The organism is Streptomyces sp. NPDC021225, assembly GCF_044332865.1.
Lineage (GTDB): Bacteria > Actinomycetota > Actinomycetes > Streptomycetales > Streptomycetaceae > Streptomyces.
Genome location: NZ_JBIRPV010000001.1, coordinates 1 through 57,671, shown reverse-complemented (window position 1 = coordinate 57,671; position 57,671 = coordinate 1). Strand labels below are relative to the sequence as shown.

General features: G+C 72.2%; 39 protein-coding genes and 1 rRNA gene (1 of these 40 running past the window's edge). 19 read left to right on the top strand and 21 right to left on the bottom strand.

Going from position 1 to position 57,671, the window contains the following annotated elements:
* Together ACH4S9_RS00200 and ACH4S9_RS00195 are read right to left on the bottom strand one after the other, a co-directional pair.
* A protein-coding gene (locus ACH4S9_RS00200) for a serine/threonine-protein kinase (RefSeq protein ID WP_385340241.1) crosses the window boundary here: on the bottom strand, positions 1–459 show its beginning. The gene continues 870 nt to the left of window position 1, outside the view; the window shows 459 of its 1,329 coding nt (coding positions 1–459); the start codon lies at positions 457–459; the stop codon falls past the left edge of the window.
* A gap of 309 nt (positions 460–768) precedes the next feature.
* A complete protein-coding gene (locus ACH4S9_RS00195; RefSeq protein ID WP_398370465.1) occupies positions 769–2,514 on the bottom strand; it encodes a serine/threonine-protein kinase in 1,746 nt (581 codons plus the stop codon).
* A 529-nt stretch (positions 2,515–3,043) separates the two neighbouring features.
* Between ACH4S9_RS00195 and ACH4S9_RS00190 the strand changes: the two genes are divergently transcribed.
* The 8 genes from ACH4S9_RS00190 (at position 3,044) to ACH4S9_RS00155 (ending at position 21,008) form a co-directional block, all read left to right on the top strand.
* The gene (locus ACH4S9_RS00190; protein WP_398368852.1) at positions 3,044–7,138 is read left to right on the top strand and encodes an FHA domain-containing protein; all 4,095 of its coding nucleotides are present in this window, start codon (positions 3,044–3,046) and stop codon (positions 7,136–7,138) included.
* A gap of 282 nt (positions 7,139–7,420) precedes the next feature.
* The gene (locus ACH4S9_RS00185) at positions 7,421–8,788 is read left to right on the top strand and encodes an extracellular solute-binding protein (protein WP_311727426.1); all 1,368 of its coding nucleotides are present in this window, start codon (positions 7,421–7,423) and stop codon (positions 8,786–8,788) included.
* 24 nt (positions 8,789–8,812) lie between these two features.
* Positions 8,813–10,189, top strand: a complete 1,377-nt coding sequence (locus ACH4S9_RS00180) for a carbohydrate ABC transporter permease (RefSeq protein WP_398368850.1) — start codon at positions 8,813–8,815, stop codon at positions 10,187–10,189.
* Positions 10,186–11,067 (top strand): carbohydrate ABC transporter permease, encoded by an 882-nt coding sequence (locus ACH4S9_RS00175; RefSeq protein WP_311727429.1) that lies wholly within the window; start codon positions 10,186–10,188, stop codon positions 11,065–11,067. The genes ACH4S9_RS00180 and ACH4S9_RS00175 overlap by 4 nt, the downstream gene beginning before the upstream one ends.
* 210 nt (positions 11,068–11,277) lie before the next feature.
* Positions 11,278–13,530: a CDP-glycerol glycerophosphotransferase family protein gene (locus tag ACH4S9_RS00170; RefSeq protein WP_398368847.1), complete on the top strand. Its 2,253-nt coding sequence runs from the start codon at positions 11,278–11,280 to the stop codon at positions 13,528–13,530.
* Between the two features lie 76 nt (positions 13,531–13,606).
* A complete protein-coding gene (locus ACH4S9_RS00165; RefSeq protein ID WP_398368845.1) occupies positions 13,607–15,523 on the top strand; it encodes a stealth family protein in 1,917 nt (638 codons plus the stop codon).
* The gene (locus tag ACH4S9_RS00160) at positions 15,496–16,524 is read left to right on the top strand and encodes an FkbM family methyltransferase (protein WP_398368843.1); all 1,029 of its coding nucleotides are present in this window, start codon (positions 15,496–15,498) and stop codon (positions 16,522–16,524) included. The genes ACH4S9_RS00165 and ACH4S9_RS00160 overlap by 28 nt, the downstream gene beginning before the upstream one ends.
* A gap of 233 nt (positions 16,525–16,757) precedes the next feature.
* Positions 16,758–21,008 (top strand): trypsin-like peptidase domain-containing protein, encoded by a 4,251-nt coding sequence (locus tag ACH4S9_RS00155; RefSeq protein WP_398368841.1) that lies wholly within the window; start codon positions 16,758–16,760, stop codon positions 21,006–21,008.
* A gap of 65 nt (positions 21,009–21,073) precedes the next feature.
* Here ACH4S9_RS00155 and ACH4S9_RS00150 read toward each other — a convergent pair whose 3' ends face one another.
* Together ACH4S9_RS00150 and ACH4S9_RS00145 are read right to left on the bottom strand one after the other, a co-directional pair.
* Positions 21,074–21,364, bottom strand: coding sequence for a hypothetical protein (locus ACH4S9_RS00150; protein ID WP_385349616.1), 291 nt, complete (start codon positions 21,362–21,364; stop codon positions 21,074–21,076).
* A 35-nt stretch (positions 21,365–21,399) separates the two neighbouring features.
* Positions 21,400–21,651: a hypothetical protein gene (locus tag ACH4S9_RS00145; RefSeq protein ID WP_398368839.1), complete on the bottom strand. Its 252-nt coding sequence runs from the start codon at positions 21,649–21,651 to the stop codon at positions 21,400–21,402.
* A gap of 270 nt (positions 21,652–21,921) precedes the next feature.
* Between ACH4S9_RS00145 and ACH4S9_RS00140 the strand changes: the two genes are divergently transcribed.
* Together ACH4S9_RS00140 and ACH4S9_RS00135 are read left to right on the top strand one after the other, a co-directional pair.
* Positions 21,922–22,758: a helix-turn-helix transcriptional regulator gene (locus ACH4S9_RS00140; RefSeq protein ID WP_311727438.1), complete on the top strand. Its 837-nt coding sequence runs from the start codon at positions 21,922–21,924 to the stop codon at positions 22,756–22,758.
* A complete protein-coding gene (locus ACH4S9_RS00135; RefSeq protein WP_311727439.1) occupies positions 22,755–22,964 on the top strand; it encodes a DUF397 domain-containing protein in 210 nt (69 codons plus the stop codon). Before ACH4S9_RS00140 ends, ACH4S9_RS00135 begins: the two co-directional genes overlap by 4 nt.
* Positions 22,965–23,124: 160 nt before the next feature.
* On the opposite strand, the gene ACH4S9_RS00130 is transcribed toward ACH4S9_RS00135, so the two are convergent.
* Genes ACH4S9_RS00130 through ACH4S9_RS00120 form a run of 3 tightly spaced genes read right to left on the bottom strand, consistent with a single transcriptional unit; the run spans position 23,125 to position 24,760 of the window.
* Complete coding sequence (locus tag ACH4S9_RS00130) at positions 23,125–23,976, bottom strand: helix-turn-helix domain-containing protein (RefSeq protein WP_385349604.1); 852 nt, start codon at positions 23,974–23,976, stop codon at positions 23,125–23,127.
* Positions 23,977–24,000: 24 nt separating this feature from the next.
* Positions 24,001–24,528, bottom strand: coding sequence for a DUF6879 family protein (locus ACH4S9_RS00125; RefSeq protein WP_311727441.1), 528 nt, complete (start codon positions 24,526–24,528; stop codon positions 24,001–24,003).
* A complete protein-coding gene (locus ACH4S9_RS00120) occupies positions 24,500–24,760 on the bottom strand; it encodes a hypothetical protein (protein WP_311727478.1) in 261 nt (86 codons plus the stop codon). The genes ACH4S9_RS00125 and ACH4S9_RS00120 overlap by 29 nt, the downstream gene beginning before the upstream one ends.
* A gap of 335 nt (positions 24,761–25,095) precedes the next feature.
* Here ACH4S9_RS00120 and ACH4S9_RS00115 point away from each other — a divergent pair, with 335 nt between their 5' ends.
* From ACH4S9_RS00115 to ACH4S9_RS00100, 4 genes are read left to right on the top strand one after another with little or no spacing between them, the layout of a single operon-like run.
* The gene (locus ACH4S9_RS00115) at positions 25,096–25,512 is read left to right on the top strand and encodes a hypothetical protein (RefSeq protein WP_311727442.1); all 417 of its coding nucleotides are present in this window, start codon (positions 25,096–25,098) and stop codon (positions 25,510–25,512) included.
* Positions 25,509–26,138 carry a hypothetical protein gene (locus ACH4S9_RS00110; protein WP_311727443.1) on the top strand — a complete coding sequence of 210 codons (630 nt, stop codon included), beginning with the start codon at positions 25,509–25,511 and terminating at the stop codon, positions 26,136–26,138. Before ACH4S9_RS00115 ends, ACH4S9_RS00110 begins: the two co-directional genes overlap by 4 nt.
* Positions 26,108–26,983 carry a protein kinase gene (locus tag ACH4S9_RS00105; protein WP_398368835.1) on the top strand — a complete coding sequence of 292 codons (876 nt, stop codon included), beginning with the start codon at positions 26,108–26,110 and terminating at the stop codon, positions 26,981–26,983. Before ACH4S9_RS00110 ends, ACH4S9_RS00105 begins: the two co-directional genes overlap by 31 nt.
* Positions 26,977–27,471, top strand: a complete 495-nt coding sequence (locus ACH4S9_RS00100; protein WP_398368833.1) for a GNAT family N-acetyltransferase — start codon at positions 26,977–26,979, stop codon at positions 27,469–27,471. Before ACH4S9_RS00105 ends, ACH4S9_RS00100 begins: the two co-directional genes overlap by 7 nt.
* Positions 27,472–28,171: 700 nt before the next feature.
* On the opposite strand, the gene ACH4S9_RS00095 is transcribed toward ACH4S9_RS00100, so the two are convergent.
* From ACH4S9_RS00095 to ACH4S9_RS00085, 3 genes are all read right to left on the bottom strand, one after another.
* Positions 28,172–30,295 carry a glycosyltransferase family 2 protein gene (locus ACH4S9_RS00095; RefSeq protein ID WP_398368831.1) on the bottom strand — a complete coding sequence of 708 codons (2,124 nt, stop codon included), beginning with the start codon at positions 30,293–30,295 and terminating at the stop codon, positions 28,172–28,174.
* Between the two features lie 54 nt (positions 30,296–30,349).
* Positions 30,350–32,740, bottom strand: coding sequence for a CDP-glycerol glycerophosphotransferase family protein (locus tag ACH4S9_RS00090; RefSeq protein ID WP_398368829.1), 2,391 nt, complete (start codon positions 32,738–32,740; stop codon positions 30,350–30,352).
* A 206-nt stretch (positions 32,741–32,946) separates the two neighbouring features.
* Positions 32,947–37,932: an NAD-glutamate dehydrogenase gene (locus tag ACH4S9_RS00085; protein ID WP_398368827.1), complete on the bottom strand. Its 4,986-nt coding sequence runs from the start codon at positions 37,930–37,932 to the stop codon at positions 32,947–32,949.
* Between the two features lie 507 nt (positions 37,933–38,439).
* Here ACH4S9_RS00085 and ACH4S9_RS00080 point away from each other — a divergent pair.
* The gene (locus ACH4S9_RS00080; protein WP_311727449.1) at positions 38,440–39,006 is read left to right on the top strand and encodes a DJ-1/PfpI family protein; all 567 of its coding nucleotides are present in this window, start codon (positions 38,440–38,442) and stop codon (positions 39,004–39,006) included.
* A gap of 73 nt (positions 39,007–39,079) precedes the next feature.
* Here ACH4S9_RS00080 and ACH4S9_RS00075 read toward each other — a convergent pair whose 3' ends face one another.
* Both ACH4S9_RS00075 and ACH4S9_RS00070 read right to left on the bottom strand, forming a co-directional pair.
* Positions 39,080–39,742, bottom strand: a complete 663-nt coding sequence (locus ACH4S9_RS00075) for an HAD family hydrolase (protein WP_398368824.1) — start codon at positions 39,740–39,742, stop codon at positions 39,080–39,082.
* Positions 39,743–39,807: 65 nt separating this feature from the next.
* On the bottom strand, positions 39,808–40,314 hold the full coding sequence (locus ACH4S9_RS00070) for a DUF6912 family protein (protein WP_398368822.1): 507 nt from the start codon (positions 40,312–40,314) through the stop codon (positions 39,808–39,810).
* 456 nt (positions 40,315–40,770) lie between these two features.
* Here ACH4S9_RS00070 and ACH4S9_RS00065 point away from each other — a divergent pair, with 456 nt between their 5' ends.
* Positions 40,771–41,295, top strand: coding sequence for an Rv3235 family protein (locus ACH4S9_RS00065; RefSeq protein WP_398368820.1), 525 nt, complete (start codon positions 40,771–40,773; stop codon positions 41,293–41,295).
* A 766-nt stretch (positions 41,296–42,061) separates the two neighbouring features.
* Here the strand turns inward: ACH4S9_RS00065 and secA are convergent.
* Positions 42,062–44,911, bottom strand: coding sequence for a preprotein translocase subunit SecA (gene secA / locus ACH4S9_RS00060; RefSeq protein WP_398368818.1), 2,850 nt, complete (start codon positions 44,909–44,911; stop codon positions 42,062–42,064).
* Positions 44,912–45,149: 238 nt separating this feature from the next.
* Between secA and ACH4S9_RS00055 the strand changes: the two genes are divergently transcribed.
* A complete protein-coding gene (locus ACH4S9_RS00055; protein WP_358847541.1) occupies positions 45,150–45,761 on the top strand; it encodes a GNAT family N-acetyltransferase in 612 nt (203 codons plus the stop codon).
* Positions 45,762–45,857: 96 nt separating this feature from the next.
* A complete protein-coding gene (locus ACH4S9_RS00050; protein WP_385349580.1) occupies positions 45,858–47,042 on the top strand; it encodes a winged helix-turn-helix domain-containing protein in 1,185 nt (394 codons plus the stop codon).
* Between the two features lie 60 nt (positions 47,043–47,102).
* Here the strand turns inward: ACH4S9_RS00050 and ACH4S9_RS00045 are convergent, their stop codons facing one another.
* The 7 genes from ACH4S9_RS00045 to mtnA all read right to left on the bottom strand — a co-directional run bounded on the left by ACH4S9_RS00045 (position 47,103) and on the right by mtnA (position 55,909).
* Complete coding sequence (locus ACH4S9_RS00045) at positions 47,103–47,849, bottom strand: response regulator transcription factor (RefSeq protein ID WP_311727456.1); 747 nt, start codon at positions 47,847–47,849, stop codon at positions 47,103–47,105.
* A gap of 290 nt (positions 47,850–48,139) precedes the next feature.
* Positions 48,140–48,829, bottom strand: a complete 690-nt coding sequence (gene hpf / locus ACH4S9_RS00040) for a ribosome hibernation-promoting factor, HPF/YfiA family (protein ID WP_311727457.1) — start codon at positions 48,827–48,829, stop codon at positions 48,140–48,142.
* Between the two features lie 293 nt (positions 48,830–49,122).
* Positions 49,123–49,920 (bottom strand): ComF family protein, encoded by a 798-nt coding sequence (locus ACH4S9_RS00035; protein ID WP_398368814.1) that lies wholly within the window; start codon positions 49,918–49,920, stop codon positions 49,123–49,125.
* Positions 49,921–50,091: 171 nt separating this feature from the next.
* Positions 50,092–51,972, bottom strand: a complete 1,881-nt coding sequence (locus ACH4S9_RS00030) for an LpqB family beta-propeller domain-containing protein (protein ID WP_398368812.1) — start codon at positions 51,970–51,972, stop codon at positions 50,092–50,094.
* On the bottom strand, positions 51,962–54,082 hold the full coding sequence (mtrB, locus tag ACH4S9_RS00025) for an MtrAB system histidine kinase MtrB (RefSeq protein ID WP_398368810.1): 2,121 nt from the start codon (positions 54,080–54,082) through the stop codon (positions 51,962–51,964). Before mtrB ends, ACH4S9_RS00030 begins: the two co-directional genes overlap by 11 nt.
* A 1-nt stretch (position 54,083) precedes the next feature.
* Entirely contained in the window at positions 54,084–54,761 is a 678-nt protein-coding gene (gene mtrA / locus ACH4S9_RS00020; protein ID WP_014061181.1) for a two-component system response regulator MtrA, read from the bottom strand.
* A complete protein-coding gene (mtnA, locus tag ACH4S9_RS00015) occupies positions 54,758–55,909 on the bottom strand; it encodes an S-methyl-5-thioribose-1-phosphate isomerase (RefSeq protein WP_398368808.1) in 1,152 nt (383 codons plus the stop codon). Before mtnA ends, mtrA begins: the two co-directional genes overlap by 4 nt.
* Before the next feature lie 150 nt (positions 55,910–56,059).
* Here mtnA and ACH4S9_RS00010 point away from each other — a divergent pair, with 150 nt between their 5' ends.
* Positions 56,060–57,355: a glycerophosphoryl diester phosphodiesterase membrane domain-containing protein gene (locus tag ACH4S9_RS00010; RefSeq protein ID WP_398368806.1), complete on the top strand. Its 1,296-nt coding sequence runs from the start codon at positions 56,060–56,062 to the stop codon at positions 57,353–57,355.
* Between the two features lie 52 nt (positions 57,356–57,407).
* Here the strand turns inward: ACH4S9_RS00010 and rrf are convergent.
* Positions 57,408–57,524, bottom strand: a 5S ribosomal RNA gene (gene rrf / locus ACH4S9_RS00005).
* Between the last annotated feature and the right edge of the window lie 147 nt (positions 57,525–57,671).

Below are 57,671 nucleotides of genomic sequence, written 5' to 3'. Positions count from 1 at the left end.
CAGGGCCGGGTGGGAGCCGCCGGGTCCCAGCGGGCCCTGCATGTCCAGCAGGACGTTCTCCGGCTTGACGTCGCGGTGCACGATCCCGGCCGCGTGGGCCGCGGCCAGGGCGTCGGCGATGTCCGCCGCGATGGCGACGGCCGCCTCGGGGGCCAGCCGCCGCTCGCGGTCGAGCCGGGTGCGCAGGTCGGTGCCGCGCACCAGGTCCATGACCAGGGCCAGGTCGTTGCCGTCGACGACGAGGTCGCGCACGCCGACCACCCGGGGGTGGTCCAGGCTCAGCAGCGCGGTGCGCTCCTGGACGAAGCGGCCGACGAGCTCCTGGTCGGAGGAGAGTTCCTCGTGCAGCAGCTTGATGGCGACCGGGCCCTCGGGACCCTCGCCCAGCCACACCGTCCCGGCACTGCCGCGGCCAAGGACCTGGTTGGCGGTGTACCGGCTGCCGATCTTCCGTGACAAGACTGCTCCGAATCCTTCGACAGGGGGCACGTTGGCGACAAAGCTACGCGGCTACCGGCGCGTTGGGTGCCATGGACAGCGCCAACTGTCACTTCTGTGCGGAAAACACCCCTCGGATGTCGACAAATCCCCTTAGTCGCGAGGGGCGTTGGCGGCCGCGGCCCGCCGAGGGTGGGCACGGGGCGGCCGAGCAGCTCGGACCGCCCCGGGGCGGCCGGGGGCGCCCCGGAAGCGGCTGAGGGCGCCCCGGCCTGCCGGGGCGCCCGGGCAGAGCGCGGGGCCGTCAGGGGCGGCCGGCGGCGCCGGGGATCAGCTGGGGCCGCCGAGGCCGGCGATCCAGTCCTTCACGTCGGTGATCCAGCCGGTGACCGCGTCCCAGTAGCTCTTGCCCTCGGCGATCCAGTCCTTGAGCGGGGTCAGCTCCCAGACCAGCCAGGAACCCACGATCAGGATCACGATCACGAACAGACAGCCCTTGAGGCACCCCATGCCGGGGATCTTCATCGGGCTGGAGCTGCGCTGCCGGGGCTGGCGCGGCTCGGGCTGCTGCGGCTGCGGGGGCGGCGCGTAGTGCTGGGGCTGCGGCTGCTGGGGGTGGTGCGGCGCCGGGGCGTAGCCCTGGGGCTGCTGCTGGGCGTACGGCTGCGGCTGCTGCTGACGCCGCTGCTGCCGGCGCGGCGGCTGCTGGGGCGGCTGCTGGGGCTGGTATTGCTGCGGCTGGTACTGCTGGGGCTGCTGATACTGCTGCGGCGGCTGCGGAGCGGGGCGGCGCTGCGGGCGGCGGCGCAGCGGGTCCTCGCTCGGGTCGAGGTACTGGACCTGCGTCTGGTCGTTGCGGTCCCGCGCCGCGCGCAGCTGGCTCTGCCAGGGGTGCGGCTGGTCGTCTCCCGGGCCCTGGCCGCCGGGCGGCACGGGCGGCATCGCGCGGGTCGGGTCGGCGCCGCCGGCCGGGCCGGAGCCCGCGGGCAGCACCTGGGTGGGGTCGGCGCTCGGGCCGCCCCCGGGGCCGCCGGTCTGCGGCAGCACGCTGGTGGCCGCCGCGGGGTCGTACCCGCCGGCGCCGGGGCCCGCGTTGGACGGCAGCACCTGGGTCGGGTCGGCGGCACCCGCGGGGTCGGTGTCGGGCACCGGGGCGGGCGCCGGGTCCGGGGCGAGCAGCGCGCCAACGCCGAGTGCGGCCTCGGCCTGCGCGGGCGAGGCGTGCACCCCGACGCCCGCGGCGACCACGCGCAGCGCGCGGGCCAGGTTCTCGGCGCTGGGCCGGTCCTCCGGGCTCTTGCGCAGACAGCGCTCTATGACCGTCCACAGCGGCTCGGGCACGGTGGTGGGGCGGCGCGGCTCCTCGCTCAGATGCCGGTGCAGCACCTCGAGCGCGGTGTTGCCCGCGAACGGCGGACGGCCGGTGACCAGCTCGTACAGCATGATCCCGGCGCCGTAGATGTCCACCGCGGAGGTCTGCGGGCGGCCCTCGGCGGACTCCGGCGCCACATAGGCGGGCGTGCCGACGAACTCATGGGTGCGGGTGAGGCCGGGCGAGTCCGCGAGGCGCGCGATGCCGAAGTCGGTCAGCATCGGGTGCATCTCCTCGCCCTCGCCCGTGCCGGCCAGCAGCACGTTGGCGGGTTTGAGGTCGCGGTGCACCACGCCGTCCGCGTGGCTGGCGGCGAGCGCGTCGGCGATCTGCGCCATCAGCAGGGCGCCGGCCACGGGGGTGAACGGGCCGTTGCCACGCAGGTAGTTGTGCAGGTCCGGGCCGTCGATCAGGTCCATGACCAGGGCGAGCAGATCACCCTCGACGACCAGGTCGCGGGTGCGCACGATGTTGGGGTGGGTGAGCCGGAGCAGCACGGAGCGCTCGCGCAGAAAGCGCATCACGATCTCCGCGTCGTTCGCGAGCTCCTCCTTGAGGACCTTGATCGCGACGGTCTCGCCGGGCTGACCGGCCACGGCGGCCTCGGAGCCCGCCGCCTCCCGCTGGCGGGCTCGCCAGACGGTGCCCGTGGCTCCGCGTCCGAGCGGCTCCTCGAGCAGGTACTTGCTGCCTACCGGCCGCACGTCATGCGCTCCCTGGTCGTGGTCCATGTTGTTTGCGTTGTTTGCGTTGTCCGCGTCCTGCCGACTGCTGGTTCGCGTCGCCGGCATCGCCTGCGTCCGCCCCACTGTAGTGGGGCCCTGTGACATGCCGCAGTGATCTCCGTACGAGCCGCGCATGCACCGCGGACGTGCCGCGCGCATGGCTCGGAGTGCTCAGCTTGCCGAGAAGACGCACGATCCGGACAGATGGTTGCCAAGCGCCGGAACGATCTACGCCGTCTGGCGACAGAAGGACACCTACTCCGATCACAATCGACCAGTTTCGGCCAGTCAGTCGAGCAATCAAGATCACGAAAGGGCGGTCGCCGGGCGGGATGTCCGCGGCAAGTGCGAGGATGCACGCAGCACGGAAGCGGCGGGGAGCCTGGGGGGACCCGCGCGCCGTGCCCGTACACCCGTACGGACCTTGTACGTGCCGACGCGCCTGGGGGCGGTGGGGGAAGCGGCAGCCCCTGCCCGGCCCCTCGGAGAGAAGGGACCGTTGACGGCTATGCAGATTCGGCTGACCGTCCTCGGGCCGCGCAGCGCCCACCCGGGCCGTCCGGGCCAGCCCGCGCCCGGCCACGTCCACGCCGGGCCCTGCGCCGTGGACGTGCTGATCACCGCCCCGGCCGGCACGGCCCTCGCCTCGGTGACCGGCGGCCTGGCCGCCGCCCTCGCCGCCGCCGGCTGCGACACGGGCGGCGGCAGCGGCGCCGCCGTGCTGTACGCGGGGGCGGAGCGGCTCGACGCACAGCGCTGCGCCCTCGGCGAGCCGCCCCTGGTGGACGGCGCGGTCCTGGCGCTCAACACCCCCGCCGACCCCGATCGCTACCCCGGCTACCCGGGCCTGCCGGAGGCCGCCGCGCCGGACGCGGCCGTCCGGCTCGACGTGGTGGCCGGGCCCGACGCGGGCGGCGTCCATCTGCTGCACGGCGGCCAGGTCCGCATCGGCCGCTCCGCCGAGGCGGACGTCCCCCTCGACGACCCCGACGTCTCCCGCATCCACTGCGCGGTGACGGTCGCCGACGACGGCCGGGTCACCATCGCCGACCTCGGCTCGACCAACGGCACCGCGGTCGACGGCGCCCCCGTCGGCCCCCGCGCCGTCCCCCTGCCGCCCGAGGCCCTGCTGCGCATCGGCGAGTCCGCCCTCCGGCTGCGCGCCCCGGGCCCCTCCACCGCACCGCCGGAGCGCCTCCCGGCCCACCCGGACGGCGAGGGCCATCTGCGGGTCACCCCCCAGCCCCCGGCGCCGCCCTCCCCCGGCCCCGCCCCGGCCGCCACCACCACGGGCCAGGGCGACTGGCTCCCGGGCGGGGGCCCGGCCGCGCGGCGCGGGGGCGTCCCCCAGGTGCCGGAGGACCACGGCTCGACGGCGGCGTACGGCGAGCCGTACGCCGACCAGGGCAGCCGGAACCACGCCGGGCACCCCGCGCCGGGCGGCGCCCCGGCCGCGCGCGGCGCGGGAGGCGGGTGGCGCGCCGACGACCACGCCCTGCCGGGGACGGACGAGAACCCGACGCACTACGGCGCCTCCGGGTTGAGCCAGGGGCCCTGGGCCGCCACCGGCGCGGCCGGCGCGGGTGCGGCGTGGGCGGAGGACGCTCCGGGGCACGGCCGGGCCGACGAACCGGCGCGGCCGGGCGCGGGAGCCCCCGGCGGACCGGCAGCGGGCGGCGGCGCGGACCATACGCACGCGGGAGCACCCGGCGGGCAGCCGGGCGGGCTTCCGGGCGGCTATGACGTGGCCGGGGCACAGGTGCGGCGCCGGGGCGGGATAGGCGCCTGGGCGCGGCGGCTGGCCTCGGGGCTCGGCGCCGGTGAGCGGGACGAGGCGGACGGCGCGGAGCCGGGCGGCGATGTCGCCGGGCAGGCCGCCGCCGAAGCCGCCGCGCTGCACCGGCGGTGGCCCGATCCCGCCGCCGTGCTGATGACGGCGCTCGGCCCGGGCCCGCGCCTGTGGGAGCGCGACCCGGCGCACCCGGACGCGCTGACCGTGCGGCTGGGGTCGACCGACCGGCCCGCCGTGGGCGGCGGACTGCTGCCCGTCGCGCCCGTGACCGTCGATCTGCGGGAGGCGGGCTCGCTGGGCCTGGCCGGCCCGCGCGCCCGGCTGGCCGGGCTCGCCCGCTCCGTCGTCGCGCAGCTGGCGGCGCTGCACTCGCCCACCGCGCTGGAGATCGTCCTGGTCAGCACGGACCACCGGCGCGCCGTCGCGGAGCGGCTCGCGGAGTGGTCGTGGCTCGGCTGGCTGCCCCATGCGCAGCCGCTGCGCGGGCAGGACTGCCGGCTGCTGCTGGCCTTCGACCCGGAGCAGGCCACGGCCCGTACGAACGAGCTGGTGCGGCGGCTGGAGGACGGCCGGCCGGGGCCGGGCTGGGCCACCGCGTCCCCGGCGGCCGTGGCCGCCGCCGCGGCCCGGCACTCCGGCCCGTACACGCTGGTCGTCGTGGACGGCGACCCCGGCCCGGCGGCGCTGCGCGAGACGCTCGCGGCCCTGGCACTGGGCGGCCCGGCGGGCGGCGTCCATCTGCTGTCCCTGGTGGAGGCGCCCGCCGCCTCTCCCACGTCCCCGCTGCCGGCGAGCTATGGGGCGGCCCGTTCCGCGTCCCCGGTGTTCGCCGCGTGCGGGGTGGCGGCGCTGCTCAGCGGCGATGTCGCCACGGGGCTCCAGATCGTGCGCCGCGGCGGCCAGGACGGGGCCGCGGGCGCGGTGGCGACCGTGGACGCGGTGTCGGCGGCGTGGGCCGAGCGGTTCGCGCGGGCCCTGGCGCCCCTGCGCCCGGCCGACTCCGCGGTGGACGGCGGCGGCTCCGGCCGCGCGGCGGCCGCTCCGCTGCCGCGTACGTCGCGGCTGCTGGACGAGTTGGGGCTGGCCCGGGCCACGCCCGCGTCCCTGCTGGCGCGTTGGGCGGCCGCGGCCGACGAGGTCCCGGCCGGCGGCCAGGCCCTGGCCGTGCTCGGCGCGGGCCCGCGCGGCCCGCTCGTCGTCGACCTGGTGGCCGACGGCCCGCATCTGCTGATCGGCGGCGGGCCCGGCACCGGCAAGACCGAGCTGCTGCGGTCGCTCGCCGCCTCGCTCGCGGCCGCCGAGCGCCCGGACCGCCTCGGGCTCGTGCTCGTCGACGGCGGGGGCGCGGAGCGCGGCGAGGGGCTGCGGGTGTGCACGGACCTGCCGCAGGTCTCGACGTATCTGGCGGCCTCCGACCCGGTGCGGATGCGGGAGTTCGCCCAGGCGCTCAGCTCGGAGCTCAAGCAGCGCGCGGAGCTGCTGGGCGACCAGGACTTCGTCACCTGGCACGCCCAGCGCCCCGCCACGCCCGCCTGGACCACGGGCGGCGACGCGGGGAGCGTGGGCGTGAGCGCCGCCTCGGCGCGGAGCGCGGGCGGCGTCGGCGCGCAGCGGCCCGGCGGCGCGCGCCCGAGCACCGCGGCGGACCCCGCCGCGGGCGGCGGTACGGCCAGGCGCCCCGACACCCCGGACCGGAGCACGGGCGAGCGTCCGAGCACCGGCGACGCCTCGGCCCGCGGTGCGGGCGGACGTGCGGGAATCGGCAACGACGGCAGTACGGCCCACCGCCCGGACGCCCCGGACCGGAGCACGGGCTACGCCCCCGTGCGCGGGGCGGGCGAGCGTCCGAGCACCGACGGCGGCACGGCCCGCCACTCCGACGCCGAGGCCCGGAACGCGGGCTACGCGCCGGGACGCGGCACAGGCGCGCGTCCGAGCGTCGACGACACCTCAGCCCGCGGCGCGAGCAGTCGCGCGGGCGGCGGCACGTACGCGGGCACCGACGGCGGAGGCGCGGGCGGTCGTACAGCCGTGAGTGACGCCTCGGCCGCCCGGGGCATGAGCGGCGGCAGCGGACACGCGGACTCGCCGGGTACCGGCGGCACCCCGGCGGGGGACGTGAGCGGCGCGCGAGTGGTCGCGCCGCGGCGGGCGGGGGATCTCGACGCCCCCGCCTCCGGCAGCACCCTGCGGCTGCGGACGACCCAACCCGGCAGGGAAGACGCGGCAGCGGCCGCGCTGCCCCGGCTCGTCGTCCTCGTCGACGACTTCGACGCACTGGTCGCCCCCGCCCTGGGCAGCACCGGCCGGCCGGCAGCCGGGTCGGTCGTCCGGGCGCTGGAGGCGGTCGCCCGCGACGGCGCGCGCCTGGGGGTGCATCTGATCGCCGCCTCCGGCCGCCCGGACCGTACGGCGGACACGGCGGCGGCCGAGCGGGCCGGGCTGTGGATCACCCTGGAGGCCCGCCCGCTGTCGCCCTCGGCGCCCGGAGCGCTCACCGGCTCCGGCGCCGACTCGGGCGCCGGCTCCGGGGCGGCGGAGGCGGCCATCGGCCGCGGGCAGCTGCACCGGCGGCGCGACGACAGCGCGCCCACGCCGTTCCAGGCGGGCCGGGTGACCGGGCGGATACCTCGTACGGCGACGCAGCGCCCCACCGCGGTGGCGGTGGACTGGGAGCGCGTGGGCGACCCGCCCGCCCGGCGCCCGGTGCGGGAGCTGGGCAACGGGCCCACGGACCTGGCCCTGCTCGCCAGCGCGCTCCAGCGCGCGGCGCAGTCGGCGGGCGCCCCCACCGCGCCCGCGCTCATCTGACCCAGCCGGGAGACCCCAGCCGGAGACCCCAGCCGGACAACCCATTCGTCCGGCCCGCTCGCCGGGCTCCCGCCTTCCGACCCGTCCGGCTTTCGGATCGATCTTCCCATCCTCCTGTCTGACCGCCCTGCCCCGTTCCCTCCTGACTGTTCATCACGGCCCGGTCACAATCGGAGAGTTACCGCAGAAAACGGTATTGCGACGGACCGTGACCGGGCGTAGGACTGTCCGCACGGGATACGGCCGCAGCGGGGGAACGGCCGATTTGGGAGGAAAACGGGGATGCTCACACCGCTTCGCACGAAGCGCAGCAAGCGTTCGACACGAGCCGCACTGGCCCTCTGTTCGGCGGGGGCACTACTGCTCACCGTCGCGGGCTGCGGCACCGATGACGGGGAGGGGGCCGGCGGCAGCCCGCCGCCCGTGACCGTGAAGCTGCCCAATCTCAAGGGCAAGCAGCTCGAGGTCACGGCCGTATGGACGGGCACCGAACAGAAGAACTTCACCAAGGTGCTCAAGGAGTTCGAGAAACGCACCGGCGCCAAGGTGGCGTTCGTGCCGAGCGGCGACGACATGGCCGGCTTCGTCGGCTCGAAGATGGCGGGCGGCCAGCCGCCCGACGTGGCGCTGGTCGGGCAGGTCGGCGTCTTGCGCGAGTTCGCCCAGAAGGGCTGGGCCAAGCCGGTCAACGACGCCACCAAGGCGGAGCTGGCCAAGAACTTCTCGAAGGGCTGGCAGGAGCTCGGCTCGTACAAGGGCAAGCAGTACGGCGTCTACTTCAAGGTCAGCAACAAGTCGCTGATCTGGTACAACACCTCGGCGTTCGAGTACGCGGGCGCCAAAGAGGCGAAGACCTGGAAGGAATTCCTCGCCCAGGCGCAGCTGATCTCCGACTCCGGCACCGACCCGGTCTCGGTCGGCGGCGCGGACGGCTGGACGCTCACCGACTGGTTCGAGAACGTCTATCTGTCCCAGGCGGGGCCGGAGAAGTACGACCTGCTCGCCGAGCACAAGATCAAGTGGACCGATCCCTCGGTGAAGCAGGCGCTCACGACGCTGGCCGAGCTGTGGGGCGCCAAGGGGCTGCTCGCGGGGGGCAGGTCGGGCGCGCTCCAGACGGCGTTCCCGGATTCGGTCGTCAAGGCCTTCGCCAACGCCGCCGAGCCGGACGCCGCGATGGTCTTCGAGGGTGACTTCGCCGCGGCCAACGTCTCCGACGCGGGGGCGAAGCTGGGCTCGGAGGCGAAGGTCTTCCCGTTCCCGGCGGTGGGTGAGACCGCCCCGGTGGTCACCGGCGGCGATGTGGCCGTGGCGCTGAAGGACAGCGAGGCCTCGCAGGCGCTGCTGACCTTCCTGGCCTCGCCCGACGCCGCGCACATCTGGGCCGAGGCGGGGGGCTTCATCTCGGCGAACAGGAAGCTCGACACCAACGCCTACCCCAATGAGCCGCTGCGCAAGATCGCCAAGGCGGTGATAGCGGCGGGCGACAACTTCCGCTTCGACATGTCGGACCAGGCCCCGGCCTCGTTCGGCGGCAAGCCGGCCCAGGGCGAGTGGAAAGCGCTCCAGGACTTCCTGAAGAACCCCAAGGACGTCGAGGGCACTCAGCGCCAGCTGGAACGTGACGCCGCCAAGGCATACGGGAACTGACGACGCGACCGGGAGATCCACATCATGTCGACCGCGACAGCGGGCGGCGCGGCAGAACCGGGCCGCGTAACGCCTGTGCAGGCGAACAATAAGGACGAGAAGAACAAGAAGAAGAAAAGCATCACGGGCACCCGGCTCTGGGTGGCGGGGATCTTCCTGCTGCCCGCGCTGGTGCTGCTCGGCGCGCTCGTCGTCTACCCGATCGGCTACTCCGTCTACCGCAGTCTTTTCGACGCGTCGGGCGACGGGTTCGTCGGGCTGGACAACTACCACGAGATGTTCAGCGACGACGCGACGATGACGGCGATCAAGAACAACATCATCTGGGTCATCGTCGCCCCCTCCGTGGCCACCGCCCTGGGTCTGATCTTCGCCGTGCTCACCGAGCGCGTGCGCTGGGGCACGGCCTTCAAGCTGGTCGTCTTCATGCCGATGGCGATCTCCATGCTGGCGGCGGGCATCATCTTCCGGCTGGTGTACGAGGCCGACCCGGACCGGGGCGTGGCCAACGCCATCTGGGTGAGCGTGCACGACACGTTCAAGGAGTCGCCGCCCTTCCCCGGCGCCCACCCACGGCCCGACGCCGGGCTGACCGAGTCGTCGAACGGGTCGTTCACCACGGGCGCGACGGCGAAGGCGGGCACCCCCGTCTCGCTGCCGCTGGTCGGCGCCAAGCGCGGCGACGTGACCGGCGCGCAGGACGCCAAGGCCGCGAAGCCGGAGCCCGGGAAGGTCACCGGCACGGTCTGGTTCGACTTCACCAAGGGCGACCTCGGTGAGCACAACGTGCTCGACAAGGGCGAGAAGGCGCTCGCCGACGTCAAGATCGAGGCGGTCAAGGACGGCAAGGTCGTCGCCACGACCACGACCCGCGCCGACGGTACGTACACCCTCCCGGCCAAGGCGGACGGCGCCGAGCTGCGGCTGCCCGCCTGGAACTTCGGCCAGCCGTACAACGGGGTGGACTGGCTCGGCCCGTCGCTGGTCACCCCGGCGATCATCGGATCGTATGTATGGATCTGGGCCGGCTTCGCGATGGTGCTGATCGCGGCGGGGCTCGCGGGCGTGCCGCGCGAGCTGCTGGAGGCGGCGCGGATGGACGGCGCCAATGAGTGGCAGGTCTTCCGGCGGGTCACGGTGCCGCTGCTGGCGCCGGTGCTGTCGGTGGTCGCCGTCACCCTCATGATCAACGTTCTGAAGATCTTCGACCTGGTGTACATCATCGCGCCACAGACCAGCCAGGACGAGGCCAATGTGCTCGCCCTCCAGCTCTATCAGTCCTCCTTCGGGACCGATGTCAACCAGGGCGTCGGCAGCGCGATCGCCGTGTTCCTCCTGGTGTTCGTATTGCCCGTCATGTTCTTCAACATCCGCCGGATGCGAAGGGAGAGCCGCCGATGACCAGCGCGGACACGGTCGTAAAAGCCAAGCAGTCGCTCGCCGCGCGGATCGCGGCCCGGGCCGGCGGCGGGGTGATGCGGGTCTTCCTGATCCTCATCGGGCTGTTCTGGCTGATGCCCACGGTCGGGCTGCTGCTCTCCTCGCTGCGCGACCCCTCCGAGGTGGCCGTCTCGGGCTGGTGGAAGGTCTTCACCGACCCCGGTCAGCTCAGCTTCAGCGCGTATGACGATCTGCTGTCCAACCAGCAGATCACCGACTCGCTGTGGACCACCCTCGCGATCACCGTCCCGGCCACGGTCCTGGTGGTGGTGCTCGGGGCGCTGGCGGGCTACGCCTTCGCCTGGATGGACTTCCCCGGCCGCGACTGGTGGTTCCTGGTCGTCGTCGGCCTCCTGGTGGTCCCGGTGCAGGTCGCGCTGATCCCGGTGGCCAAGCTCTTCGGCGAGATCGGCATCTTCCAGACGACGACGGGCGTGGTGCTCTTCCACACCGCCTTCGGCCTGCCCTTCGCGATCTTCCTGCTGCGGAACTTCTTCGCGGAGATCCCGCGCGAGCTGCTGGAGGCGGCGCGGCTGGACGGGGCGGGCGAGCTGCGGCTGTTCGTACGGGTCGTGATGCCGCTGGGCGGGCCGGCCATCGCCTCGCTCGGCATCTTCCAGTTCCTGTGGGTGTGGAACGACATGCTGATCGCGCTGATCTTCGCGGACAGCGGCAACCCGCCCATCACGGTGGCGCTTCAGCAGCAGGTGAGGCAGTTCGGCAACAACATCGACATCCTGGGTCCTGGCGCCTTCATATCGATGGTGATCCCGCTGGCCGTCTTCTTCGCCTTCCAGCGGCAGTTCGTCGCCGGGGTGATGGCGGGCGCGGTGAAGTAGACCGAACCCACTGAGTCCCAGGCACTGAGCCACCACCACTGAGCCGGTCGGCCCGTCGAGGGCCGGCCGGCTCGGTGCTGTGCGCGCGGCGCCGCTGCGCCGAACGGGTTACTTTCCGTACCTCCCCGGCACGCGTCGCACCGCATTGTGCGTACGTTCCGATGATGCTGATAAACCACATCTGCGCCGCCTCAACCGATGGGATGCGCTTTGCCCCGGTTCAGCGTCATCGTGCCCGCGTACCAGGTCCAGCCCTACCTCCATGACTGTCTGCGCTCGGTGCTCACGCAGGACTTCACCGACTTCGAGCTGATCGCGGTCGACGACCGCTCGCCCGACGCCTGTGGGTCGATCATCGACGACGCCGCGACCCGGGATCCACGGGTGCGGCCGGTGCATCTGAAGGACAACGTGGGGCTGGGGCCCGCCCGTAACGCCGGGATGGAGCGGGCCGCCGGGGAGTATGTGCTGTTCCTCGACGGCGACGACACGCTCGCGCCCGGGGCGCTGCGGGCCATGGCCGAGCGGCTGACGGCGGCCGGTGAGCCGGAGGTGCTGCTGTTCGACTACGCGCGGGTGTACTGGACGGGGCGCGCGGTCCGGAACGTACGGGCGGAGCTGCTGCGCCAGAGCGGGCCCGCGACGTTCCGGCTGGACGACCGGCCCGAGCTGCTGCGGCTGCTGATGGTGGCGTGGAACAAGGCGTACCGGCGGGACTTCCTGGAGCGGGAGGGGTTCACCTTCCCGCCGGGCTACTACGAGGACACGCCCTGGACCTATCCGGTGCTGCTGACCGCCCGCTCGCTCGCCGTGCTGGACCGGGTGTGCGTGCACTACCGGCAGCGGCGGCGCGGCGGCATCCTGCGCACCGCCAGCCGCCGCCACCTGGATGTCTTCGACCAGTACGACCGGGTCTTCCGGTTTCTGGACAGCCGCCCGGACCTTTCCCACTGGCGGCCCGCGCTGTTCCAGCGGATGCTCGACCACCTCGCCGCCGTGTTCACCGCGCCCGGGCGGCTGCCGCGCGGGGCGCGCGCCGAGTTCTTCCGGCGGGCCGGGGCGCACCACCGCCGCTATCGGCCCGGCGGCGCGACCGGCCCGCCGGGGCGGGCCTGGTGGCGGGGGCTGCTGCTGCGCATCGGGGCCCGCCGGGTCTTCCAGTTCCTGCGCGGCGCCGACCGGATGCGGCGGCGGGCGGGAGAGCTGGGGGTGGCCGCGTACGCGGGGCTGCGCTCGGCGGCGCTGCGGGGGTACTACCGGCTCCAGCGGCTGCTCCCCCTGGACCGGCGGCTCGCCGTCTTCGCGGCGTACTGGCACAAGGGCTACGCCTGCAATCCGGCGGCGATCGAGGCCAAGCTCCGCGAGCTCGCGCCGCACATCCGCACCGCCTGGATCACCGGCCGCGAGTACGCGCACACCCTGCCGCCCGGCGTGCGCCGCCTGCACCCCGGCTCGCCCGCGTACTGGGCGGCGCTCGCCCGCGCCGGATACCTCGTCAACAACATCAACTTCACGCCCCGGCTGCGCAAGCGGCCCGGCCAGATCCACCTCCAGACCCACCACGGCACCCCGCTCAAGCACATGGGCCTGGATCTGCTCGACCGCCCGGCCGCCGCCCGCTCCACCGACTTCGGCGAACTGCTGGAGCGGGTGGACCGCTGGGACTACAGCCTCTCCGCCAACCGCCACTCCACCCTGGTGTGGGAGCGGGTCTATCCGTCCGGCTACGCCACGCTCGAGTACGGCTTTCCGCGCAACGACATCTTCCAGCGCGCCACCCCCGAGGACGTGGCGCGGCTACGGGAGCGGCTCGGCGTCCCGGAGGGCACCACGGCCGTGCTGTACGCGCCCACGCACCGCGACTACCAGCGCGGCTATCTGCCGCGCCTGGACCTGGAGCGGGTGGCCCGCGCGCTGGGGCCCGGCTTCACCTTCCTGGTGCGACCGCACTACTTCTACTCGGTGGCCGGCCCGGAGGGGGCGGGCGGCGGGCGGGTCGTCGACGTCTCGGTCCACCCCAGCGTGGAGGAGCTGTGCCTGGCCGCCGACGCGCTGCTCACCGACTACTCGTCGATCATGTTCGACTACGCCAACCTCGACCGGCCGATCGTCATCCACGCCGACGACTGGGACGCCTACCGCGCCGCCCGCGGCACGTACTTCGACATCACCACCGCCCCGCCCGGCCCGGTCACCCGCTCCGAGGACGAGCTGATCGACGTCTTCGCCACCGCCGCCTGGTGCGATCCGCGCCATGACGCGCGACGGGCCGGATTCCGGTCGCGGTACTGCCCGCACGACGACGGGCGGGCGGCCGAGCGCGTGGTGCGGCGGGTCTTCCTCGGCGAGCGCTCCGAGGCGCTGCCGCCCGTCGTCCCGCTCGCCGACCGCCGCCCCGCCCCCGCCGCGGGCCGGCCGGCCACGGCCCAAGCTCAAGCGGCCCAGGCCCAGGCGCCGCCGTGATCCGGGCGGCCGTCCGCGCGCGCCGGCCCCACCACCTCCCCTGATCCAGGCCCCCCCACACACACCAGGACCCAGGATGCCCCGCACCGCACCGCCCGCCCCCCGCCTGCCCTGGCACACCGACACCCCACGCCTGGTGCGCGGCTATCGGCGCCGGGTCCCCCTGCCCGTCCGCCGCGCCGTCGTGGCCGTGACCGGCGCCAGGCTGCGCCGGGCGGCCAAGCGGGGCCTGGCCCGCCTCTCGGCGGCGTCCGCGACGCTGCGGCTGCGGTGGGGGCGGCGCCGGCTGCGCCGGGCCGGGCTGCTGTCGACGCCGGACCGGATCGTGGTCGTCGACCGGCACGGCCCGCGCATCGCCCACCTCACCACCGTGCCCACCCCCCTGCACGCGCGCACCGAGAATCTGCGGCTGGTGTGCGAGGCGCTGGAGCGGGCGGGGGTCGACCACTTCGTGGTCCGCGCGTACGGCAATGTGTCCTCCGCCGTCGGGGTGCCCGCCGAGGCGCGGCCCCGGGCGGTCGCGGCGCTCACCGAGCTGTGCGCCCGCGAGGCGGGCTATGTGTCGCTGCCCGCGCGCGGCAGACGCCCCGGGACCGCGCCCCGGTCCGGCCACACCGCGCGGGCCTGGGGCCGGCTGTCCACCGCCCCCGTCGTCCGCTTCACCCGCTTCTACGCGAGCCCGGGCGCGCGCTCGGGCGCGGGCTCCGGCGCGGGCCTGGTGCTCGGCGTGGCGCAGGGCTGCGACATCGAGTTCTGGCGGCGGGGCAGAGCCGAGAGCGGGGCCGGGACCGAAGGAGGGATCGAAGGGGGCCCGGACCTGCTGCTCGCGCCGCGCCCCAACCGCACCACCGCCTCCGTCGCCGCGGCCGCCACCGCCGTGCACGCGCCGGGCCACCTGTTCACCCGGCTGGCCCCGGCCGAGGGCTGGCGGGCGGGACCGCTGGTGCGCACCCGCCCGGAGTTCACCACCCGCCTCCCCGACGAGGTCCGCTTCCCCATCGACGTCGTCTACACCTGGGTCGACGGCGCCGACCCCGCCTGGCGCAGGCGCCGCGCCGAGTGGACGGCCGTCGCCGACGACGCGGCCGAGCCGTACCACGAGCAGGCGGCCAACGAGGCCCGCTACGCCAACCGGGACGAGCTGCGCTACTCCCTGCGCTCCCTGCACATGTACGCCCCCTGGGTGCGTCATATCTACCTGGTGACCGACGACCAGGTGCCGCCGTGGCTGACGGGCTCGCACCCCGGGATCACGGTCGTCGACCACCGCGACATCTTCGACGACCCGCGGGTGCTGCCCACCTTCAACTCCCAGGCCATCGAGACCCGGCTGCACCACATCGACGGGCTGGCCGAGCACTTCCTGTACTTCAACGACGACGTTTTCCTCGGCTCGCCGGTGACCCCGCAGGACTTCTTCCTGGCCAACGGCATGACGAAGTTCTTCCTCTCCCGCGCACTGATCCCGCTCGGCCCCGCCCACCCCGGCGACGTCCCGGTCTCGGCGGCCGGGAAGAACAACCGGGCGCTGCTGGAGGGCCGGTTCGGGACGACGGTCACCCAGAAGCTCAAGCACACCCCGCACGCGCTGCGCAGAAGCGTCCTCGCCGAGATCGAGGGCGAGTTCCCCGGCCCGTACCGCGCCACCATGGCCAGCCGGGTGCGCAGCGCCTCGGACATCTCCCTGCCCTCCGCGCTCCACCACTACTACGCCTTCCTGACCGGCCGGGCCGTCCCCGCGCCGCTGCGCTACGACTACTTCGACCTGTCCCGGCCCGGCATCCCGGCCCGGCTGGCCCGGCTGCTGCGGTCCCGGCGCTGCCAGGCGTTCTGCCTCAACGACACGGTCTCGTGCGAGCGGGATCTCGCGGACCAGCTGGCGCTGCTCCGCCCCTTCCTCGACGCCTACTTCCCGGTCCCCAGCCCGCTGGAGCGGGCCATCGCCCGTCAGGAGGCCCGTCAGCCATGCCCCTCGCCATCACCCTCCCGCTGAATCCGGACGTCATCGCCGCCGAGGGCCCCTACCCGCGGGCGCTGAACGTGCTCAGCCGCAAGCAGACGGCGGTGCAGCGGCAGTTGCGCCGGGCGGGTCTCGCCGGATACGAGCCGACCACACAGGCCACCCTGCTGGCCCTGGCCCAGCGGGCGCCGACGGGGAGCGCGGTGTACGACATCGGGGCGCACATCGGGCTGTACTCGGCGCTGATCAGCGCGGTCTACGGGCGCGGCAGGCTGCGGACGTACGCGTTCGAGCCGACCCCGGACACCGCCGGTCTTTGCCGCCGTATCCGCGCGTGCAACCGGCTGTCCTACGAGGTGGTGGAGTCCGCGGTCTCCTCGGCGCCCGGGACCGCCGAGCTGTATCTGTCCGAGAAGACGGAGTCCTCGAACTCACTGAACCGCGCGCACCGCAAGCACAGCCGGTCGGTGCGCGTCCCCGTCACCACGGTCGACGACTTCACGGCGGAGCGGAGCGCCGCCCCGTACCTCGTCAAGATCGACGTGGAGACGCTGGAGGCGGCCGTGCTGGAGGGCGCGCTGCACACCATCGACCGCCATCGCCCCTGGATCGTCTGCGAGCTGCTGCCCGGCGCCGACCACGACGCGCTGCGCCGGGCGCTGGCCCCGCTGGTCGCGCTCGGCTACGGGCTGCACCCCATCACCCCCGAGGCGCCGTGGAGCCGCTACGACGAGAGCGGCTACCGGCGGGCGGTCAGCGGCCAGTGCCGCGACTGGCTGCTCGCCCCCGAGCCGCTGACCCCGGGCTTCCACCGGGCGGTGCGGCGGTGGCTGATCGCGATCCTGGCGTGCGACGAGACGACGAACCTCCTCACGCCCGCCGGCTCGCCCTTCCCCTGCGGCTGGAACGCCCCCTACCCGCCCCCCGGCCGCCGCCGACCGACCCGACCGGACTACCGGAAGTACGCCTCCCGGAGGCTCCGGGAGGGCCTGGCGGCCCTGGCGGCCCTGCCCCGCCGCGGAGCGGGGCCGTAGGGCGCGAAGTGAAACGGCCCGAAGCCTGAGTTGCGGTGAGTATCGGACGGCGACACGCCGTGGTGTCGGCGTGTCGCCGTCCGATACTCACCGCAAAGTCACCGGCATTCGCCCCTACGCCGGTACGGTCCGGTGTGCGTCAACTCGACGGTTATACGCAGCATTGTGCGAGGCGCCTTCGCCAGGAATGCTGACTTGTGGCGTATCACGCGACAAGTCGGAAGGCGGGGTCCATGACCGCTGTACGGGGGAGTGATGTCCTGGAGGCGTCGCAGGTGCGGATCTGCTCGGCCGCCGGTGAGGTGGTCGGCGCCGGGTTCCTCGTCACCGCCGATGTGGTGTGCACCTGCGCCCATGTCGTAACCATGGCACTCGGGGTGCCGAATGCCGTGGAGCAGGCGCCCGGCGAGCCGGTGGACCTCGACTTTCCGCTGCTGGGCGGCCGGCCCCGCGCGCGGGCGACCGTGGTGTCCTGGCGGCACGGCGGGGCGGACGTCGCGCTGCTGCGGCTCGACGCGGCAGTCGAGGGCGCCCGGCCGGTGCAGCTCGTCGACGGGACCGGCGTATGGGGGCACACATTCCGTGCGCTCGGCTACCCGGACGGCGCCGACAACGGCATATGGGCCTCGGGCACGCTCCGCGCCGGGCAGGGCTCGGGATGGGTGCAGATGGAGGCGCAGGAGCCGGGGCCGCGCATCATGGAAGGGTTCAGCGGGGCGCCGGTCTGGGACGACGTGCAGGACGGCGTCGTCGGGATGACGGCCGCCGCGCACCGGGGCGAGCGCACTGCGTATCTGTTGCCATCGGCCGAGCTGGTCGACGAACGGATTCTGCGGCCGCGCTGCCCGTTCAAGGGACTCGCGGTGTTCACGGAGGACGACGCGGAGTTCTTCCACGGTCGCGACAGCGACACCGCCCGCGCGCACACGGCCGTGCGCGGGCGCCCGGTGACACTGGTGGCGGGGCCCTCCGGGTGCGGGAAGTCGTCCCTCGTCCGGGCCGGAGTGCTGCCCCGCCTGCGGGCCGGGGGCATGAGCGTTTCCGAGCTGCGGCCCGTCCCCGGCGTGCGGCCGACCGCCGTGCTCGCCCGGGCGCTGACCGGGGTCCTGGAGCCGGGGCTCGGCGAGGTCGACAGGCTCGCCAAGGCCGAGGAACTGGCGGGGCTCCTGGAGGCCGGCGACGATGTGCCTGCCGAGCTACGTGCCAGGATCCTCGCCTGTGGAGAAAGCGCTGGGCACGTCCTCTTCGTCGACCAGCTCGAGGAGTACGCGGGCGCCGAGCCGGATGCCGCGCGCGACCTGTTCGGGCTGCTCGCCGCCCTGGCAGGCCAGGACGGCGCGGCCGTGCTGCGGGTCGTCGCCACCGCGCGGCCCGACTCCCTTGATGCGCTGGTGACGGCTGACACGTCCGACCTCGTCAGCGATGCCGTGCAGTTCCTCGCGCCTTTGGCCGCCGACGACCTGGAGCGGGCGGTGACCGCGCCCGTCGACGCCGTGCCGGGGCTGTGGTTCGAGCCAGGGCTGCCGGAGCGGATCGTCGCGGACGCGGGCAACGAGCCCGGGCGGATGCCGCTGGTCCAGTTCGCCCTGACCGAGCTGTGGAAGCGCCGCACCCGCTCGATGCTCACCCACGCTGCCTACGACGACCTGGGCGGCGTCGCGGGCGCCCTCGTCACATACGCGAACGACGCCCTCGCCGGACTGACCCAGGCCCACCAGGAGTGCGCTCGGCGGCTGTTCGTGCAGCTGGCTCGGCCCGGCGACGGTGACGCCTTCTCCCGCAGGCCCACCCGCACCGCCGACCTCGCCCCCGAACTCCTCAGCCTGGCCGAGAAGCTTGCCCCCGGCAAGCTCGTCGTCCTCTCCCCCACTCCGGGTGGTGCCGAAAACGAGGTTTTCGTCGACCTGGCGCACGAGGCACTCACCAAGCTCTGGCCGCGCCTGAGGCAATGGCTCGCCGACTCCCGGGACTTCCGCCTCTGGCAGGAACAGCTGAGGGCCGACCTGAAGCGATGGAAGGCTCAACATCGTGAGCCCGCCCGCCTGCTGAGCGGAACCGACCTGATAGAGGCCGACAGAAGACTGGCCAAGCACCAGGCGGACATCTCCGTCGACGAGCGCGGCTACATCCTGCTCAGCCGCCGCCACTCCCGGCGCAGCGCCCGCCTCAAGCGGGCCGCCGTCGGGGCGCTGGCCGTTCTCACGGTGCTCGCCGTCGTCCTGGCGCTGTCCACCTGGCAGAGCCTCAAGCGGACCGAGGAGCAGTTACGCACGCAGGCCGCAGGCCTGCTCGCCCAGGCCGCCGAGGACCGCCCGGGCAGCGATCCCGCCACCGCGTTGCAGCTCGCCCTGGCCGCGTGGAAGACCAAGCAGACCGCCAAGACCCGCCAGGCCCTGCTGCACCAGTACGCGCGAGGGCAGTACCTGGTGGGCAGCTACCCGTCGGTATGGCGGGGCCGGGTCACCGGCATGAACGCCACCCCGGACGCCCGCACCCTCGTTGTGCAGTCGAAGCCCGGCGGCGGCGACCGGTCGACGATCACCGTGGTCACAGGAGCTCTCCAAGGCAAGCCCCGGGCACGGGAACTGAGCGGCGTCCCCGAAAGAGAGATCCCAGCCGCCGCCATCAGCCCGGACGGCCGCTTCTTTGCCGCGGCCGCAGGCGGACGGGTACAGCTGTGGCGGCTGAGCGACCCGAAGCACCCTGCCATCCTTGACCTCGGCGGCCATGACGTCCCCGAGAGATTCGCGGCGACCCTGGACTTCAGCAGCAACGGGAAGCGGCTGCTGCTGACGATGGACGACCGGTCCGCAGAGTGTTACAAGGACACCCAGCGGTGCGCTCCCGTCTTCGCTGAGGCATGGCGGGTGCCCTCCGGTGCCCGCATCGGCGTACCGGACCAGCTCATCCCTGAGACGGTGAAGGATGCCGCGTTCACATCCGACGCAAACACCGTCGCGACAATCAGCACCATCAAGGAGCTGCGCAAGCGCATCGAGGTCAGAGACTTCACCACCGGTCGGCTGCGGTACGCCTCCACCACCGGGGGAGACGACTACGCGGAGCTTCGAGCGGGCGGTGAGATCCTCGTCAGGACGGACACCACGTACGCCCAGGCGCTCGACCGCATACCCGGCCGCAGGAGCGAGCTGCCCACTGGCGGGGGCACGCCGGATGCGACCTCCTGGTACGGAGTCGACGGGACAGCAGCCGCATACGCCCCAGGGCTCTCGGACGCGGACTACGCCGAGCCGACCCTGACCGACCTGCGCACCGGGCGCACATACCGCACCCGCATCCCGACCTCGGGCAGCACTCCCACCGATTACAAGGGTCTCGCCGCCGCGCCGCGTGCCGACGGCGGGCTCACTGTTCTCGTGCCCGTCGGCACGGCGTTGATAGCGGTCCGGGCCGAGCCGACGGGCAACGAACGGTTCTCGAAGAACAGCGCCGCCGACGAGAAGTACACGGTGTCACCCAACGGGCGCTTCGTCGCCCGGGCCACCGACCGGCGCCTTGAGGTCCTGGACGCCTCCCGCACCCGCCACCGGTCGGTGCCGCTGCCGCCACCGGCCGAGGCAGTCGACTGGATACCTGTTTGGACCGCTGACTCGAAGCGGATCGTGGTGTGGAGCGAGAACGACAGCCTCTACCGGTCGTACTCGGTGCAGGACCTGAGCGACAGCGTGTCGTTCGATGACGTCGTTCCGAAGGCGACGGAAGTGGACAGTGTCGCCCCGCTGCAGGGCAGCGAGATCGTCCTGCTGGCCAAGGACGGTACGCTCACCCGCGTCGACGCCGCCGACGCGGCCGTGCGCGCCCAGCCCTTCCTCGTCCACCCCACACCGACCTCCACCGGCTCCACCAACGAGCTCTCTGTCGCCGGCCAACTGATCGCCCGTCCCGGGCACCCTGGACAGGTTGTCGCGGTCACCAGGAGGGGGACCGTGCGCGGAGAAATCCTCTTGTGGGATGTCCGTGCTCCCCGGCCCATCACGACGCTGTCGGGGCGAGCCATCAGCACGCCATCCACTCTCACATCCGCTGTCACCAGCACACTCGCCTTCGACGCGGACGGCTCGCACCTGGCCGTGCGGAACACCGACGGGCAGGTACGCGTCTGGGACGTGGACCGCAAGAAACAGCTGAGCGGTGGCGCACCCGTCTCGACTCTCGGCACCCTGGTCGGGTTCGGGCCCGGTGGCAGCATCGTCACGTACGTCGCAGCGAAGCACCAGGTCCTGATCCACGCTCTGACAGGCGACGGTGCCTCCGGCACGTTGGCAGTCTCGGGTGACGAGTGGACGGCGGGCCTCGTGAACGGCCGCCACCTGACCATCGAGACCGGTCACCTGCGCCAGACCTTCGACCTGCGCCCCGACGCCCAGTTCCGCACCCTGTGCGCCGCCGCAGGGCGCGACTACACCACAGCCGAGCGCAAGCTGCTCCCGGAGGGAACCCCATCGAATCCGCCTTGCGCCTGACAGGCCCTGCGGGCGTCGTGTGCACCGTCCGCATCTGGTACTCCTTTCGGGTCGGCCGCTTTCCCTTATGGCGAAAAGCAAACCTTTACGTTCGCCCAGCCGTCCGGACTCAGGTATTGCCATGTGCCGGTCTCGTCGGCCGTAAGCATTGCTTCGGAGTACAAGGCTCCGGCCAGGAGTTTCCAGGGCTCGTCTCTCTCAGTGGTTTCATTGTGTGCCAGGTCCCGTAGCGACTTGTCTGCCGCCTTGAAGATGGCGGTACGGAGATCGAAGTACCGGGCCTTGTCGACTGTTCCTGTGGTGACGCCGGATGTGCTGATGAACGTCCATTCGGCGTGCCAGGGTCCATCAGCCATGGGCGAGAATCCGATCCGGGGAAGTGCTCTGGGGCCTATGCGGACGCCGTGCCTCGTTGTCGCTGGGCATGAAGCCGGGCGATGGCCCGCAGCTGCCGCCGCTCGTATGCCGTAGCGGGGCGCACCGAGGCACAGTGCGACCGCCATTCGAGGCCGGTGGGACGGCTGAGGCACACCATCGGCCCATCAAAGTCGGCGATGGTCCCGGGCATGTCGTAACGCCGGTCGTAGACCACCATGCCGACCGCGAGAGTGGGCAGGACCTTGGTCCAGTCCCTGCCGTTCACTGCGGCCCCCGCCCCAGATGCTGGGCGATCTGTTCGCTCAGGGCCGCTGATTGCTGTCGCAGTTCCTCAAGGGTGGGGCGGTCGCCGCCGCCATGCTGCCCCTGCTGCTGTCCAACGGGCTGGGGCTCGGGCCCGCCCGGTGGGGTCGTGGTCTCGCTGGGCACCGACGACTCCTCTCTGTAGTGCTGTGACTACCAAGGAGGTTCAGCGTGGCCTTCAGCGGGGAATCAAGCAACTGCTCAAACAAGAACGAAGGACGGTGAACGCCTCTTGAACCGCAAGGAGTTGCATCCGGACAGCAGTCCGCTGGCTGCCTTCGGGGCGCGTCTGCGCAGCTTACGTGAGAGCCGTGGCTGGACCCAGGAAGAGCTGGGGGAGCTGACGGGATATTCCAGCGTGCATGTTTCGGCCGTCGAAACTGCTCGCAAGCCTCCCACTCTTCGGTTCGTGCGCAGTACGGACCGCGCCTTCGGGATCGAGGGGACGGAAGACTCGTTCGAGCGCGAGTGGCGCAAGATCCGCCACGGCAGCCTGCTGGAGGGCTTCCCCGAGTACGTCGGGCACGAGGGCCGGGCAGCGGAGATCCGGCTGTACGAAGTGGGGGTCATCCCTGGTCTGCTCCAGACACCGGAGTACGCGACGATCCTCGCGGAGAGCGCCGTCAAGCGGGGGGCGATCACCGCCGAGCAGGCGCAGGAGCGGGTGGCGTTCGTCGCGGAGCGGCAAGCCGCGCTCGTCCGGACGCCTCCGCCGCTGGTCTTCGTGGTACTGGACGAAAGCTGTGTCCGTCGGCCCATCGGCGAACCCGCCGTCATGGAGGCCCAGTTCGCGCGGTTGCGCGAGTTCGCCGAGCTGCCGAACACCGTGCTCCAGGTCGCTCCGTTCGACATGGGCACGCGCCGCCCGTTCAACCTGCCGCTCTACATCCTGACGATGTCGGACCGTTCGCTCGTGTCGTACGCGGAGTCCGCCCAGCGAGGCCATTTCGAACGGGAAAGCACCTCCGTGGTGCCCATACTGACGGCCTACCATCAGCTACAGGCCGAAGCGCCTTCTCAGGCGGAGTCTGTGGCCATGATCAGCCAGTTGCGAAAGGGCACCCCGTGACGACCGAATCCCCCCGTTGGTTCAAGTCCTCGTACAGCGACAACGGCGGCGCCTGCATAGAGGTCGCCGCCAACCTCGTCGCCTCGCGCGGCGTTGTTCCCGTCCGTGACAGCAAGGACCCGAACGGTCCGGCACTGGTTTTCTCAGCGGACGGGTGGTCATCGTTCGTCTCCGCCGTCCAGCGTGAGGAGTTCCCCACCCTCTGAGTCCGGCACCAGCCCCGCCCCATACAGCGACAATGCGCCCTGCCCACAGCAACAGCTGTGAGCAGGGCGCATTCAGTCGGCCCTAACCGGTGTACGAGATCCGCCATCCCTGACGGCATCACGGGGCGCCGCCGACGAGGGGGCTTTGTCGCGCCCGGCGTCAGTGAAGGGCCTCGATGGCCTTGAGGATCAACCCCCGCGCCTCAGCTCCGTATACGGCCATGCTGCGCAGCCGCTCGAACGTCTTCAGATACTCCGCGAGTTCCCCGGGCTGAACCACGTTGACCTCGGCCGTCACCAGCTCCACAGACACCATCCGGTCGTCGTAGATGTGGAAGGTTTCCTCGGTCCAGTGCGTCCTCCGGGTCGCCATCGGGATAATCCCGAGCGACACTGCGGGCAGCGCCCCGGCAGTCAGCAGGTAGCCCAACTGGGCGGCCATGGCGTCAGTATCGGCGACCTGGCAGTACAACACCGACTCCTCGATGACCACGACGAAGCGATGCCCCTGCTCGTGGATGATCCGGGACCGCTCGATCCGCGCGCGGGCCGCGGCCTCGCTGTCGTCGATGGGCAGGTCGTGGACGCTCGCGGCGATCCCGAGGACGGCCCGCGCGTAGCCCTCGGTCTGCAGCAGGCCGGGCACGAGGCTGGAGGAGTACATGCGGAACACCTCGGTCGCCTGAAACGCCTGGACGCGGCTCTCCTGAATGTGCCGGAGTCCGGCCCGGACCTGGTCGCGCCACTGCCGGTACATCGTCTCAGCGTTGATGGACTGGACGACGAGTTCCCGCGCCTGGCCGTCGGCGCAGGTCGCGGCACACCAGCGGCGGATGTCCGTGGCGGACGGCCCGGTGAGGGCGTTCTCGATGCGGCTGGTCTTGGAGTAGTGCCAGCCACACGCGGCAGCCAGCTGCACGACCGTCAGGCCGGCTTCCTTGCGGAGGTCGCGCAGCCGCTGGGCGACGGCTTCACGTGCGGCCTGGGCAGATGAGGACGGCGAGACGGGCATGAGCTGGCTGCCGGTGCTTCCTGGTCAGTGGATCTGGTAGTGGTCGTGGGGTGTGGCGCGCGCCCAGACGGCGTCGAAAGCCTCCGCGCACAGCTTGGCGGCCACCGGGTCCTTGGAGATCTCGTGGCCGACGAGGGCACCGTTCCCAGAGAAGAAGCCCCAGCGGATCAGGTGGTCGTCGAACAGCCAGAAGTCGTTGCCGGGCAGAGCGATGTCCGAGGCACGCCGACGGGGCAACCAGCGCACTTGCTCGCCTGCGTGCACGTTGACGACGGTGGACGCGTGCTCGTAGCGGATGTAGTCGGTGACCGGCTCGGACACGATCCGGGCCCGGCGCACGACGACACCACGTGCCACCGCGCTGGAGACGAGGTCGACCCAGGGCGCCCAACCCGGCGAGCCGGGGTCGGTGTCCACGCTGCCGGTCTGCAGCCACTCCCTGAACTCGTCGGCTTCCGCGGCTACTCCGTAGTGGTCTCGCATCTCAAGGTGCACGGCGGAGCGCGTGCAGTCGGCCATCAGGTCAGCGATGGTCGGGATGCTCGAGGGCATCACATGCCTCCCTGATCATGCGCACCATCCTGGCGGGGATACGAATCACGGCCTCATCGTCCGGGATGCCGACGGCATGCCCCGGCACCTCGAACGCGGCGCACTCGGCTTCGAGTTCAGGGCCCGGTTTCCAGCCCTGGAAGACGAGTTCGTGCTTCTCCTGGTCGACCCACACGGTCGGGGAGTCTCCTGTCTTGGTGTCGGGATCGATCCCGATGAACCGTAGCGGCACGCCTGCCTCCATCCACGTGATGTGCAGTTCTTTGCGTCACAGTCATGCAGTCCGAGGGCCACGTCAAGGGCGCGAGCATGGCAAGTCACGGGCCAGCAGCCCACCCCTGCAAATATCTGCACATTGCTGGCTGTGCTGCACATCTCACTCCTAGCATCGGCGGGTACGACGAAACCCGGCGAGGCGGCGGAGCCTCCCGGGGCACGACGGCTTGCCCCTGACTCCTTCCAACCCCACAGAAAGCTCCACGGCGCCCCCTCCCCGATCTGCCACCACTCGACGGTGGCGGGGCCGCCCGTCACAGCACCACCCGAACGCACACAGAGGAGCACCACATGAGTAGCGCACTGACCCCGGAGAGGGTCGAACTGGGCAAGTTCTTCAAGGTCAGCGCCCGGCAGTTCGAGGCCCGTCGTACCACGCCGGAGATGTTCTCCACCGCCATCGACGCCGAATGGCACCGGCTGATGAAGACGCCCGAGTACGCCGCGTTCTGCGCCGAACACGCCGGTCAGGCCATCGGCCACAGCCCTGCGAAAGGCGCGGGCGAAATCTCCTGGATCTCCGTGTACGAGGAGCTGTTCGGCCCGCTGCCCGAGATCTGGTTCACGGGCGATGACGGTCAGGTCGACGAGAAGGCGCTGGGCACCTACCGGGAGAGCGGAGTCGTGGTCGCCGAGTGGGACTGCTCGCCAGTCCCGGGCGACAGCGGCGACGTCGCCCCCAAGCAAGAGAAGGCACTGGCCCGGTGACCACCACACACATCGACGGAGCGCTCCGGTCCACGGCTGGGGCGCTCCGCCTCGTTGAGAGTAGAACCACCAGCCCGAAGACGGTGGACGTCGCGGAATACGTCGAAGTCGTCGCCGCCCACTGCCCCTATCTCGCGCCGTCCGTGGAGCGCGGGCTGACGGGCTGGACGGTGTACGAGCTGCGCGGAGGCGCAGCGGACATCGAGGCGGAGGTGTTCCATGCCGGCGTTCGGGCCGCGGAGTGGGTACGTCCCTTGGCGACTCGGCCGCATGGCGCGTTAGTGTGCGAGAACATCGTGGTTCTCGGCGCCGGGCAGGATGCGCTGGCGTGGCCTCACTGGGTCCTCAAGCACTTGTACGGGCCGGTAGGGCTGATGTTCGGCAAATTCTCGGCGGGCGAGGAGAAGATCGACCGGCACGGCCGCCGTATTCCGTCGCCCCCGGTGTCGTTCCTCCCCGTGCGGGTCGCCGTACGGCCCCGCGATCCCCGGCTTCTGGAGGGGACACCGGATCTCGCTGCCGCCGTGGCGGCCGCGGTCGACGACGGCCGAGACGCTTTCGAGGGCATTCCGCAGGAGTGGAAGGAGATCAAGGAGTGGGCGCACCACCTCCTGCCGAGGCAGTAAAAGCCCTGGAAGACCGGTTCGGGCCGGTCAGCGCATGCCTGCTCAGTGACCGGCGAGGCTCTCGGGCGTGGAAGGTCGCCACCCCCAAGGGCCACTTGGCGCTGAAGGCCAACGCTCCGGGGTCCGAGGACACCCGGGACAAGGCCAGGGAACTGGAGCAGGAAAACCGTCACCTCTTCCAGCTGGCCCAGGCGGACGCCGTCGACCGGGCGTACCGGATCGAGTCCGGTACGTGGGAGGGCGGGCGGTGGCTGGCCGTGCGGTGGATCGAGGGTGAGCTCCTGTGGCGGGCCTTCAGGCTCGCCCATGCGCCCGAGGGAAACCGCCCCTCAGTGCGGCCCTGGCTGCTCGGCATCGCCCGAACCTGGGCACACCGCCTCGCGGCGATGCATGCCGCTGGCTGGGCCCACGCGGATGTACAGCCCACCAACACCCTCGTGACCAACAGCGGCACCGCCGAGGTCATCGACTACGCGCTGGCCTGCGGGCCTGGCCAGGACGAGCGCCTTCCGTACCGGGGCGCCCTCACCCACACGACCGCCCCGGAGGTCGCCGAGGCCATCCTGTCCACCAGCGACGACACCCACGTCCAAGCAGGGCCCGCGGCAGACGTGTGGGGCCTGGGCGCGTCTCTGTTCTGGTGCTGGGCAGGACATCGACCGGTGGCATACAAGGACGATCTGGACCGCCTGGACAAGCTCCGCACCATCGCAAAAGGGCACACACTCCGCCTGGAAGACGTACGGCCATGGCCCTTCCCGGAGTTCGAGCAGCTGATCACAGCCTGCATGAACGCTGACCCTGGCGCCCGGCCCACGGCCGCCGAGCTGGCCAGTGCATGCTGACCCTGCGGGAGCTGGCCGTGGACGACTCCACGGCCATCCGGCGCATCTACAGTGGCGCTTCGGTCCGCTTCACCCACGGCCACGGGTATGAGATGACCGACGAGGATGCCCGCCACCGCGTCGCCAGGGCCCTGGAATCGGCCCGGACAAGCCCCCGCCCGCGCTGGGACTTCGGCATCACGGTCGTCGGCGATGTGATCGGCATGATCTCCCTCCGCGTGCGGGAACCGGGCCTCGGGACCCTCAGCTACATCCTCCGTGAGGACTGCTGGGGTAACGGCTACGCCACCCAGGCTGCGAAAAGAGTTGTCGACTTCGCCTTCGCTCACACCGAGCTGAAGCGTCTGGAGGCCAAGCACCACCCCGACAACTCCGCTTCCGGCCGCGTCCTGACCAAAGCCGGATTCACCCGCCTCGGCCTCTCTGGCCTTCACGCCGAAGACGGAGTCGTCGTGCCCTACCCGGTGTACGAGATCCGCTGCCCCTGACCACGCGCCGGAAAGCCAGCGGCCCCGGCAGAGGATCCGCCGCCTAGAGCCACCCAAAAGGCAGGAAACGGATCACTCACCTAATGTTTGCGTAAGTAAGCATGATCCACAGCGAAGGGCACATGTGTCATGGAGCGCCTTGGCATACGATCCACCCTCGGCCTCGCGGCCTTCGTCGTCATGGCCGGCTGCCTGGCGGCGGCCCCCTTCGCCGCGCTGTGCGGCGCCGGCTGGCCCTTCGCCGCGGCCGCGCTGCTCGGCGTGGGGTGCGACCTGTTCCTGCACCGCACCGAGCCCGCGCTGATGGGCCGTCTGGGGCGGCTGCACCTCGGCGGGACCCTCCGCTTCGAGGTGCGCAGCGTGGTGCTGCTGTTGCTGCTCGCGCGGCTGGACCTGGCGGGCCACACCGGCCTGACCGCCGCCATCACGCTGGTCGTGTGTCTGCTGGGCGGCCAGGCGCTGCACTCCGCGATGCGCACCATGATCGGCCGGCGGCTCCGCGCCCCGGTCGCGGCCCGCGATGTCGCCCCGCGCCTTCCGGGCATCAGCGACCGGCCCCTGCGGTCGCTGACCGAATGGCCCGGGCAGCGGATGCTCGGATACGAGCTGACCGCCCTGCTCGGCCTCACCGGGACGCTGGCCACCGGCGACGCCCGCTGGGTGGTGGCCGGCCTCACGGCAGCCACCGGGGCGTGTCTGCTCACCCTGCTGGCGCTCGCCCCGTACCTCGTCCGGGCGATCCACCTGGCCCGGCTGGCCCGTCCGGCCCGCGCTGGTTCCCGCGCCGGGTCCCGAAGGGGGGACGACCGAGCCGCCGCAGTCGCCGCCGCACGCCCGTGGCGACCTTGACCGGCGCCACCTCGAAGGCGAGCGCCATGGCCGGACCCCAGGTCAGCGGCTTGGCGTAGTACGGGCGGCCGAAGCGGAACCAACGCGTCCCGGCCAGGCCATCGAAGCGGGGCACGACCGTGGCGCGGCACGGCTCGGGGCCGTCCTCGCCCATCACCAGGGTCAGCGTCCACAGGCCCCGGGCGAGCCTTCTGACGGGCAGCCGGACCGTGAAATCGCCCGGCGGCTCGTCATGCCACCGCACCGGCACCTCGCGCACTTCGCCCCGTCCGTTCTCCGCGCGCAGCAGCACCTCCCCCACGTCCGCGCCGGTCAGCCGCCCGCTGACGGCCAGGACGCCGCTCCTGGCGCCGTGCCAGTCCGCCTCGGTGACCTGGCACGGGGCGTCGAGGTGGTGGGCGACCTGGCCGACGTCGAGGGAGAGGTTGCCGTACGGGGTGAAGTACGGCGTGACGACCGTGGTCCGCCCGCCGGGCCCCGCCGTGACGCACCGGGGCTCGGGGTGGGCGGCCGCGCCGCCCTCGCGGGTGTTGCCGAACCGTACGGTGCGGCTGACGCCCTGCGCCCGCACGTCCAGGTAGATGTTCCACAGGCCGCGCTCCAGCGGCGCCCCGCCGTCCGCCGTGGCCGGGTCGATCTCGACGGTGAAGCCCGCGTTGTCGTACGCGCCGTCGTCGGGCAGACCGGTGGCGGCGCGGGGGGTGACGGGCAGCCGGATCTCGGGGCGGTCGGACTGGTATCTGCGCAGAACCACCTCGGTGCGCGGGTGCAGGGCGGCGACATGCTCGATGTAGGCGTGGCCGGTCAGCCGCAACACGTCGTTGCCGTCGTCGCCGTCGCCGTGCCAGCGCGCCGCGTCGAGGCGGTGGTGGACCGGCAGCCGGTCGGTGACGTCGAAACAGTCGTCGGGGACGGCGGCGGCCGGGTCGCGGAAGAAGGGGTGCGCCCAGTAGACGCGTCCCTTGTCGACGACATGACCGCGCCGCGCGTCCTCCTTGGCGTTGCGCGCGACCGTCAGCACGTCCTCGAAGCGATCGGCGAGCAGCAGATGGACCAGAAGCCGGTCGGGCGCGTCGATCTGCCGGCAGATCTCCTCGCTCGCCCAGTTCAGCGCCCACTGCCGGAAGCGGGGGTAGAAGCGCTCGCGCGCGTCCCGCTCGCTCTCGCGGGGCAGCAGCCCGCGCAGCGGCCCGCACAGCTCCCATTCGACATGGCGGCGCATGGCGCGGTCCCGGCGCGGGCCGGGCTCCAGATAGCGGGCCACGGTCTCGAAGCACAGGCCGATCCCGTCCATGCGGTGGACGAGGTCCCCGGCGGTGAGGGTGAGGTTGCTGCGGTCCTCGCGGTAGCGGACGTAGTAGCAGTCGTAGTCGGCGACCACCGAGATGCCGGAGGCGTTGAGGTAGGCGGCGATGGTGAACGGCTTGTCCTCGCAGTTGCGGAAGGGCGGGAAGCGCAGCCCCAGCCGCTCGACCAGGGAGCGGCGGAACAGCTTCCAGGGGCCCAGGGTCAGATAGGCGGCGGAGGAGAAGATGTCGGTGCGGGGCTGGTTGTGGCTGAAGACGGCCCGGGGGACGGCGCGCCCGCCGACCGAGGCGATCTTGCCGAGGACGATGTCGGTGCCGTTCTCGTCGGCCATGGCCACCATGCGGCGCAGCGCGTCCGGCCCCAGGTAGTCGTCGGAGTCGAGGAAGAAGACGAAGTCGCCGCGGGCCAGGTCGAGACCGGTGTTGCGCGGGCGGCCCGCGCAGCCGGAGTTCTCCTGGTGGACGACGCGGAGCGCGGGGCACCCGAGGGCCAGGCGCTCCAGCTCCGCGCCGGTGCCGTCGGTCGAGCCGTCGTTCACCGCGATGATCTCGATGCGGTCGTGGCCGAGCGTCTGGCCCAGCGCGGAGGTGATGGCGCGGGTCAGCTCCGGCATGGCGTTGTAGGCGGGGACGATCACGCTGACGCGGGGAGGGGGCGCAGAGGACATGAGTGCTCCGGTCTCCGGGTTCACGGCATGGGCGCGGCAGGATCAGCCGCTAGGTCAGTCGTGGTCGGGGGCCAGCGGCGTGGGCCGGGCCGGGTGCGGCGGCACGCCGGTGATCAGGCCGCGCTTGACGGGCAGGCCGTGGCGGTCGGCCCGGCACTGGTCCGGGTGCGGCTCGGGCACGGGCGGCGCGGGCAGCGGGGGCAGCGGGGGCGCGGCGGCGGTCACTGCGTCGGCGGTCACGACGTCCACAGTGGCGGCGTCCACCGTGGCGGCGTCCACCGTGGCGGCGTCCTGGCCCAGCATGAGGGTCCGTACCACCCGCTCCGCCGCGTGCCCGTCGTCGTACTGGCAGAAGCGGGCCCGGAACGCGGCGCGCAGCGCGCTCGCGTCCTCGTCGCGCCAGCGCCCCTCGCGGAAGACGGCGATCAGCTCGTCCTCCGTACGGGCGACGGGCCCCGGGGTGTCGCCCGGCCGCCCCGACAGCAGGTCGAAGTAGACCCCGCGGGTGGCCTGGTAGATATCCCAGTCGTCCGCGTAGACGACGATGGGGCGGTCCAGGTTGGCGTAGTCGAACATGATCGACGAGTAGTCCGTGACCAGCACATCGGCGGCCAGGCAGAGCTCTTCCACCGACGGGTGGCGCGAGACGTCGATCGCCAGCCCCGCCTCCTGGAGCTGCCGCAGCCCGGCGTGCGGCTGGTACGAGTAGTGGGCGCGCACCAGCAGCACCGCCTCCGGGCCCAGGGCGCGGCTGACGCGTTCGAGGTCCAGCCGGGGCGTGAACCCCTTCTGGTAGTCGCGGATCGTGGGGGCGTAGAGGACCGTGAGGGCCCCGTCCGGGATCTCCAGCTCCTTGCGGATGCGCCGGATCTCCTCGGCGGAGGCCGAGAAGAAGACGTCGTTGCGCGGATATCCGTACTCCAGCAGCCGGTACGCGGCGGGGTAGACGCGCTCCCAGACCTCGCTCGAGTGCCGGTTGGCGGAGAGGGCGTAGTCCCAGCGGTCGACGCGCTTGAGGAGGTTGCCGAAGCTCATCCCCGACGCGGCGGCGGGATAGCGCTGCTGGTCCAGGCCCATGCACTTGAGCGGCGTTCCGTGGAAGGTCTGGAGATGCACGGTCCCCGGCCGCTTCACCACGTCATTGGGGAAGTTGACGTTGTTGACGAGGTACTTGGCGCGGGCCATGGCCCAGTAGAAGTCCCGGGTCCCCGAGATGACGTAGTCGACGCCTTCCGGGAGCGACTCGACCGCGGCCTTTCGCACCACCCACACGCCGTGCACATGCGGGGCCAGCTCCCTGGCCTTGTAGTAGATCGCCGCCGGGTTGCACAGCACTCCACGGCCCCAGTACGCCGAGTACACGGCCAGGTCCGCGTCGACGGGCCGCCGCCGGTGGACCCGGTACAGGCTCCGCTTGGCCCGCGCGGCCAGCGGCCGCCGGGTCATCCGCTTGAGCTTGCGGGCCCCGGCCGCCGCCCGCTCCGACAGCTCGTGCTCCCGGTAGCGGACGAAGGAGCCGCGGGCCAGCGCCTCGAAGCGCCACTGGGCGTCGGCGGGCGGGGTGAAGCCGTCGGGCAGATGGGCCCGGTACCACTTGGCGGCCCGGTCGAAGAAGCGCGGCCGGTCCTCGGCCGCCACCCGGGAACGGCGGCCCAGGCAGAACAGGAAGTGCGAGACGGCCCGCTCGAACAGCTGCGGGCGCAGCGGCTCCAGGTGCGGCTTGCCCTCCAGGAAGTCGAAGAGCCGGGTGTACTGCTTGAAGATGGCGAAATGCTTCTCACCGGGGCTGGCGGTGCTGGCGCCCACGCGCCGCTGGCGGTACTCGAGCCCGACCAGGTCCACGCAGGCTATTCGCTCGGCCGTGAGCATCGTCTTGTACGAGAGCAGGGCGTCCTCGTAGATGCCCTCGCTGAACGCGAAGCCGTGGCGGGTGTAGAAGGCCCGGTGGTAGACGCGGTTGGACGACATCGCGAAGATGCGCAGGAACTCCGGGCGCTCCAGGACCGAGAAGACCTCGGTCCCGGCCGAGGCCAGCAGCCCGCCGAAGAGGCTGGGTTCCGTGCGGTCCCACCAATAGGTGCGCACATGGTTGAAGTAGAGGATGTCCGGGTCCTGGACGAGATCCAGCCGGTCGGCGAGGCCCTGGAGGGTGCCGGGGGCGAGCGTGTCGTCGCCGTCGAGGAAGAGCAGATAGTCGCCGGTGGCCCGGTCGACCCCGGCGTTACGGGCGTGGCCGGGGCCGGAGTTGACCGGCTGGTGGACGGGGACGACCCGGCTGTCCCGGGCCGCGTACTCCTCGACGATCGTGCCGCAGTGGTCCGGAGAGCAGTCGTCGACCGCCACTACCTCGATGTCCCCGAACGACTGGGTCAGCACCGAGTCCAGGCAGCTGCTCAGATAGCCCTGCACTCGATAGGCGGCGATGACGATGCTGAATCGGGGCATGGAACACCTCCGGACAGGAGAGAACAGCGCTCACCGTCTGCCCACTATAGGGTGATGCGTCCCGATAGGCCCGATAGGGCGACATTGGGGTGAAAAGATCGCGAAGCCGCCGACAGGAGCCCCCGTGAAACGCGCCGCGCCGCCCGGGGCGGGCCCCGGACGGCGCGGCAAATGGCTCAGTGCCGGTCAGCTCTACTGAGAGCCGCTCAGCGCTGGCTGCGCAGCAGCGTGCGCATGGTGCGCATGGCGACGGACAGATTCGCCAGGTCGAAGGTCTCCGACCCCTGAATCTCGTCCAGCGTGGTGCGCGCCCGCTGGAGGATCGACGCGTTCTTCTCCTCCCAGGCCTTGAAGCGCTGCTCGGGCGTGGCACCGCCGTCGCCCACCGACAGCACATCGGAGGTCAGGGCGGCGTGCGCCGCGTACAGCTCCTCGCGGATGGAGGCGCGGGCCATGGACTGCCACCGGTCGGCGCGCGGCAGGTTGATGATCCGGTCCATCAGCTGGCTGATCCGCAGCCGGTCGGCGAGGTCGTAGTACACCTCGGCGACGGACAGCGGCTCCTTGCCCACCCGGTCGGCGATGGCCACGATGTCCAGCGTCGGGAAGGCGGAGGAGAAGCCCGCCACCCGCGTGGCCAGGTCATCCGGCACCCCGGCGGCGGTCAGCTCGTCGTGGATCTTCTGGTACCACTCCACGTCCGCGCCGCGCAGCAGCTTGGGCAGCTGGGCGCGGACCGCCGCGACCCGCTCGCCGAAGAACTCGATGGTCTCGGCCAGCTCCAGCGGCTGCGGGCGGTTGCCGAGCAGCCAGCGGGTGCCGCGCTCGACCAGGCGCCGCGAGTGCAGCCGCATCCGGGTCTGGATATCGGCCGGGACGACGTTGTCGAGGGACTCGACCTCGTCCCACACCTCGCCCAGCTCGAAGATCACCCGGGCCGAGGTCTGGGCGCGCACCACCTCTTCGGTGGAGGCGCCGGTCTCCTCGCGCATCCGGTGCAGGAAGGTCGTACCGGCGGTGTTGACGGTGTCGTTGACCAGCACCGTGGTGACGATCTCCCGGCGCAGCGCATGGCCGTCGACACGCTCGGGGAACTGCTGGCGCAGCGCCTGCGGGAAGTACGCGTGCAGCAGCCGCTGGAGGTACGGGTCGTCCGGCAGCCCGGTGGCGATCAGCTCCTCGGCCACCGTGATCTTGATGTAGGCGAGCAGCACGGCCAGTTCGGGCTGGGACAGCCCGCGCCCGGCGGCCAGCCGCTCCCGGATCTGGCGGTCGGTGGGCAGGAACTCCAGCGAACGGTCCAGCCGCCCCTCGCGCCCCAGCCGGCGCATCACCCGCTGGTGGGCGTGGAGCAGGCTGGGGGCCTGGGCCGCGGAGTTGGCGAGCGCGACGTTCTGGGCGTAGTTGTTGCGCAGCACCAGCGCGCCGACCTCGTCGGTCATCTCGGCCAGCAGCTTGTTGCGCTGCTTGACCGTCATATCGCCCTCGCGGACCAGCTCATTGAGCAGGATCTTGATGTTCACCTCGTGGTCGGAGGTGTCCACACCGGCGCTGTTGTCGATCGCGTCGGTGTTGATCCGCCCGCCGTTCAGCGCGAACTCGATCCGGCCCAGCTGGGTCAGGCCCAGGTTGCCGCCCTCGCCGACGACCTTGACCCGCAGATCCTGGCCGTCCACCCGGATGGCGTCGTTGGCCTTGTCGCCCACGTCGGCGTGCGACTCGGCGGAGGCCTTGACGTAGGTGCCGATGCCGCCGTTCCACAGCAGGTCGACCGGGGCCTTGAAGATCGCCTTCATCAGGTCGGCCGGGGTCATCTTGGCGACCCGGGACTCGATGCCCAGGGCCTTCCGCACCTGCGGGGTGATCGGGATGGCCTTGGCGGTACGCGGGTGGACGCCGCCGCCCTGCGAGAGCAGGGAGGTGTCGTAGTCGGCCCACGAGGAGCGCGGCAGCTCGAACAGGCGGCGGCGCTCGGCGTAGGAGACCGCGCTGTCCGGGTTGGGGTCGAGGAAGATGTGGCGGTGGTCGAAGGCCGCGACCAGCCGGATGTGCTCGCTCAGCAGCATGCCGTTGCCGAACACGTCGCCGGACATGTCGCCGACGCCGACCACCGTGAAGTCCTCGGTCTGGGTGTCGTGGCCCAGCTCGCGGAAGTGCCGCTTGACGGACTCCCAGGCGCCGCGGGCCGTGATGCCCATGCCCTTGTGGTCGTACCCGGCGGAGCCGCCGGAGGCGAAGGCGTCGCCCAGCCAGAACCCGTACGACTGGGCGACCTCGTTGGCGATGTCGGAGAAGGTCGCGGTGCCCTTGTCGGCGGCGACCACCAGGTAGGTGTCGTCGCCGTCGTGGCGGACGACGTCCTTGGGCGGCTGGACCTGACCGCCGACCATGTTGTCGGTGATGTCGAGCAGACCGGAGATGAAGGTCTTGTACGAGGCGATGCCCTCGGCCAGCCAGGCGTCCCGGTCGACCGCCGGGTCGGGCAGCCGCTTGCCGACGAAGCCGCCCTTGGCGCCCACCGGCACGATGACGGTGTTCTTCACCATCTGCGCCTTGACCAGGCCAAGGATCTCGGTGCGGAAGTCCTCACGCCGGTCGGACCAGCGCAGACCGCCGCGCGCGACCTTGCCGAAGCGCAGATGCACACCCTCCACCCGCGGGGAGTAGACCCAGATCTCGTACGCCGGGCGCGGCGCGGGCAGATCGGGGATGGCCTGCGGGTCCAGCTTCATGGACAGGTACGCGTGCGGCTGCCCGTCCTCGCTCTTCTGGAAGTGGTTGGTGCGCAGGGTGGCCTTGATGAGGGTGAGGAAGGAGCGCAGGATGCGGTCCTCGTCCAGCGAGGCCACCTGGTCCAGCGCCGCGTCCAGCTCCTCCAGCAGGGCGTCGGTCAGCTCGGTGCCGGCCCGCTGCCGCTCGGGGGACATCCGCGCCTCGAACAGGCTCACCAGCAGCCGCGTGGTGTGCACATTCGTGCGGAGGGTGTCCTCCATGTACGACTGGCTGAAGGTGGACCCGGCCTGGCGCAGATACTTCGCGTACGCGCGCAGCACCATCGCCTGGCGCCAGGTCAGCCCGGCGCCCAGCACCAGCTCGTTGAAGTTGTCGTTCTCCGCCTGCCCGGTCCACACCGCGGCGAACGCGTTCTGGAAGCGCTCGCGGGCGTCGTCGGCGAGGCCGTCGTCATGGCGCGGCAGCCGCAGCCCGAAGTCGTAGATCCAGGCGCTGGTCCGGTCCGAGCAGCGCAGCTCGTACGGGCGCTCGTCGACGACCTCGACGCCCAGCCGGGTGAGGACCGGCAGCACCGCGGAGAGCGAGACCTGCTCGCCGACCCGGTAGATCTTGAAGCGGCGCTCGGCGGGGGCCGCCCCCACCGGCTCGTACAGGCTGACCGCGAAGTCGCGGTCGCTGTCCTTCAGCCGCTCCAGCTTCTGGAGGTCGGCGACCGCGCCGCGCGGCGAGTGGTCGGCCTTGTAGCCCTCGGGGAAGGCGTGCTGGTAGCGGCGGAGCAGCTCGGCGGCGCGCTCCTCGCCGACCTCGGAGGTCAGCGCCTCGGCGAAGCCGTCGGCCCAGGAGCGGGCGGCCTCCACCAGCCGGGCCTCGATGCGCTCCACATCGGCGTCGGTGAGGTCCGGCAGCTCGGTGCCGGCCTGGACGCGGACCACGAAGTGCAGCCGGGAGAGCACCGATTCGGTGTGCAGAGCGGTGAAGTCGACCGGTACCCGGCCGTTCAGCTCCTCCAGCAGGATGTCGGTCAGCCGCAGCCGCACCTCGGTGGTGAAGCGGTCACGCGGCAGATAGACCAGGGCCGAGTAGTAGCGCCCGTACTCGTCCTGACGCAGGAACAGCCGCAGCCGGCGGCGCTCCTGGAGGTACAGCACGCTGGTCACGATGGACCGCAGCTGGTCGACCGGGGTCTGGAACAGCTCGTCGCGCGGGTAGGTCTCCAGGATCTGGAGCAGATCCCGGCCGTCGTGGCTGTTGGGCTGGAACCCGGCGCCCTCCAGGACCTCCTCGACCTTGCGGCGGATCACCGGGACCCGGCGCACGGACTCGGTGTACGCGGCGGAGGAGAACAGGCCGAGGAAGCGCCGCTCGCCGATCACATTGCCCTTGGCGTCGAACTTCTTGACGCCGATGTAGTCCAGGTACGAGGGGCGGTGGACGGTGGCGCGGCTGTTGGCCTTGGTGAGGACCAGCAGCTTGTGCTCGCGCGCCTTGGCGCGGGCGTCGGCCGGCAGCCGGTTGAACGACGGCGAGACGGGGCGCCCGGCGCCCTCGGCGGCCGCGGGCAGCCCGGCGTGCGCGCTCTCGTCGGTGTCCCGGTGGTGCGGGTCGGAGCGGAGGATGCCGAGGCCGGTGCCGGGCACCGCGCTCAGCACGTCCTCCTCGCCACCGGACTCGGTGGGCGCCTGCGTCAGCTCGTACTCGCGGAAACCGATGAAGGTGAAGTGGTCGTCGGCCAGCCAGCGCAGCAGCTCGCGGGCCTCCTCGATCTCCTGGGGGCGCACCTCGCCGGCCGTGGGCTCCTCGGGCAGGCCCTCGGCGATGCGCAGCGCCGCCTCGCGCATCTTCTCCCAGTCCTCGACGGCCTCGCGGACGTCGGAGAGCACGCGCAGCAGATCGGCGTTGATCTGCTTGAGGTCACCGCGGTCGGTCTCGCGGTCGATCTCGACATGGATCCAGGACTCGATGACCGCGTCGTGCGGCAGCTTCTCGGGCCGGCCGTCCGGGGAGACGTCCAGCACCTCGATCAGCTTCCCGGTGAGATCGCGGCGCACCAGGATCTGCGGGTGGATGACGACGTGGATGCCGCGGCCCTGGCGCGTCAGCTCATTGGTGACGGAGTCGACCAGGAAGGGCATGTCGTCGGTGACCACCTCGACCACGGAGTGGCTGCACGTCCAGCCGTGCTCCTCGACGGTCGGGGTGTGCACCCGGACGTTCGCGGTGCCCTGCGGGCGCGACTCGGCCAGGCGGTAGTGGGAGAGGGCCGCGCCGAAGACGTCGACCGGGTCGCGGCCCGCGAGGTCCTCCGGCGGCGTGTGCTGGTAGTAGTGCTGAAGGTAGGCGGTCAGAGTCTCGGGGCCTGGGCCCTGTACCGGTTGCTGTCCCCCGGCAGGACTGCTCTCAGCTACCCGGGCGGCCCGTGTGAGCAGCTCGGCCTTGGCTTCGTCCAGCTTGGTCTGCATGTCCTCTGGCTCCTGTCGCGCGCCGTTGCGTGACATCGATAGCGGTGGCATGACGTCGCGACGCGGGATATCCGGTCTGGGACGACGATATGCCCGTGCGGGGGATGGCCGGGGCGGACTCGGCCGAAAGTGACCAAGGCCCCAGGCGGCACCGGTCAGCGGCGGCCCGAGCCCGGTGGGAATCCGGGACCGGTGCGGGGGCCTCATCGCCCCCACGGCCTATCGCGCTGATCACGCAGTAAGGCTATCGCCCCTCCCCCGGGGAACGTCATGAGCCGTCCGTGTACAAAACCGAGCCTCGAAGTTTGACGTTATGGACAGCGACGTGGACAGCGACGCAGGTCCCGCGCGGTCTCTTGGCAAAGCGGCCCGGCGCGGGCACTGTGACCTTTACGGTGATTGGTGAGGCTTGTTCGGCCGTCGGCGTGTCCCGCCCGGCGCTCGGTGTGTCCTGTCCGGCGCTCGGCGTGACGGCCCCGGCCGACACGACCTGTGGAGGTGGGCGGCATGCCTGCGAAGATCCTGCTCGTGACCGGAGACGCGGCCGAGTCCCTGGAGGTGCTCTACCCGCTCCAGCGGCTGCGCGAGGAGGGCTACGAGGTGCATGTGGCGGCCCCGGCCCGCAAGACGCTGCGGTTCGTGGTGCACGACTTCGAAGACGGCTTCGACACATACACCGAGAAGCCCGGCTACACCTGGCCCGCCGACCTCGCCTTCTCCGAGGTCGATCCGGGCCAGTACGCGGCGCTGGTGATCCCCGGCGGACGGGCCCCCGAATACCTGCGCAACGACCCCGAGCTGCGCAAGATCCTCAAGGCCTTCTTCGACGCGGACAAGCCGGTCGCGCAGATCTGCCACGGGCCGCTGCTGACGGCGGCGATCGGCGGGCTCGGCGGGCGGCGGGTCACCGCGTATCCGGCGCTGGAGATGGACATGCAAGCGGCGGGGGCGGAGTTCCAGGACGCGGAGGTGGTGGTCGACGGCACGCTGGTGTCCTCGCGGGCCTGGCCGGACCATCCGGGGTGGATGCGGGAGTTCCTGGCGGTGCTGCGGGCGAAGGCGCCGGTGATCTGAGGCACGGGCGCCGTGCCGCCGTGCCGCTGTGCTCCCGCGTACGGCCGCGGGTGCGGGCGCGGGCGCGGGCTGATCAGTCGACGAGCTGCCCGGCCTCGGCGACGGCCTCCTCCAGGGTGTCCACGACCGGCACGCCCGCGGCCAGCAGGCTGGCCCGGCTGTGCGAGCCCCCCGTGTACAGCACGGCGCGGGCGCCCGCGTGCCGCGCCGCGACGGCGTCGTCGACCGCGTCCCCGATCACCACGACGCGGTCCGGCGTGACGCCCTCCAGCGCGGTGACATGGTGCACCATCTGCTCCGCCTTGCCCGTGTCGCTCTGGCCCGTGCGCCCGTCCACGCGCACGAAGTGCGGCTCGATGCCGTGGGTGCGCACCAGGGGGATCAGCCGCTCGTGCTCGGCCAGCGAGCACAGCGACTGGGTGAGCCCGGCCGCCTGCCACTCGGCGAGCAGCTGCCTGGCCCCGAGCGCCAGCCCGGCGCTCTCGGCCAGCACCCAGTAGTGACGGTGGAACGCCTCGTCCATCGCCTGCCACTCGACGTCGGTGGGCCGCCGCCCCATCAGCCGCTCGTAGAAGCGCGGGACCGGGACGCAGTACAGCTCGCGGTAGCGCTCCAGGGTGATCGGAGGCAGCCCGATCTCGGCGAACGAGGCGTTCGTCGCCGAGATCACGGCGTCGTTGTCGTGAAAGAGGGTGCCGTTCCAGTCCCAGACGATGTGCGTCACGTTCTTGCCCATCTCATGACCGTACCCAACGGGTCCGACAGGGCGGTCTGACCTGGTCTCCCTTGGTCTCCCCGGCCTCACCCGACGAGATCGGGGATCTCCTTGGCGTCGTACCACAGCAGTTCGTGATCCTCCGCGCCGTCCACCGTGAACTGCGCGTCGTCGTCCCCGACATCCGCCGCGCCCAGCGCCTCGGCCGCGGCGGCGACATCCCGCTCGGCTTCGTCGGAGTCCACGTGCACCGCGGCGGCCTTGTCCAGCGGCACGGGGAGGGCGAGCCGCACCTCCCCCAGCGCGGACTGGTCGAGCCCCCGGTCCGGGTCCGCGACCGCGACGGTGTCGGGCACGTCCACCGCCACCACGACCCGCCGCCGGGGCGCCTGCCGGTCCACCGCCAGATGCCGCAGCGACGCCTGCGCGGCACGGGACAGCGCCGCGTACTCCAGTTCCTCGATGTCGTCGGAGACGTACCACTCGCGCAGCGCGGGAGTGACCGCGTAGGCGATCAGCGGGGCCGGGCCCAGTTCCCCCGCCTTGTGCGCCTCGGCGAGACCGGGGAGGGTCAGGGGGACGTAGACGCGCATGGCTGCCGCTTCCTGGAGTTCCTGAAATTCCTGTAGTTGCCAGCCAGCATACGTTCGACACCCCGTCCCCCGGGCCCAACCGGGACCGCGGACGGAAGCATCCGGTGCCCCGCGCCGCCCGGTTCCTTGTCCCCCATCGGGGGTAATCCCGGCCCCGGGCCCTGGCTCTCGCGCGGGCCGCCGGTCGAGCCCGGGTGAGCGGGCCGGGCGCCCGGCTCCGCACCGCCCGGAAGCGCGTCCGGCCTGGTCAGGGGGGTGACAGGGCTCGGGCGGGCAGTGGCCGCCGCGGCGTCGGCGCCCGGGTGCCGTTGCCCGGGCGCCCCGGATAGGTGAATCCCGGGGGCCGGGCCGCGAGCGGGGCGCACTCCTTGCCGTTGCCGGAAGGGCGCCGATAGAAGTCTGCCGACCAAGCTACTGCCCGGTATCTTCGCCGGGCCCGGGAGAGCGGCGGGGCGCATGAACAGGACGACCTACACGACGCGCGACACAGCCGGTACGAGCGGAGGCCGAGGCGCGGGCCCCGCGCGGACGGGACCCGCGCGGACGGGACCCGCGCGGAGCGGGCCGCCGCGACGCCGCGATTCGCGGCGCCCGGCGGGTCCCGGGTCCGTATCGCGTACGGCGGCCGCCGCCGCGCGGCGCAGAGAGCTCGAGCGGCTGCCGCGCTACTGGTTCGCCAATCAGCTGCTGCTCACCCTGAGCGGGCGGCGCCCGGTCCACACGCTGCTCGGCCACACCCTCCCGGACGCCTACGACCGGCTGATCGAGCTCGCGCCCCAGGCGCCCCTGCGACCGGCCGAAACCCGCGACAGCGCCCCCGTCGTTCGGCGCTGCGACGAGTACCAGCCGCGGCAGGGGGTCATCGAGGCGTTCGCCCGGATCGCCTACGGCGACCGGCTCCGCGCGCTCGCCTTCCGCCTCGAACTCGCCCCCGACACCCGCTGGCGCTGCGCCACCTTCGACATCGGCCCGACCGCATAACCCCCACGACCCCGCGACGCGGGCAGGGCGACAGGGCAGCCGGGCACCCGCCTCCAGCCCGCCGCGCCCACGATGCCGAGCACGGCCCGCGGAGCCACGGCGCTACTCCGGGGGCGGAGGGCGAAGCGACCTCGCCCGGCGCGGCCGTGGGCGCCGCGTACGAGACCCTGCCCAGGTGCCCGGGAGCCGGGCCCCGGTCGCTCTACGGGCCCCGGCCGGGTGGCCCATAACGGCGCCAAGCCGCGGGCCGGGCAGCTCCGGGGCTGACCAACCGGACGGGCCCCGCAACGCCGCCCGGCCCCGCCCAAGCAAGCCGAACCCCGGCCACCGCACGTGCACGCACCCCGGCCCGGGGAACCCGCGACGCGGGCCCGCCGCAGCCGTAGGGCCCCGCGTACGGCCCCGCCCCACGCACCCCGGGCGCCTGGCCGTACCGCCCCCGGCGGGTGGCCCATGACGGCCCCAAGCCGCGGGCCGGGCAGTCCTGGGGCCGACCCACCGGACGGGCCCCCGGGCGCCGCCCGGCCGGGCGGCGCCCGGCCCGTACCGGCCCGCCCGGCGCCGCCGTGGGCCCCGCGTACGGGCCCCGCCCAGGCGACCCCGGAACCGGCCGCGCGAGCACGGCCGGGGGGCCTACCGCCCGCGACGGGGTGGCCCGTGATCGCGTCGGGGCGCGGCCGCGTGGGGCCCGCAACGCCGACGGGCCGGGCCCCGCGCGCTGCTCGCGCGTGGGGCCCGGCCCGTCCGTCGTCTGCCGGCGTGGCGGTTACTTCTTGCGGCGGCGGCCGCCCTTGTTCGCCTTGCGCCGCTCCGCGCGCGTCATGCCGTCGGACTCGGAGCGGGGCGCGGGGGGCGTGTCGCCGTTGGTGAAGTCGCCTTCGACGATGCCGCCCTCGCCGTCCACCGTCGGGGCGGAGAAGTGCAGCCGGTCCGGGCGCTGGGGGGCCTCCAGGCCCTTGGCGTGGATCTCGGGACGGCCGTTGGTCGACCCGGACGTCACGGCTGCGGGGACCGCGTCCTGCGCGCCGTCGCCGGCCGCCTCGGCCGCCTTCTCGCCCTCCTCGACCGGGACCTCCTCGACCTGCTGCTCGACCTGGACCTCCAGGTTGAACAGATAGCCGACGGACTCCTCCTTGATGCCGTCCATCATCGCCTGGAACATGTCGAAGCCCTCGCGCTGGTACTCGACCAGCGGGTCCTTCTGGGCCATCGCACGCAGGCCGATGCCCTCCTGGAGGTAGTCCATCTCGTAGAGGTGCTCGCGCCACTTGCGGTCCAGGACGGACAGCACCACGCGCCGCTCCAGCTCACGCATGATGTCGGAGCTCAGCTGCTCCTCACGGGCTTCGTACTGCTCGTGGATGTCGTCCTTGATGGACTCGGCGATGAACTCGTCGGTCAGCCCGGCGCGGTCGCCGACCGCCTCCTCCAGCTCCTCGATGGTGGCCTTCACCGGGTAGAGCTGCTTGAAGGCGCCCCACAGCCGGTCCAGGTCCCACTCCTCCGCGAAGCCCTCGGAGGTCTCGGCGGTGATGTAGGCGTCGATGGTGTCGTCCATGAAGTGGCGCACGTGCTCGTGCAGGTCCTCGCCCTCCAGGACGCGGCGGCGCTCGCCGTAGATGACCTCGCGCTGCCGATTGAGCACCTCGTCGTACTTCAGGACGTTCTTACGGGTCTCGAAGTTCTGCTGCTCGACCTGCGACTGCGCGGAGGCGATCGCGCGGGTGACCATCTTGTTCTCGATCGGGACCTCGTCGGGAACGTTGGCCATGGCCATGACGCGCTCGACCATCTGCGCCTTGAACAGCCGCATCAGATCGTCGCCGAGCGAGAGGTAGAAGCGGGACTCGCCGGGGTCGCCCTGACGGCCGGAGCGGCCGCGCAGCTGGTTGTCGATGCGGCGCGACTCGTGGCGCTCGGTGCCCAGCACATACAGCCCGCCGAGCTCCTTGACCTCCTCGAACTCGGCCTTGACCGCGGCCTCGGCCTTCTCCAGCGCGGCGGGCAGCGCGGCTGCCCACTCCTCGCCGTGCTCGACCGGGTCGAGGCCGCGCTGGCGCAGCTCCGCCTCGGCGAGGTCGTCGGGGTTGCCGCCGAGCTTGATGTCGGTGCCGCGGCCGGCCATGTTCGTCGCGACGGTGACCGCGCCCCTGCGCCCGGCCTGGGCGACGATCGAAGCCTCACGGTCGTGCTGCTTCGCGTTGAGCACCTCGTGCGGCACGCCGCGCTTGGCGAGCTGCTGGGAGAGGTACTCGGACTTCTCCACGGAGGTGGTGCCGACCAGGACCGGCTGGCCCTTCTCGTGCTTCTCGACGATGTCCTCGACGACCGCGTCGAACTTGGCCACCTCGGTGCGGTAGATCAGGTCGGACTGGTCGAGGCGGGCGAGCGCGCGGTGGGTCGGGATCGGGACGACGCCGAGCTTGTAGATCTGGTGGAACTCGGCGGCCTCGGTCATCGCCGTACCGGTCATGCCGGAGAGCTTGCCGTAGAGGCGGAAGAAGTTCTGGAGGGTGATCGTGGCGAGGGTCTGGTTCTCGTCCTTGATGTCCACCCCTTCCTTCGCCTCGATCGCCTGGTGCATGCCCTCGTTGTAGCGGCGGCCGGCGAGGATACGGCCGGTGTGCTCGTCGACGATCATGACTTCGCCGTCCATGACGACGTAGTCCTTGTCCTTCTTGAAGAGCTCCTTGGCCTTGATCGCGTTGTTGAGGTAGCCGACCAGCGGGGTGTTGACCGACTCGTACAGATTGTCGATCCCCAGCCAGTCCTCGACCTTGGTGACGCCCGACTCGTGGATGCCGACGGTGCGCTTCTTCTCGTCGACCTCGTAGTCCCCGGTCTCCTCCTGGCCCTTCTGCGGGTTGGCCGCCTCGCCCTTGGCCAGGCGGGTGACCAGCTTCGCGAAGTCGCCGTACCACTTGGTGGCCTGGTCGGCCGGGCCGGAGATGATCAGCGGCGTACGGGCCTCGTCAACAAGGATCGAGTCCACCTCGTCGACGACGGCGAAGTTGTGGCCGCGCTGCACCAGCTCGTCCTTCGACCACGCCATGTTGTCGCGCAGATAGTCGAAGCCGAACTCGTTGTTGGTGCCGTAGGTGATGTCGCACGCGTACTGCTCACGGCGCTGCGCGGGGGTCATGTTGGCGAGGATGCAGCCGACCTCGAGGCCGAGGAACTTGTGCACCCGGCCCATCCACTCCGAGTCGCGCTCGGCCAGGTAGTCGTTCACCGTGATCAGGTGGACGCCCTTGCCGGACAGCGCGTTCAGATACGCGGGGAGCGTGCCGACGAGGGTCTTGCCCTCACCGGTCTTCATCTCGGCCACATACCCCAGGTGCAGCGCCGCGCCGCCCATCAGCTGGACGTCGTAGTGGCGCTGCCCGAGCACCCGCTTGGCCGCCTCGCGCACCGTAGCGAAGGCCTCGGGCATCAGGTCGTCAAGGGTCTCGCCGTCGGCGTAGCGCTCCTTGTACTCGTCAGTCAGGGCGCGGAGCTCGGCGTCGGAGAGGTCGACGAAGTCCTCTTCGATGGAATTGACCTGGTCCGCGATGCGGTGCAGCTTGCGCAGGATCTTTCCTTCGCCTGCACGCATGAGCTTGTTGAGGACGGACACGTAGGCTGACTCCTTGCCGGTCGGGCCTGGCACGGTCGGGTGCGCTGGCGCGGCATTATCGAGGGGCGCAGGCCCCGCCGCAACGGCCATCGTAAGACAGGACCCCACCACGCCGGGAGGTCCGTCACTACGAGGAACCGGTGTCACCTCTCCGTGTCAACGTACGAGGGGCCTCTGAGGTGCCCCTGAACGCGAGAAACGCTCGCGGGCGCCTGGGCCACGTCCCAGACTCGGGCATATGGATCCTGTCACCCTCACCACCGAGCGCCTGCTGCTGCGCCCCTTCGGACCCTCGGACGCCGAGGCGGTGCACGCCGCCTGTCAGGACCCGGAGATCCGGCGCTGGACCCCCGTGCCCACCCCGTACCGGCGCGCGGACGCCGAGGAATTCGTCCGGCAGATCTGCCCGGAGGAGTGGCGGGACGACATCACCTACCGCTTCGCCGTGATCACCCGGGACGGCGGCGCCCTCGTCGGCTCCATGGCCCTGGTGCGCCTGGCCCAGCTGCGCACCGAGGAGCGCCAGGCGGAGCTGGGCTACTGGACGGTGCCGGAGCAGCGGCGGCGCGGGTACACCGGCGAGGCGGCGCGGGCGGTGGTCGAGTGGGCCTTCACGGGGCTGGGGGTGGAGCGGCTGGAGTGGTGCGCCCAGGTCGGCAACGAGGGCTCGCGGGCGGTGGCGCTGGCGGCGGGGTTCCGGATGGAGGGGATCGACCGGGCGCGGATCGTGCACAACGGGACCCGGCGGGACGCCTGGCGGGGCGCGGTGCTGCCCTCGGACTGGGGGCTGCCACAGGCGACGCCGTATCTGCCCGCGCCCGAGCGGCCGGCGGTCGCGGACCCCGCCTGACCCCCGGGCCCCCGCCTGAGCCCGGGACCCCGCCTGAGCGGGGGTGCCGACCGCGGCGGGCCCGCGTTGTCAGTGGCACCCCGTACGGTGTCCGGCATGACGATTGCAGCGTCCGGGCCCGCGTCCCGCCCCAGGCCCGAGGTGGCCCTCTCCGCAGACGAGGCGCGGCGGATCGCGCTGCGCGCCCAGGGGCTGCTCGGCGCGCCGGACCGGCGGGCCGGGGTGCGAGGGGTGCTGCGCCATCTGGGGGCGGTGCAGCTGGACACCATCTCGGTGCTGGCCCGCTCCCATGAGCTGATTCCCTACGCGCGGCTCGGCGCGGTCGGCCGGGCGGCGGTCGAATCGGCGTACTGGACCGAGACCCACGCCTTTGAGTACTGGTCGCACGCCGCCTGTGTGCTGCCGATCGAGGAGTGGCCGTACTTCGCCTTCCGTCGCCGGGCCTACCGCGGCCGCCCGCACTGGTACCACGAGCTGCCGGACGGGGCGTACGAGACGGTCGTCAAGCGGCTGCGCGAGGACGGCCCGCTGACCGCGACGGAGCTGGGCGGCGCCAAGAACGGCGGCCCGTGGTGGGACTGGTCGGCCGCCAAGGTCGCCGTGGAGCGGGCGCTGATGTACGGCGAGGTGGTGTGCGTCGAGCGGCGCGGCTGGAAGCGGGTGTACGACCTGGCCGAGCGCGCCGTGCCGGGCGATCTGCTCCATGACGGGCTGGACGACGCGGAGTGCCTGCGGCGGCTGGTGGGGCTCGCCGGGCAGGCCCTGGGGGTCGGCACCCGCGCGGACATCGCCGACTACCACCGGCTGAAGGCTGAGCAGGTGGACGCGGTGATCGCGGATTCGGGTCTGGTGCCGGTGACGGTGGCCGGCTGGGACAAGCCGGCCTGGGCGGACCCGGAGGCGCTGGCCACCCCGGTGCGCGGCCGGCATCGCACGACGCTGCTGTCGCCCTTCGACTCCCTGATATGGGATCGCGCCCGCACGGAGCGGATCTTCGGCTTCACCCACCGGCTCGAGGCGTATGTGCCCAAGCCCAAGCGGGTCCACGGCTATTTCGCCATGCCGCTGCTGGCGGGCGGGCGGCTGCTCGGCCGCGTCGACCCGGCCCGCGAGGGGAAGACCCTGGTGGCCCGGCAGGTGTCCCTGGAGGGGCCCAAGGCCGTGGCGCCCATGGCCGAGGCGCTGCTGGAGGCGGCCGGGTGGGTGGGCTGCGAGTCCGTGCGGATCGAGCGCGTCGACAGCCCGGAGCTCGGCGCCGCGCTCACGGCGGCGGTCGCCTGACCATCTCCTGACCGCTCACCGCTCGCCCGCTCGCCCAGCTGATCGCTCAACCGATCGCGTTCACCTGATCTCGAGGATCTTCTCCCGCATCGCGTAGACCACGGCCTCCATCCTGGAGTGCAGTTGGAGCTTCTCCAGGATGTTGCGGACATGGTTCTTCACGGTGTTCTCGCTGATGAACAACTCCTTGGCGATGTCGCGGTTGTTCATGCCCGTGGCCACGAGCTTGAGCACCTCCAGCTCCCGATCGGTCAGCCGGGGCGCGGGCACCAGCCGCCGCTCGTCGGTGCGCTGGATCATCGACTTGAACTCGGTCAGCAGCTTGGACGCCATCGACGGACTGATCTGGGACTGGCCGTCGGCCACCGCCCGGATCGCGGTGGACACCTCGTCGGTCGAGATCTCCTTGAGGAGATAGCCGGTGGCGCCCGCCTTGATCGCGTCGTAGAGGTCCGCCTCCTCGTCGCTGATCGTCAGCATGATGATCTTCGCGCTCGGCGCCACCTCCTTGATGGAGGTGCACGCCTCGATCCCGCCGCGCTTGGGCATCCGCACATCCATCAGCACGATGTCCGGCAGCAGATCGGCCGCCTTGTCCACGGCCTCGGCGCCGTCCCCCGCCTCGCCGACGACCTGGATGTCCTCCTCCTGGGCCAGGACGATCTCCAGTCCGCGCCGGAAGAGCGCATGATCGTCCACCACGAGGACCCGAATCGGCTCCTTGCGCGGCTCGCCGCGCGGCTCGCCCCTCTCCGCTCCGACGCCGTGGTCATCGCCGTCGGTCGCGGGCCCGAAGCTGTCCGCCATCGTTCCTCCCCCTGAAGGCCATGGCCCTGCTCTCCGCACTTTGCTGTGCATGCTGCTATATACGGCGGCATCAACCGGTCTTCTCGATACGAGGGTTGGCCGCTGAGCCATGATTTCATGCCTGGCGGACGGTGTGGTGCCGCCGTGGTCGCACGATGGTGCCCCGGGGGCGCATGGGTGCTCAGGGGCACCACGCCGGATGCGACCCCCCGCGCCGCCGTGGGAGCGGCGTCCCCCGCACCACAGCGGGACCGTGCGGCACGCCCGCCGCACGGTCCCGCCCGTCCTGGTCAGCCTCCCAGTGCGCCGCCGGCGCCGCCGGGCTCCTCCCCGACGAACGCCTCGGGCTTGAGGTGGATGACCCCGTAGTCATAGCCATGGCGCCGGTAGACGACGCTGGGCTGGCCGGTGTCGGAGTCGACGAACAGATAGAAGTCGTGCCCCACCAGCTCCATCTCATAGAGCGCCTGGTCGAGCGTCATGGGGGCGGCGGCGTGGGTCTTCTCCCGGACCACCAGGGGACCTTCGCCCTGGACCTCCAGCGGCCCCATCCTGGTGGTGGGGACGGTATCCGACGTGCGCTGGGCGGCGATTTCCCCATGGCCGTTGATCCGGGCCGCGTTCGGCACGGTCACGGCCACGTCGCTGGCGGGGATGCGGCCGTTGCCACGGCGCGTGTGACGCTTGTCGTGCTGCTTGCGCATGCGCGCTTCCAGCTTGCCGGCGGCCAGGTCAAGCGCTGCGTACGGATCGGCGGCGGCGGCCTCCGCCCGGATCACCGGACCACGGGAACGGAGGGTGATCTCCACTCGGTCGCAGCGGTCGGCCTGCCGGGGGTTGTGTTCCTTGGACACCTCGACGTCCAGGCTGATCACCTTGCCGTCGAGCTTCTGGATCTTCTCCAGCTTCAGCTTCTCGGCCACGTGCCTCCGGAACCGCTCGGGCACCTCTGTTTTACGGCCCTTGACGACGATGTCCACGCAGAACTCCGTTCCCGGGTCGCTCCGTCTCAGCCGGAGCTCATCCGTTGTGCACTGGGCTCCGGAATTTCTCCGGAGCTTGCTGCCTGGCGGCTTTCACCTCCTCCTCCCCGATGGCCAAGATCGCCACCCCTTCTTGTCAACAAAAGCGAAAAGGCACACGAAGCACGCCAAGCGGATAATGCGAGCCATTGCACTCGCTGTTCCTCACAACCGAACATAGCTCGCCCGGCCGGAAGTCGGCACCCCCTACCGGCACGTACCTCCGATCAGGTGTTTACGTCCGCTTATCATCAGCAACGATGCGCGTTCGTATTCAGTTCCGCTTGGCGTCGCCGCCGCGGCGGCGGTAAACGAACGCCCGCGCCCGCGGGAAATGAGCGCCCCGCCGCCGCCACGACGGCGGCCCCGGCGACCGGGGCGCCCGCCGCCCGCACCGCCCGCGCGGCCTCCGCCAGCGACGCCCCCGTGGTCATCAGATCGTCCACCAGCACCACGCGCCCCTCGGCCAGCAGCCGCCCGCAGCCCGGCGCCGCGCCCAGCGCCCCGGTGAGGTTCGCCAGCCGCCGCCGCGCGTCCAGCCCCGCCTGATCGGCCACCGCCCGCCGCTGCCGCAGCACCGGCAGCACCCGCGCGCGCCGCCCGCCGCGCCGCAGCACCCCCGCCGCCGCCAGCGCGATGCGCCGGGCCGGGTCATGGCCGCGCGCCGCCACCGCCCGCCGCGCCGAGGGCACCGGCACCAGCAGCAGCGGCCGGCCGTCACCGGACGGAGCCCACGAACCCTCAACCTCACGACGCCGGGGACAGGCCGCCTCCACCGCCCCCGCCAGCGCCTCGCCCAGCGCCGCCGCCAGCCTCAGCTCGCCCCGCTCCTTGTGCGCGAGCAGCACGGCTCTTGCCTCGTCCTCGTAGGCCACCGCCGCATGGACCGGCGGCAGCCCCGGCGGGGGCGGGCCGGGCCGCACGCGCCGCGCCCGCGCCCCGCACAGCGCCGCCGCGCACCGCCCGCACAGCGCGCCGCCCGCCCGGCCGCACCCCGCGCAGTCGGCCGGCAGCACCAGCCCGGCGATCTCCTGCCACCACATCCACATGCGCCCACTGTCCCGTCACCCGCCCGGACCCGCCACCCCTGTGGAAAACCCTGTGGATAACCAGGGCCCGACCAAGGTCCATCCGGGTGAAAAGGTGCCCCTCCAGGTGACGGAAAACGCCAGGAGCGCCATCCCGAACAGACGGGATGACGCTCCGGGCGGACACCAGCGCTACCCCGGATAGACCGGAACCGACCCTTCCTTGGCCACGGTCTTCCAGTCCGTGTTCGGCATCAGCCGCACGATCCCGTCATTCGTCGTCTCGGCGATCAGCGGCCGGTTCTTGTCCTCGAACGCCGCGACCGCAGCCACCCCGTTCGGCCCCGGCACCGCCGGGACATCGGCCGGCGAGCCGTCCGTCTCGACGTACTGGAGCTGCTGCACCCCGCCCGACTCACGGCCCGCGACCACCAGCCGACTGCCCCCGGCCCACGACACCGCGTCCACGTCCTCCAGCCGCGGGGAAACCGGGTGAAGACCCCGCACCGACAGCTCGGGAGCGGCCTCTCCCCCAGCTACCGCTGGGAGGTGCCCCCTGCCCGCCCGCTCGACGCGGCCGAGCTGGAGCGTCGTATGCCCGCCCCGCTTGATCAGCATCGCGATCCGGGTGCCGTCCGCGGACATCCGCAGCGACTCGATCACGCCACCCTTCAGATCCGGCAGCCGGACCTCGTCCGCCTTCTCCACGCCCTCGCGCAGCCGCAGCAGCCGGGGCCGCTGCGCGCTCCGGTCGGCCACCCACAGGCCGCCGAGGCCGTCCCAGCTCGGCGCCGACAGCCCACCCTGCGCGCCGCCGCCCTGGAGGCGCAGCAGCGCCGCGCCGCGCTCGGCGCCGGACCTCAGCTCGGTCACATACAGCGTGCGGCCGTCCTCGGTGACCCCAGCGGCCAGCCGCTCGTCCCGGGACACCGCCACCGACCCGAGGCCGATGCTGTCCTCCCCGAACGGCCCCGGCACGGCCTGCGGCTGCCGCGCCTCGTCGGACAGCCGGACCACCCGGTGGTCGGCGTCCACGAAGTACTGGTGATCCCCCCGGCCGTAGACCTGCTCGGGGGCGTAGGAGCGCGCGCCGTCGCGGGACAGCGAGCACAGCTCGGCGCCGTCCTGCCGCTCCAGCCGTACGCTGCCGACCCCCGCCGACCCCTGCCCCAGGCCCTGGACCGTGAACAGCAGCTGCGCGGCCATCCGGGCGCAGCGCGCCCCACCGACGTGCGACGCCCGGTCGCCCAGCCGCACCTTCAGCGTGTTCGAGCTGTCCGGCGTCAGTTTCCCGTCCCGGCGGACCAGGTTCGTACCGGCCGGGAAGGAGGTGCTGACCACCGGGTCCAGCCAGCTCGTCGGCCCGTCCAGCAGGGCCTTCACGGCCGCCGAGGCCGGGTCGACGTCCCGCCGCAGATAGACCGGGTCGGCGACCAGCACGTCCTGCCCCACCCGCGAGTTCCCGGCGTCCGGCCCCAGCTCGGCGAAGTAGTACTTGTTGACCGACGCATAGATGCGCTGGAAATCGGGCTCGCCCAGCACCAGACCGCCCGGCAGCCGGTCGATCCGCCACTCCGACCCGACCTTCGACAGATGGATGCGCTCCACGTAATCGCCCTCGGAGGGCCGGTACGCGTGCGTGGCGTCCACCTTGGCGATCCGCTTGCCGGAGAGCACCACCGTCCGCCCGTCGCCGTCCCGGTCCCCCGGGTCGGCCTCCACCCGCACCTCCGGCGGCTGTGCGAGCACGGTCGTCTCGGCGAACGGTGCCCACCGCCGGGCGGCGCCCCTGGTCAGATACTCCTTGGCGGTGGCCAGGTCCTCCTCACTGCTGGTCGTCGCCTCCAGGAAGCCGTTGACAAGCTCGGTGGGCTGCTCACCCTTGCCCGGGCTCACCCCGTACACCCGCACCTGCGTATCGACGTCCGTACGCGGCGACGAGTCGACCCGGCGCACATCCCCGCTGTCGGGCATCGAGGCGCAGCCGGTGAGCAGCAGCGCGCCGCAGGCGAGCAGCGCGGGCGCGCCCAGCAGCCGGGGCGTACGGCGGAGGCGGTGGCGGTCAGCGCCCACGGGGGCGGCCCTCCCGTTCGGTCGGTGTCGTCGATGCCGGATCGGCCGCGCCCTGGTGCGCGCTGTGCGGGCGCGGCGGGGCGCCCTGCGCGGCGCCCCGGGGCACCACCCGGGCGCCGTTGCCCGGCAGCGCCGTGGGGTCGGCCGTCGGCGCGGGCACACCGGCGCCGCTGGGGGGCAGCGGCCGGTCGGGGCCGGGCAGCCCGGACTTCGGCTGCGCCGGTACGGACGCCGTCCGCTTCTCCGCGCTCGCCGAAACCACCTCCGCCTCGCCCGAAGCCTCTGTGCCCTTGACCGCGGCGCGGCCGCGCCGGGAGTCCTCGGGCTCCAGCGGGATCGGCGAGCCACGCAGCGTGTCGCCCGCGGTACGCGGCAGGGTCAGCCGGAACTGCGAGCCGCCCCCGGGCTCGCCCCACGCCTGGAGCCAGCCGCCGTGCAGCCGCGCGTCCTCCACCGCGATCGACAGACCGAGTCCCGTGCCGCCCGTCGTACGGGCCCGCGCCGGATCGGCCCGCCAGAAGCGGTTGAACACCCGCGTCGCCTCGCCCGGCTTGAGCCCCACGCCGTAGTCGCGCACCGCGACCGCGACCGCCCCGCCCGCCGCGGCGAGCCGCACGATCACATCCCGGCCCTCGCCGTGCTCCACGGCGTTGACCACGAGATTGCGCAGCACCCGCTCCACACGGCGCGCGTCCGCCTCCGCCATCACCGGCTGCTCGGCGCCCCGCACCACGATCCGGGTGCCCTTGGCATCGGCCAGCGGCTCGGCCCCGTCCACCACCCGGGTCACCACATCGCGCAGATCGATCGGCTCGGCGTCCAGGGCCGCCGCGCCCGCGTCGAACCGGCTGATCTCCAGCAGATCCGCCAGCAGCGACTCGAACCGGTCGACCTGGCCCCACAGCAGCTCCGCGGAGCGCGCCGTGACCGGGTCGAAGTCCTCGCGCGAGTCATGGATGATGTCCGCCGCCATCCGTACGGTCGTCAGCGGCGTCCGCAGCTCATGGGAGACATCCGAGACGAAGCGGCGCTGCATCCGGGACAGCTCCTCCAGCTGCTGGATCTTGACCTGGAGGTTCTGCGCCATCTTGTTGAACGACTCGCCGAGGCGCGCGATGTCGTCCTCCCCGGTGACCTTCATCCGCTCCTGAAGCAGACCGGCGGCCAGCCGCTCGGAGATCCCGGCGGCCATCCGCACCGGAGTGACCACCTGCCGGACCACCACCCAGGCGATGGCGCCCAGCAGCACCACCACGAACACCCCGGCCGTCGCCAGCGTCCCCTTCACCAGGCTCAGCGACTTCTCCTCCTGGGTGAACGGGAAGAGGTAGTAGAGCTGGTACGGGTCGCCGTGGTTGTCGTCGAGCCGCTTGCCGATGATCAGCGCGGCCTCGGACCGCTCCGACCTGTCGTGCAGGATCCGGCCGTACTGCTCGTACGTCGTGGCCCGTCCCTCGTCCACCTTCTTGCGCAGCTCGGCCGGGACGCTGTCCTGCCTGACATCGCCGGAAACGCGCGCCCCGCGGCTGACGATACGGGGTGTCTCGCCCGAGGCGGAGCTGAGCGCCACCACCGAGTACGCGCCCTTGCCGCCGCTTGCCAACTGCTCCACCAACTGGTTCAGCCAGCTGCGGGCGTCCTGGCCGCCCCGGCCGCCGGTGTCGGGAGCCCCGTCCCCGTCATGGCTGTCGCTGTCGCGGTCCGCCGTCTGCTCGGCGACCTGGAACCCGCCGGTGGCCTGGCCCTGCGCGGCGTGCCGCTTGGCGTCCAGCAGCCCGTTGCGCACCTGCCCGATCACGACCAGGCCGAGCAGCAGCACCACACCGAGCGACATCAGCAGGGTGGTCGCGACCACCCGCAGCTGGATATTGCGCCGCCACAGCCGGGCAGCGGGCAGCAGCGGACGGCGCACCCACCGCCCGAGCAACCGGATCAACGGATGCGCGGGGCCGCCCGACGCCCCGTCGGGCAGCAGCTGCCCACCGCTCCACAACCGCCGCAGCAGCGGTATCTCACCCGCCGGGTCGACAGGCGGCCCCGGACGCGCTCCCTCCGGGGCCCCATCCTCCGGCCTGTCGGCAGGAGGCGGGCCCGAGCCGACCTCCGGCATCTCAGCTGGGCCCGGCCTTGTAACCGACGCCGCGCACGGTCACCACGATCTCGGGGCGCTCCGGGTCCTTCTCGACCTTCGAGCGCAGCCGCTGCACATGCACATTGACCAGCCGGGTGTCGGCGGCATGCCGGTAGCCCCACACCTGCTCGAGCAGCACCTCACGGGTGAAGACCTGCCATGGCTTGCGCGCCAGCGCTACCAGCAGATCGAACTCCAGCGGCGTCAGCGCTATCGACTGGCCGTCCCGCTTCACCGAGTGCCCGGCCACGTCGATCACCAGATCGCCGATGGCCAGCTGCTCCGGCGCCGGCTCCTCCGAGCGCCGCAGCCGCGCCCGGATCCGCGCCACCAGCTCCTTCGGCTTGAACGGCTTGACGATGTAGTCATCCGCCCCGGACTCGAGCCCGACCACCACATCGACCGTGTCGCTCTTGGCGGTCAGCATGACGATCGGCACCCCGGACTCGGCCCGGATCAGCCGGCACACCTCGATTCCGTCCCGCCCGGGGAGCATGAGATCGAGCAGTACCAGATCCGGCTTGGTCTCGCGGAAAGCGGCAAGAGCCTTGTCGCCGTCCGACACGAACGACGGTTCAAAGCCTTCGCCGCGCAGCACGATGCCGAGCATCTCTGCCAGTGCGGTGTCGTCGTCGACGACAAGGACGCGTCCCTTCATATCGACATCATCCCATTACCCGATCGTGACCTGGCGCACAGTTCCGCGATACCGGCCGCGGTGACGGGCGAAACGACCCCGCGCTCGGTGACGATGGCCGTCACCAACTCCGGTGGCGTGACGTCGAAAGCCGGGTTGTAGGCCTGCGTGCCCAGCGGAGCGACCGGTATTCCGGTGCCCGCCTGCGCCCCAGCGGCCGGAGCATAAGGCAGTGTGATGTCCGTCACTTCATGCCCGGGGCGCTGCTCCACCTCGATCGACGCACCGTCCGCGGTGGCCAGGTCAACCGTGGTGATCGGGGCAACGACGACGAAAGGCACATGGTGATAGCGGGCCAGCACCGCGAGCGGATAGCTGCCGATCTTGTTGGCCACCGAGCCGTCCGCGGCTATCCGGTCCGCGCCGATCAGCACCGCGTCCACCTCCCCCGCGGCGAACAGCGAGCCCGCCGCGTTGTCGGTCAGCAGCGTGTACGCCATGCCCGCGCGGGCCGCCTCGTACGCGGTCAGTCGCGCGCCCTGAAGCAGCGGGCGGGTCTCGTCCACCCACAGCCGCCGCAGCTGCCCGGCCCGGTGCACCGCAGCGGCCACCGCCAGGGCGGTGCCCCCGCCCCCGGAGACCAGCGCGCCGGTGTTGCAGTGCGTCAGGATGCGGTAGCCGCCGGCGGGCAGCAGCTCGCCAAGGAGGGCCAGGCCGTGCCCGGCCATCCGGTCGCTCGCCTCGGCGTCCTCCCGGTGCAGCGCGCGGGCCTCGGCGAGGGCCGCGGCCTGCCCGGCGTCCGCCCCGCCCTGGGCCGCCGCGTGGTACGCGGCCGCGGCACGGCGCACCCCGTAGCCCAGGTTCACGGCCGTGGGCCGGGCGTGCGCGAGCGACTCCGCCGCGTCGTCCACATCGAAGCCGCGCGCCGCGGCGAGGGCGACCCCGTAGGCCCCGGCGATGCCGAGCAGCGGGGCGCCGCGGACGGCGAGCGAACGGATCGCCTCCACCAGCGCCGGCACATCCGTGCACACCAACTCGACCTCCTCCGCCGGAAGTCGCGTCTGGTCGAGGATCACCAGCACGGGGCCTTCCGGCGGTTCCTCCCACCGAAGGGCGAGGGCGACGGGCGGTGCGGCGGTGTCCCCAGCCGCTGAGTGCTGATCAGCCATCCGTCCAGTCTGCCCTCTACGACCCCAAGTATTGAAGTGGTCCGCCACGCTCCGCGCCCACCGCCCGACCGGACACACCGTGGCACGATGACAGCCCACCGGCCACCGCCGCACCCGCGACAGCCCGCCGAACGACCTTACGGAGCGACGATGAACGACTCTCCGGGCTGGGCACCGCCCGGACCGTCCCCTTCCGACGAGCCGGACCAGCACACCCGGCACGGCCGGCCGAAGGGCACCGCCGACGGCCAGGCCCCAGCCCTGCCCGACCAGCCCGGTCCTGACCGTCCCGCAGTGGACGACAGCGTGACGGACGGGCCCGAGTGGGGCGCGAAGTGGGCGGAGCGACAACCGCCCGCAGGACACTGGACGGCACATCCCGGAAACGCCCCCGCACCGCCACCCACCCCGCCGACCGGTCCCGCCGGCCCCGCCTCGTACGGGAATTGGGGGCACGGCTGGACACAGCCGCCGCCCGCGGCCCGGCCCGGAGTCATCCCGCTGCGCCCCCTGAGCGTCGGCGAGATCCTCGACGGGGCGGTGTCCACCGTGCGCGCCCACTGGCGGCCGGTGCTCTGCGTCTCCCTTGTCGTCGCCCTCGTCGCCCAGGGCGTGACCACGGCGGCCACCGGCCTGTGGTTCCGGGACGCGAACGGGCTCGACGCGCTCGGCAACAACCCGGACCAGACCCTGCGAGAGACGCTGGGCGACCTCGGCCAGGCGATGAAGAGCAGTGCGGTCCCCCTGGCGGCAGGAATCCTCGGCACGCTCGTCACCACGGCCCTGCTGACCGTCGTGATCGGCCGGGCCGTGCTGGGACGGCCGGTGTCCCTCGGGGAAGCGTGGCGCGACGCCCGGCCGCGCCTCCTCCAGCTCTGCGGACTGCTGCTCCTGATGCCCGCGCTCGTGGCCTTGACCCTCACCGCCGGCCTGGCGCCGGGTCTTCTGCTCATCGCGACCGGAGCGGAGGACGAAGGCGCCGCACTGGCCATGCTGGGCGGGCTCGCCGCGGCGGTCGCCGCCCTGTGGCTCTGGATCCGCTACAGCCTCGCCGCACCCGCCCTGATGCTGGAGAAGCGGGGAATCGGCGCCGCCATGCGCCGCTCCGCCAAACTCGTACGCGGCGCGTGGTGGCGAGTGCTCGGCATCCAACTCCTCGCGCTGCTCATCGCCGTCGTCATCTCCGCCGTCATCGAGGTCCCGACCAGCCTCGTCGGCATGGCTGTCGGCGGAGACAACGCGATGGACTGGCTGTCGGGCGAATCCGCCACCGTCAGCTGGACGTTCCTGGTGGTCATCGGCATCGGCGGGGTCATCGGCTCGACCATCACCCTGCCCATCGCCGCGGGTATCACCGCGCTCATTTACGTGGACCAGCGCATCCGCCGCGAGGCCCTCGACGTGGAGCTCGCCAGCGCCGCCGGCATCCCCGGCCAGGAAAAATAAAAAAGCCTCGGTCCCGAGTATCTTCCGATACTCGGGACCGAGGCTAAAAATTGTTCGGCGGCGTCCTACTCTCCCACAGGGTCCCCCCTGCAGTACCATCGGCGCTGAAAGGCTTAGCTTCCGGGTTCGGAATGTAACCGGGCGTTTCCCTAACGCAATGACCACCGAAACACTATGAAGAAAACAAACCGGCAACAACACAGTTCGTTACTTCAGAACCTACACAGTGGACGCGAGCAACTGAGGACAAGCCCTCGGCCTATTAGTACCAGTCAACTCCACCGGTCACCCGGCTTCCATATCTGGCCTATCAACC

Excerpts from the sequence above, each read along its gene's own strand:
- ACH4S9_RS00010 (WP_398368806.1), top strand. The coding sequence starts at position 56,060 with ATGAACGACTCTCCGGGCTGGGCACCGCCCGGACCGTCCCCTTCCGAC.
- ACH4S9_RS00100 (WP_398368833.1), top strand. The coding sequence starts at position 26,977 with ATGCTGACCCTGCGGGAGCTGGCCGTGGACGACTCCACGGCCATCCGG.
- mtrA (WP_014061181.1), bottom strand. The coding sequence starts at position 54,761 with ATGAAGGGACGCGTCCTTGTCGTCGACGACGACACCGCACTGGCAGAG.
- ACH4S9_RS00080 (WP_311727449.1), top strand. The coding sequence starts at position 38,440 with ATGCCTGCGAAGATCCTGCTCGTGACCGGAGACGCGGCCGAGTCCCTG.
- ACH4S9_RS00150 (WP_385349616.1), bottom strand. The coding sequence starts at position 21,364 with ATGGCTGATGGACCCTGGCACGCCGAATGGACGTTCATCAGCACATCC.
- ACH4S9_RS00125 (WP_311727441.1), bottom strand. The coding sequence starts at position 24,528 with ATGCCCTCGAGCATCCCGACCATCGCTGACCTGATGGCCGACTGCACG.
- ACH4S9_RS00050 (WP_385349580.1), top strand. The coding sequence starts at position 45,858 with ATGACGATTGCAGCGTCCGGGCCCGCGTCCCGCCCCAGGCCCGAGGTG.
- ACH4S9_RS00130 (WP_385349604.1), bottom strand. The coding sequence starts at position 23,976 with ATGCCCGTCTCGCCGTCCTCATCTGCCCAGGCCGCACGTGAAGCCGTC.
- ACH4S9_RS00165 (WP_398368845.1), top strand. The coding sequence starts at position 13,607 with ATGCCCCGCACCGCACCGCCCGCCCCCCGCCTGCCCTGGCACACCGAC.
- ACH4S9_RS00035 (WP_398368814.1), bottom strand. The coding sequence starts at position 49,920 with ATGTGGATGTGGTGGCAGGAGATCGCCGGGCTGGTGCTGCCGGCCGAC.
- ACH4S9_RS00115 (WP_311727442.1), top strand. The coding sequence starts at position 25,096 with ATGAGTAGCGCACTGACCCCGGAGAGGGTCGAACTGGGCAAGTTCTTC.
- ACH4S9_RS00075 (WP_398368824.1), bottom strand. The coding sequence starts at position 39,742 with ATGGGCAAGAACGTGACGCACATCGTCTGGGACTGGAACGGCACCCTC.
- ACH4S9_RS00155 (WP_398368841.1), top strand. The coding sequence starts at position 16,758 with ATGACCGCTGTACGGGGGAGTGATGTCCTGGAGGCGTCGCAGGTGCGG.
- ACH4S9_RS00055 (WP_358847541.1), top strand. The coding sequence starts at position 45,150 with ATGGATCCTGTCACCCTCACCACCGAGCGCCTGCTGCTGCGCCCCTTC.
- ACH4S9_RS00085 (WP_398368827.1), bottom strand. The coding sequence starts at position 37,932 with ATGCAGACCAAGCTGGACGAAGCCAAGGCCGAGCTGCTCACACGGGCC.
- ACH4S9_RS00065 (WP_398368820.1), top strand. The coding sequence starts at position 40,771 with ATGAACAGGACGACCTACACGACGCGCGACACAGCCGGTACGAGCGGA.
- ACH4S9_RS00190 (WP_398368852.1), top strand. The coding sequence starts at position 3,044 with ATGCAGATTCGGCTGACCGTCCTCGGGCCGCGCAGCGCCCACCCGGGC.
- ACH4S9_RS00175 (WP_311727429.1), top strand. The coding sequence starts at position 10,186 with ATGACCAGCGCGGACACGGTCGTAAAAGCCAAGCAGTCGCTCGCCGCG.
- ACH4S9_RS00095 (WP_398368831.1), bottom strand. The coding sequence starts at position 30,295 with ATGTCCTCTGCGCCCCCTCCCCGCGTCAGCGTGATCGTCCCCGCCTAC.
- ACH4S9_RS00185 (WP_311727426.1), top strand. The coding sequence starts at position 7,421 with ATGCTCACACCGCTTCGCACGAAGCGCAGCAAGCGTTCGACACGAGCC.
- ACH4S9_RS00045 (WP_311727456.1), bottom strand. The coding sequence starts at position 47,849 with ATGGCGGACAGCTTCGGGCCCGCGACCGACGGCGATGACCACGGCGTC.
- ACH4S9_RS00070 (WP_398368822.1), bottom strand. The coding sequence starts at position 40,314 with ATGCGCGTCTACGTCCCCCTGACCCTCCCCGGTCTCGCCGAGGCGCAC.
- ACH4S9_RS00180 (WP_398368850.1), top strand. The coding sequence starts at position 8,813 with ATGTCGACCGCGACAGCGGGCGGCGCGGCAGAACCGGGCCGCGTAACG.
- ACH4S9_RS00160 (WP_398368843.1), top strand. The coding sequence starts at position 15,496 with ATGCCCCTCGCCATCACCCTCCCGCTGAATCCGGACGTCATCGCCGCC.
- mtrB (WP_398368810.1), bottom strand. The coding sequence starts at position 54,082 with ATGCCGGAGGTCGGCTCGGGCCCGCCTCCTGCCGACAGGCCGGAGGAT.
- mtnA (WP_398368808.1), bottom strand. The coding sequence starts at position 55,909 with ATGGCTGATCAGCACTCAGCGGCTGGGGACACCGCCGCACCGCCCGTC.
- ACH4S9_RS00090 (WP_398368829.1), bottom strand. The coding sequence starts at position 32,740 with ATGCCCCGATTCAGCATCGTCATCGCCGCCTATCGAGTGCAGGGCTAT.